53 protein-coding genes (2 of these 53 cut by a window edge) are annotated in these 57,671 nt (G+C 49.8%); 34 read left to right on the top strand and 19 right to left on the bottom strand.

Annotated features, from left to right (window positions below):
- From E8E00_RS04375 to E8E00_RS04390, 4 genes are all read left to right on the top strand, one after another.
- Positions 1–303, top strand: the final stretch of a protein-coding gene (locus E8E00_RS04375) for an EpsG family protein (protein ID WP_096629198.1). Its footprint begins 744 nt before the window's first position; 303 of the gene's 1,047 nt are visible here — the last part of the coding sequence; the start codon falls outside the window, past its left edge; the stop codon is at positions 301–303.
- Between the two features lie 226 nt (positions 304–529).
- Positions 530–1,636 carry a glycosyltransferase gene (locus E8E00_RS04380; protein WP_096629195.1) on the top strand — a complete coding sequence of 369 codons (1,107 nt, stop codon included), beginning with the start codon at positions 530–532 and terminating at the stop codon, positions 1,634–1,636.
- A 1-nt stretch (position 1,637) separates the two neighbouring features.
- On the top strand, positions 1,638–2,756 hold the full coding sequence (locus E8E00_RS04385) for a glycosyltransferase family 4 protein (RefSeq protein WP_096629192.1): 1,119 nt from the start codon (positions 1,638–1,640) through the stop codon (positions 2,754–2,756).
- A 41-nt stretch (positions 2,757–2,797) separates the two neighbouring features.
- Positions 2,798–3,805 carry an NAD-dependent epimerase gene (locus E8E00_RS04390; RefSeq protein WP_096629189.1) on the top strand — a complete coding sequence of 336 codons (1,008 nt, stop codon included), beginning with the start codon at positions 2,798–2,800 and terminating at the stop codon, positions 3,803–3,805.
- Positions 3,806–3,889: 84 nt separating this feature from the next.
- Here E8E00_RS04390 and wecA read toward each other — a convergent pair whose 3' ends face one another.
- Positions 3,890–4,912 (bottom strand): UDP-N-acetylglucosamine--undecaprenyl-phosphate N-acetylglucosaminephosphotransferase, encoded by a 1,023-nt coding sequence (gene wecA, locus E8E00_RS04395; RefSeq protein ID WP_240531901.1) that lies wholly within the window; start codon positions 4,910–4,912, stop codon positions 3,890–3,892.
- Between wecA and E8E00_RS17290 the strand changes: the two genes are divergently transcribed.
- Positions 4,809–5,153 (top strand): hypothetical protein, encoded by a 345-nt coding sequence (locus E8E00_RS17290; RefSeq protein WP_240531962.1) that lies wholly within the window; start codon positions 4,809–4,811, stop codon positions 5,151–5,153. The two genes, wecA and E8E00_RS17290, sit on opposite strands and share 104 nt — an antisense overlap.
- Before the next feature lie 45 nt (positions 5,154–5,198).
- Here E8E00_RS17290 and E8E00_RS04400 read toward each other — a convergent pair whose 3' ends face one another.
- The 4 genes from E8E00_RS04400 to E8E00_RS17130 form a co-directional block, all read right to left on the bottom strand.
- Entirely contained in the window at positions 5,199–7,367 is a 2,169-nt protein-coding gene (locus tag E8E00_RS04400; protein WP_096629186.1) for a YjbH domain-containing protein, read from the bottom strand.
- A complete protein-coding gene (locus E8E00_RS04405; protein WP_168174042.1) occupies positions 7,364–8,095 on the bottom strand; it encodes a capsule biosynthesis GfcC family protein in 732 nt (243 codons plus the stop codon). Before E8E00_RS04405 ends, E8E00_RS04400 begins: the two co-directional genes overlap by 4 nt.
- A 91-nt stretch (positions 8,096–8,186) precedes the next feature.
- The gene (locus E8E00_RS04410; RefSeq protein ID WP_096629180.1) at positions 8,187–8,867 is read right to left on the bottom strand and encodes a YjbF family lipoprotein; all 681 of its coding nucleotides are present in this window, start codon (positions 8,865–8,867) and stop codon (positions 8,187–8,189) included.
- Positions 8,868–8,937: 70 nt separating this feature from the next.
- Positions 8,938–9,279, bottom strand: coding sequence for a hypothetical protein (locus E8E00_RS17130; protein ID WP_168174041.1), 342 nt, complete (start codon positions 9,277–9,279; stop codon positions 8,938–8,940).
- A gap of 395 nt (positions 9,280–9,674) precedes the next feature.
- Between E8E00_RS17130 and E8E00_RS04420 the strand changes: the two genes are divergently transcribed.
- From E8E00_RS04420 to E8E00_RS04480, 13 genes are all read left to right on the top strand, one after another.
- A complete protein-coding gene (locus E8E00_RS04420; RefSeq protein ID WP_371414225.1) occupies positions 9,675–10,826 on the top strand; it encodes a polysaccharide export protein in 1,152 nt (383 codons plus the stop codon).
- Between the two features lie 11 nt (positions 10,827–10,837).
- Positions 10,838–11,272 carry a phosphotyrosine protein phosphatase gene (locus E8E00_RS04425; RefSeq protein ID WP_096629174.1) on the top strand — a complete coding sequence of 145 codons (435 nt, stop codon included), beginning with the start codon at positions 10,838–10,840 and terminating at the stop codon, positions 11,270–11,272.
- Positions 11,273–11,342: 70 nt separating this feature from the next.
- Positions 11,343–13,493, top strand: a complete 2,151-nt coding sequence (locus tag E8E00_RS04430) for a polysaccharide biosynthesis tyrosine autokinase (RefSeq protein ID WP_096629171.1) — start codon at positions 11,343–11,345, stop codon at positions 13,491–13,493.
- Positions 13,494–13,603: 110 nt separating this feature from the next.
- Positions 13,604–14,479, top strand: a complete 876-nt coding sequence (gene galU / locus E8E00_RS04435; RefSeq protein ID WP_077456021.1) for a UTP--glucose-1-phosphate uridylyltransferase GalU — start codon at positions 13,604–13,606, stop codon at positions 14,477–14,479.
- A 333-nt stretch (positions 14,480–14,812) separates the two neighbouring features.
- On the top strand, positions 14,813–15,217 hold the full coding sequence (locus tag E8E00_RS04440; RefSeq protein WP_096629168.1) for an META domain-containing protein: 405 nt from the start codon (positions 14,813–14,815) through the stop codon (positions 15,215–15,217).
- A gap of 47 nt (positions 15,218–15,264) precedes the next feature.
- Positions 15,265–15,468, top strand: coding sequence for a hypothetical protein (locus tag E8E00_RS04445; RefSeq protein ID WP_096629165.1), 204 nt, complete (start codon positions 15,265–15,267; stop codon positions 15,466–15,468).
- A gap of 367 nt (positions 15,469–15,835) precedes the next feature.
- Complete coding sequence (rbsD, locus tag E8E00_RS04450) at positions 15,836–16,255, top strand: D-ribose pyranase (protein ID WP_096629162.1); 420 nt, start codon at positions 15,836–15,838, stop codon at positions 16,253–16,255.
- Between the two features lie 23 nt (positions 16,256–16,278).
- Positions 16,279–17,784: a ribose ABC transporter ATP-binding protein RbsA gene (gene rbsA, locus E8E00_RS04455; RefSeq protein WP_096629159.1), complete on the top strand. Its 1,506-nt coding sequence runs from the start codon at positions 16,279–16,281 to the stop codon at positions 17,782–17,784.
- Positions 17,781–18,770 carry a ribose ABC transporter permease gene (gene rbsC, locus E8E00_RS04460; protein ID WP_077458573.1) on the top strand — a complete coding sequence of 330 codons (990 nt, stop codon included), beginning with the start codon at positions 17,781–17,783 and terminating at the stop codon, positions 18,768–18,770. The genes rbsA and rbsC overlap by 4 nt, the downstream gene beginning before the upstream one ends.
- A gap of 140 nt (positions 18,771–18,910) precedes the next feature.
- Entirely contained in the window at positions 18,911–19,804 is an 894-nt protein-coding gene (gene rbsB / locus E8E00_RS04465; protein ID WP_077653031.1) for a ribose ABC transporter substrate-binding protein RbsB, read from the top strand.
- Positions 19,805–19,886: 82 nt separating this feature from the next.
- Entirely contained in the window at positions 19,887–20,816 is a 930-nt protein-coding gene (rbsK, locus tag E8E00_RS04470) for a ribokinase (protein ID WP_096629157.1), read from the top strand.
- A gap of 34 nt (positions 20,817–20,850) precedes the next feature.
- On the top strand, positions 20,851–21,855 hold the full coding sequence (locus tag E8E00_RS04475; RefSeq protein ID WP_096629156.1) for a substrate-binding domain-containing protein: 1,005 nt from the start codon (positions 20,851–20,853) through the stop codon (positions 21,853–21,855).
- Positions 21,856–22,192: 337 nt separating this feature from the next.
- On the top strand, positions 22,193–22,861 hold the full coding sequence (locus E8E00_RS04480) for a TIGR01621 family pseudouridine synthase (RefSeq protein WP_096631454.1): 669 nt from the start codon (positions 22,193–22,195) through the stop codon (positions 22,859–22,861).
- Here E8E00_RS04480 and gspS2 read toward each other — a convergent pair.
- The 3 genes from gspS2 to E8E00_RS04495 form a co-directional block, all read right to left on the bottom strand.
- Positions 22,854–23,231, bottom strand: a complete 378-nt coding sequence (gene gspS2 / locus E8E00_RS04485; protein WP_096629153.1) for a type II secretion system pilot lipoprotein GspS-beta — start codon at positions 23,229–23,231, stop codon at positions 22,854–22,856. The two genes, E8E00_RS04480 and gspS2, sit on opposite strands and share 8 nt — an antisense overlap.
- Positions 23,231–23,542 carry a YciI family protein gene (locus E8E00_RS04490; protein ID WP_069589532.1) on the bottom strand — a complete coding sequence of 104 codons (312 nt, stop codon included), beginning with the start codon at positions 23,540–23,542 and terminating at the stop codon, positions 23,231–23,233. The genes gspS2 and E8E00_RS04490 overlap by 1 nt, the downstream gene beginning before the upstream one ends.
- A gap of 387 nt (positions 23,543–23,929) precedes the next feature.
- Positions 23,930–24,880: a transposase gene (locus E8E00_RS04495; protein ID WP_096629150.1), complete on the bottom strand. Its 951-nt coding sequence runs from the start codon at positions 24,878–24,880 to the stop codon at positions 23,930–23,932.
- A gap of 144 nt (positions 24,881–25,024) precedes the next feature.
- Here E8E00_RS04495 and E8E00_RS04500 point away from each other — a divergent pair, with 144 nt between their 5' ends.
- Positions 25,025–26,257, top strand: coding sequence for an ISL3 family transposase (locus E8E00_RS04500; protein ID WP_096629147.1), 1,233 nt, complete (start codon positions 25,025–25,027; stop codon positions 26,255–26,257).
- Positions 26,258–26,627: 370 nt separating this feature from the next.
- Here E8E00_RS04500 and E8E00_RS04505 read toward each other — a convergent pair whose 3' ends face one another.
- The 10 genes from E8E00_RS04505 to rne all read right to left on the bottom strand — a co-directional run bounded on the left by E8E00_RS04505 (position 26,628) and on the right by rne (position 44,590).
- Positions 26,628–27,395 carry a tRNA-(ms[2]io[6]A)-hydroxylase gene (locus E8E00_RS04505; protein ID WP_096629144.1) on the bottom strand — a complete coding sequence of 256 codons (768 nt, stop codon included), beginning with the start codon at positions 27,393–27,395 and terminating at the stop codon, positions 26,628–26,630.
- 109 nt (positions 27,396–27,504) lie between these two features.
- Positions 27,505–29,469, bottom strand: a complete 1,965-nt coding sequence (locus E8E00_RS04510) for a beta-N-acetylhexosaminidase (RefSeq protein ID WP_096629141.1) — start codon at positions 29,467–29,469, stop codon at positions 27,505–27,507.
- Complete coding sequence (locus tag E8E00_RS04515) at positions 29,469–31,475, bottom strand: glycoside hydrolase family 9 protein (RefSeq protein WP_240531900.1); 2,007 nt, start codon at positions 31,473–31,475, stop codon at positions 29,469–29,471. The genes E8E00_RS04510 and E8E00_RS04515 overlap by 1 nt, the downstream gene beginning before the upstream one ends.
- A 20-nt stretch (positions 31,476–31,495) precedes the next feature.
- On the bottom strand, positions 31,496–32,491 hold the full coding sequence (locus E8E00_RS04520) for an ABC transporter ATP-binding protein (RefSeq protein WP_096629138.1): 996 nt from the start codon (positions 32,489–32,491) through the stop codon (positions 31,496–31,498).
- Between the two features lie 27 nt (positions 32,492–32,518).
- Entirely contained in the window at positions 32,519–33,505 is a 987-nt protein-coding gene (locus tag E8E00_RS04525) for an ABC transporter ATP-binding protein (protein ID WP_096629135.1), read from the bottom strand.
- Entirely contained in the window at positions 33,502–34,530 is a 1,029-nt protein-coding gene (locus E8E00_RS04530) for an ABC transporter permease (RefSeq protein WP_046075427.1), read from the bottom strand. The genes E8E00_RS04525 and E8E00_RS04530 overlap by 4 nt, the downstream gene beginning before the upstream one ends.
- Position 34,531: 1 nt before the next feature.
- Positions 34,532–35,518 (bottom strand): ABC transporter permease, encoded by a 987-nt coding sequence (locus E8E00_RS04535; RefSeq protein WP_046075428.1) that lies wholly within the window; start codon positions 35,516–35,518, stop codon positions 34,532–34,534.
- A gap of 83 nt (positions 35,519–35,601) precedes the next feature.
- On the bottom strand, positions 35,602–37,290 hold the full coding sequence (locus E8E00_RS04540; RefSeq protein WP_077765735.1) for an ABC transporter substrate-binding protein: 1,689 nt from the start codon (positions 37,288–37,290) through the stop codon (positions 35,602–35,604).
- Positions 37,291–38,043: 753 nt separating this feature from the next.
- Entirely contained in the window at positions 38,044–41,445 is a 3,402-nt protein-coding gene (locus E8E00_RS04545) for a response regulator (RefSeq protein WP_096629132.1), read from the bottom strand.
- Positions 41,446–41,683: 238 nt separating this feature from the next.
- Positions 41,684–44,590, bottom strand: a complete 2,907-nt coding sequence (gene rne, locus E8E00_RS04550; protein WP_096631448.1) for a ribonuclease E — start codon at positions 44,588–44,590, stop codon at positions 41,684–41,686.
- Between the two features lie 575 nt (positions 44,591–45,165).
- On the opposite strand from rne, the gene rluC reads away from it, so the two are divergent.
- Together rluC and E8E00_RS04560 are read left to right on the top strand one after the other, a co-directional pair.
- The gene (gene rluC / locus E8E00_RS04555) at positions 45,166–46,119 is read left to right on the top strand and encodes a 23S rRNA pseudouridine(955/2504/2580) synthase RluC (protein ID WP_096631446.1); all 954 of its coding nucleotides are present in this window, start codon (positions 45,166–45,168) and stop codon (positions 46,117–46,119) included.
- A 60-nt stretch (positions 46,120–46,179) separates the two neighbouring features.
- On the top strand, positions 46,180–46,902 hold the full coding sequence (locus tag E8E00_RS04560; protein ID WP_240531899.1) for an HAD-IA family hydrolase: 723 nt from the start codon (positions 46,180–46,182) through the stop codon (positions 46,900–46,902).
- A gap of 145 nt (positions 46,903–47,047) precedes the next feature.
- On the opposite strand, the gene E8E00_RS04565 is transcribed toward E8E00_RS04560, so the two are convergent.
- On the bottom strand, positions 47,048–47,629 hold the full coding sequence (locus tag E8E00_RS04565) for a nucleoside triphosphate pyrophosphatase (protein ID WP_077456001.1): 582 nt from the start codon (positions 47,627–47,629) through the stop codon (positions 47,048–47,050).
- A 276-nt stretch (positions 47,630–47,905) separates the two neighbouring features.
- On the opposite strand from E8E00_RS04565, the gene yceD reads away from it, so the two are divergent.
- The 13 genes from yceD to E8E00_RS04630 all read left to right on the top strand — a co-directional run.
- The gene (yceD, locus tag E8E00_RS04570; RefSeq protein WP_069589094.1) at positions 47,906–48,436 is read left to right on the top strand and encodes a 23S rRNA accumulation protein YceD; all 531 of its coding nucleotides are present in this window, start codon (positions 47,906–47,908) and stop codon (positions 48,434–48,436) included.
- Positions 48,437–48,441: 5 nt separating this feature from the next.
- Positions 48,442–48,612 carry a 50S ribosomal protein L32 gene (rpmF, locus tag E8E00_RS04575; protein ID WP_069589095.1) on the top strand — a complete coding sequence of 57 codons (171 nt, stop codon included), beginning with the start codon at positions 48,442–48,444 and terminating at the stop codon, positions 48,610–48,612.
- Positions 48,613–48,621: 9 nt separating this feature from the next.
- On the top strand, positions 48,622–49,644 hold the full coding sequence (gene plsX, locus E8E00_RS04580) for a phosphate acyltransferase PlsX (RefSeq protein ID WP_096629129.1): 1,023 nt from the start codon (positions 48,622–48,624) through the stop codon (positions 49,642–49,644).
- 8 nt (positions 49,645–49,652) lie between these two features.
- Positions 49,653–50,612: a beta-ketoacyl-ACP synthase III gene (locus tag E8E00_RS04585; protein ID WP_069589098.1), complete on the top strand. Its 960-nt coding sequence runs from the start codon at positions 49,653–49,655 to the stop codon at positions 50,610–50,612.
- Between the two features lie 19 nt (positions 50,613–50,631).
- Positions 50,632–51,558 (top strand): ACP S-malonyltransferase, encoded by a 927-nt coding sequence (gene fabD, locus E8E00_RS04590; RefSeq protein ID WP_096629127.1) that lies wholly within the window; start codon positions 50,632–50,634, stop codon positions 51,556–51,558.
- A gap of 70 nt (positions 51,559–51,628) precedes the next feature.
- Positions 51,629–52,363 carry a 3-oxoacyl-ACP reductase FabG gene (gene fabG, locus E8E00_RS04595; protein WP_077455999.1) on the top strand — a complete coding sequence of 245 codons (735 nt, stop codon included), beginning with the start codon at positions 51,629–51,631 and terminating at the stop codon, positions 52,361–52,363.
- 157 nt (positions 52,364–52,520) lie between these two features.
- A complete protein-coding gene (acpP, locus tag E8E00_RS04600) occupies positions 52,521–52,757 on the top strand; it encodes an acyl carrier protein (protein ID WP_002541727.1) in 237 nt (78 codons plus the stop codon).
- A 92-nt stretch (positions 52,758–52,849) separates the two neighbouring features.
- Entirely contained in the window at positions 52,850–54,088 is a 1,239-nt protein-coding gene (gene fabF / locus E8E00_RS04605) for a beta-ketoacyl-ACP synthase II (protein ID WP_069589102.1), read from the top strand.
- Positions 54,089–54,182: 94 nt separating this feature from the next.
- Positions 54,183–55,010 (top strand): aminodeoxychorismate lyase, encoded by an 828-nt coding sequence (pabC, locus tag E8E00_RS04610; RefSeq protein ID WP_096629125.1) that lies wholly within the window; start codon positions 54,183–54,185, stop codon positions 55,008–55,010.
- Entirely contained in the window at positions 55,004–56,020 is a 1,017-nt protein-coding gene (gene mltG, locus E8E00_RS04615; protein ID WP_096629122.1) for an endolytic transglycosylase MltG, read from the top strand. The genes pabC and mltG overlap by 7 nt, the downstream gene beginning before the upstream one ends.
- Positions 56,017–56,655 carry a dTMP kinase gene (gene tmk, locus E8E00_RS04620; RefSeq protein ID WP_096629120.1) on the top strand — a complete coding sequence of 213 codons (639 nt, stop codon included), beginning with the start codon at positions 56,017–56,019 and terminating at the stop codon, positions 56,653–56,655. Before mltG ends, tmk begins: the two co-directional genes overlap by 4 nt.
- Positions 56,652–57,641, top strand: a complete 990-nt coding sequence (gene holB, locus E8E00_RS04625; RefSeq protein WP_240531898.1) for a DNA polymerase III subunit delta' — start codon at positions 56,652–56,654, stop codon at positions 57,639–57,641. Before tmk ends, holB begins: the two co-directional genes overlap by 4 nt.
- 1 nt (position 57,642) lies before the next feature.
- Positions 57,643–57,671: the 5' end (the start) of a TatD family hydrolase gene (locus tag E8E00_RS04630; protein WP_077639917.1), read on the top strand. Its footprint extends 751 nt past the window's final position; 29 of the gene's 780 nt are visible here — the first part of the coding sequence; the start codon lies at positions 57,643–57,645; its stop codon lies beyond the right edge, outside the window.

The following is a 57,671-nucleotide window of genomic DNA, read 5'->3' on the forward strand; positions in this document are numbered from 1 at the left end:
TTATTAGAAAGAAGACTTGTGTATCTAGTCCTAATTTCGTTTCCATTAATAATTTCATTTTCCTATATTTCTTCAACGATAGCTGATAGGTTTTCATATTACTTTATTCTGATGGGAACATTTTGTTGGATGCTGTTTTCAAAGAAAGGCGAGCCGAAAAGAAAAAGGGATCTTAAATATTTTGGTAATGCCATATTGTTATGTTCATCTTCATTAGCCTTTGTCGTTTGGACTCTTTATAGTGGCTATATTTCGAGTTACCAGTTTGATTCTTATTTTTCGTATTGGTTGGAATTTTTGTAGTGGCTTTGTTTTTCTTCTTTACAGAAAGTAAAAATCAAGCTTTAAAGTGGTACTGAAAATTTTAATTTTACTAGCCTTTTTATAGGGCTTATCTAACTAGTTTTGTTTCTTATAGTGGTTTTAACAAATTTCCTAGTCTAATTTTTCATGTGCCTTGCTTTTGTGCTTTTGTTATATTTTTAGTTATTTATCTTCTGCTGAGCAAGAAAGTTCTAGGGAATATCTAATGAACATAGTTTATATTATTACCGGTCTGGGGATGGGTGGTGCAGAGCAACAAGTTTGTAGCTTAGCTGATTATCAGGATTATTTGGGGAATAACGTTACACTCATATCACTTGGTAGTTGTGGAAAGATAAAACCAAAGAGAGAGTCCATTGTTGTTGAAGAGATTGGGATGAAAAAGAGTCCTATGGGCTTTTTAAAAGCACTACTTTACACCGCGAAAATACTTAAAGTAAGAGATGTTGATTTAATACACAGCCATATGTTTCACGCAAACATATTTTCAAGAGTTTTGAAGTTGATGTTTCTAAAGGTACCTCTTATTTGCACATCCCATACAACTAATGAAGGCAGTTGGTGGAGAATGCTAGTGTATAGGTTGACCGACTGTGTTTGTGATATGAACACCAGTGTGAGTATAGATGCTGCTAGCTGCGCGGTAAATCGAGGTGCGGTGCCTAAGCATAAAATTAAGGTTATGTATAACGGCATAGATACATGTAGGTTCTACCATGACAGCTCGTCTAGGATTTACTATCGTAACTTATTATCAGTAAGCCAAAATACTAAAGTTTTTCTTGCAGTCGGTCGAATGACTCATGCAAAAGACTACCCTAATATGCTCCAAGCTTTTAAATTAGTCGCTGATTATAGGCATGACATACACTTAGTAATCATAGGGGATGGAGATGAGTTGGAGGGTATCAAGTGCCTAACTAAGCAACTATCCCTCGATGATAAAGTGACTTTCTTAGGAGCGAGGACAGATATTACGGAATGGATGAATGCATCAGATTATTTCTTGTTATCATCAGCATGGGAAGGCTTCGGATTAGTAGTTGCAGAGGCAATGGCATGTGAGAAAGTGGTTATTGCTACGGACTGTGGAGGTGTTGGTGAGGTGGCTGGGAATAATAATTATCTATGCCGTCCTAATGATAGTAAAGCGCTTGCAAATAACATACTTAAAGCACTTAGTCTTTCGGAATCAAGTTATAAAAAGATCGGCATGCTAAATCGTGAAAAAGTATCAGATAAATATTCCATGAAAGTCATATCAGGTAAGTGGTCAAAATTATACAGCTGTCTTGCTGAGGGTAGAAAATAGTATGAGTAGTATTGTAATTACGTCCAACACCAGTTGGTACCTCTACAATTTTCGAAAAAACACCATTCAAGCACTGATTGATAAAGGACATCAAGTCTACGCAATTGCTCCAAAAGATGAGTACTCAGTAAAGCTCGAGGCACTAGGTGCACGGTATGTTCCGGTTGATATCGATCAGGGAGGGACGAATCCGATCAAGGATTTAAAGACTTTTATTGGGTTCTTATCGATTTATAGAAATGTACGCCCTGACGTTGTATTGAACTTTACGCCAAAAAATAATATTTATAGCACAGTAGCTGCAAAGATTTTCGGTGGGAAGTCGGTAAATAATATTGCTGGCCTTGGGGCTATCTTTATCAATCAAGGTGTGTCAGCAACGATTGCAAAATGGTTATATAAATTTAGCCAACGCTTTGCGAATACAATTTTTTTCCAAAACGAAGATGACAAAGCGTTGTTTCTAGATAATCACCTAGCAAATCCATCGATCACTGATCGGTTGCCGGGGTCAGGTGTGGATTTATCACGGTTTTCTGCTCGCCCCAGCGATGATGACGGCAAGGTGCGGTTTTTAGTCGTAGCAAGAATGTTGTATGACAAGGGGATTGGCCACTATGTTGAAGCGGCCCGAAAGCTAAAAGCAGAATACGGTGATAGTGTAGAGTGCCGTTTGCTTGGATTTGTAGGGGTTAATAACCCAACAGCGGTAAGTAAAGAAGAGATGCAACAATGGGTCGACGAAGGCGTCGTTACTTATTTAGGTGTCTCCGACAAAGTTGAGGATGAGATGGCAGAGGTTGATTGTGTGGTACTGCCTTCTTTTTACCGTGAGGGAGTTCCGAAATCCTTACTAGAAGCGGGCGCGATGGGTAAGCCGATTATCACAACGGATAATGTGGGATGCCGCGAAACCGTTGATCATTCGGTCAATGGATATCTTTGTGAACCGAAAAGCACAGAAAGCCTCTATGCTGCGATGAAAGAAATGATTGAAGTAGGCCACTCGAAACGATTGATAATGGGACAGGCAAGTCGCGAAAAAATGCAAAGCACATTCGATGAAAAGATCATTATAAACAAATATATGGACGCAGTAGAAAGCGCACTAAAAGCCTAATAGCGTCAGTTAATTGGTTAGACAAACATAAGGAATTGACAATGAAATATCTTGTCACTGGTGCGGCTGGGTTTATCGGTAGCGCTACAGCAGAAAAGCTTTTGGTCGCTGGTCATCATGTTATTGGTGTAGATAGCCTGAATGACTACTACGATGTATCGTTAAAACATGCGCGTCTAGCCCGCATCGAACACCCGAATTTTACTTTTGAACAACTTGATATTGCCGACCGCGAGAAAATGGCAGCGTTGTTCGAGACGCATCAATTTGATCGGGTGATTCACTTGGCTGCGCAAGCAGGGGTGCGTTATTCGATTGAAAATCCACATGCGTATGCGGATGCCAACTTAGTGGGGCACTTGAACGTGTTAGAAGGCTGTCGTCAAACGAAGGTAAAACATCTCATTTATGCCTCTTCGAGCTCAGTCTATGGTCTAAATGCAAAGGTACCGTTTCAAACTTCAGACTCGGTAGACCACCCCGTCTCTTTGTATGCGGCAACGAAAAAGTCGAATGAGCTTATGTCCCATAGCTACTCGCACTTGTACGATATCCCGACGACAGGGCTTCGCTTCTTTACGGTATACGGCGCATGGGGTCGACCTGACATGGCGCCGTTTATTTTTACCGATAAGATTTTAAAAGGTGAAACCATTGATATTAATAACAATGGGGATATGTGGCGCGACTTCACTCACGTAGATGATATTGTTGAAGGCGTGGTGCGTATTGCGGATGTTATTCCATCACGCAACAATGATTGGACCGTTGAAGCAGGCACGCCAGCTTCTAGCTCTGCGCCTTATGCCGTCTATAATATCGGACATGGCTCGCCGGTGAATTTAATGGAATTTGTTCAATGTATTGAGCGTACTATTGGCATTGAGGCGAAAAAGAACTTCCGTGAAATGCAGCCTGGTGATGTTTATCAAACTTACGCGGATACACAAGACTTATTTAAAGCGACAGGGTATAAACCGCAAGTCTCACTCGATCAGGGTGTGACTGAATTGGTAGAGTGGTACAAAGCGTTCTATCAATCTAATTGATTAAGCTGTTAAACCTTCCAATAAAAAAGCCCGAAAATGCGGGCTTTTTTATTGTCCGATCGTTATGTTGAGCTTCAGTACGGATTAACCGTTAAGCGCATGTTCTGGCTTATCTTGTTTGCGAAATGCGCGGATAAATGTGGTGATGCGCCACACGTAGCTTAGCAGAGTCGCATAGAGAATAAAGCAGAGAATAAAGCTTGCAAACATGATGCTTTCACTGATTTCAGCTAACTCGCCATAAATGCCGAAACCGGCGAAAAGTGCAGCAAAGCCACAAATAACTAGCAAAGTTTGTTTCGAGCTTAAGCCTAAGCGTTGGAAAATATGGTGTAGATGCTCGCGATCTGGCTTAAAGGGCGAGTGGCCGCGACGTATACGACGGATCATAATCGCTGTCATATCCATGAGCGGAATCGCGATCAGCCATAAGCAGGTGACAGGACGAATCGAGGCCTGTTGACCGGTTTGGCTTGAGAGTAGCAAAAACCAGACGATGGTAAAGCCAATCACCATGCTACCTGCATCACCCATAAACACTTTACGTTTGCGGCCAAGTAGGCCCAGGTTAAATAGAATATAGGGTGTCATCGCGACAATAATGGCGATAGATAGATAAGCCAGATCGTAATGGTTGACGGTGGTCATCATAAAGGCGATACCCGCAAATGTGACAATAGAAAGACCACCCAGCAAACCGTCAATACCGTCTACCATATTAAAGGCATTAATAGCACCAATTACGGCAAATACGGTGATAATATAGCCAGCAATTCCTAAGTTTATATTGCCTGTGCCTAATATATTGCCAATCGTGCTTAATTCAATATTGCCGACCTCTACCATGGCAATAGAAAGTAAGGCTTGCACAAAAAAGCGAATCTTATAACTAATATCAAATTTGTCGTCTAGGGCGCCAATAATAACAAGAACAAGTATACTGAGACTGTATAAATCTGTGTGTGGAATTAGGTCGGCATTATCCCAAAGGAAATATAATAATGTGATGCAGATAGAAATGCCACCTACCAGTGGAACAGCACCTGAATGTAGCTTACGTACATTGGGCTTATCGACGAGTCCCACAATCCTGGCGAACCTACGCATTAAAAAAAGCACACACGTCGACAACACGAAGAGTGCTATCAAGTCCGTTGCAGAAAAATACACAGTGTCTCTCCTTTATAGTTTGTGGCGCGATATTACACCAGTCTGTGATATTAATAAAGCTGGGCAGCGTGTATGGTATTTTTTTGAACAACTTTTGACAAAAAAATCATCAATTGATGGCAGCACCTTCGCTGATATAAATGAGAGCGATGTATTTGTCTCAAAAATAAAACACTAATGATGTTGTTAATAATAAAAAGCCCGCATAAAGCGGGCGGTTTTATTATTGAATAGGGCGAGTGCTCCAAGGCGAACGGGCATCTGTTATATCATAAAGCGAATATTTTCTGCCCAGTTTTTGTCCGCCATCGCGTTGTAGCGGCAGCCAAGAAATGGTTGCACGGCTGGTGTTGGGTTTAACAGACAATAAGTCGAACGGAATCGAGATGTAAAAGCCTTTGGTAAAGCTACCTTCGCCAAACTCTTCGGCAGAAAGATCAGTTTTGGTCGCAAATACGCCAGCAATGATCCCGCTATCAAACTGTTTGGAGGCATCAATCGTGACACCAATATCATCGGTGAGGTAGCGCCCCGTACTTATTTTCGCCATAGTGCCTTCAAACAGGCCAAGTGGCTCTCGCCAATATAAGGTCGCATGGCCGGTCGTAGTGCCGGTTTGAACGCGGTAATAGCGTTGGTCTTCGTCACTATACTGGCGCTCTTGGCTGAACAAGCCAAATACGGAGCTTGGATCACGCTGTTTTACATAGTTAATGTCTACCCCTAGCGCAAAGTCACTGTTGTAAGGACGATAAAGCACTTCGCCACCCACACCGGCAAACATATCTTCAAGGTAGCCGCCGTACGCTTGGGTATACCAATTGGCGCCAAACTTATCAAAGTAGGTGAGCTGTAAATTGGTGATGCGGTAGCGCTCATCAATGTACTGGCGGGTGAGTGTGCGGACTCGTTTTAAGTCTGTACCATCGGGCGGCACGGTGTAATTGAACTTGTCATAGTTATCGAACAGGTTGGCGTACACCTCGCCAGAGGCGACGATGTGATCGTTCATAAACCATTCCGCGGTTCCGAGTACCCCGATAGCATACAGATAAAAGTCTTCCGCCCCACCAATCGATTGGCGCAGTTTAGGCGCAAGGCCGGCGCGGAAATTATCATCGGCATCGCCCATCAGCGCACCTTGTGGTGAGCGTGCAGCGATCGTTCCAGTCGCATCCTTGATGTCGGCGCCGACGTAATCGTAGTTCGCGATTTGCGCGTAACGGTCGGCATCAATGATGGTTTCTGTCATGGGTTGGCGGTTTTTGGTTTCAATCAGCTTATAGCGCGTGGCATCAAGGCCGGTATTCGCCAGTAAGCGTGCCGCACGATCATGGGCTTCACTGCGATCTCGGTACTTATTTTGCTCGCCAGCGACGGTAATTTGTTCACCATCGTAATAAACGCGATTGTCTGTGTAACCGGCATTTTTCGCGAGCTGCTCACTTAACTGCTGCCATTCGGCCTCGCTTAACTCACCGGTTGTCGCGTTTGGGGTGTAAGCGGCTATCGGGTCGTCAAGCCAAAAAGGATCCGCTTCGCTGAAGTTATTCACCAGCGTTAGTCCCGCGGTGAAGGTATTCCCACGTTCATAGCTAAGGCGCATATCAGCCCACGGCGCAAGTTGATAGACCAAGCCTACATTCCATGGCGAGTCGGCTGGCAGCGATACGCCTTCTCTAGAGGTTGGAAAATCTGAACGATAGTCATTGCCATCGTATTCAAGCTTGAGTGACAAGGGGGCAAAAGGAGTTTGATATTCTACGCCGCCAAACAGAGCTATACAGCCTGTAAACATACGATCAAGGTCGACGTTGCCACCGTTACCTTTGTATCCGGTATTGCGATCGCAATCGTTGCCAAGGGTTTTATCGCCGCGTAGGTTGGCACGGTTGCCTAAATATCCCCAACCCACTCCCAGGGTAAAGTCAAAGGGGCCGGCGTGTTTGGAGCCCACGATGTATTCGCCGTCAAATAAGCCGGTACCGCCTAAGTCGCGCACCCCAACTGCTAGTTCAGGCAGCCAGTAGCTTTCATTCAGCAAAGTGAGCTTGGCATCGATACTTTTATCGGTATAGCTGTTGTCGCCGCTAAAGTCGGGGTTGGAGCTATACAGCACATCGTGCACTTGGGTATAGCGAATGGTCGTTTCTAGCCAAGGAAACAGTTGCAGTGACGCATGATAGTGTAAGTAATCTTCGTTGTAGGTGGTGCCTAGGCTAAACCCTCCCTCGGGCACGGTACGAGCTGAGGGTATTTGTATTAAGCCAACACCGCCAAAGTCTGTTTGTGAATACGAAAGACTTGGATACGAAAAACTGTCTGCATGCGCGGAATATGCACAGATCAATGCGGCTGCTAGAGCAGAATGGGTAAATACAGCGGTTTTCATTCTGGAAGCCTGTTACTGAGATAGTCGAGAACAAGTTGATTGGCATCAACCGTGTCAGGATAGGACGCCAGTCCTTTTACTGGCAGGGGCAGGTAGACCACCGCACCCGGCGCAATATCTTGGTGTGATGCATTCCAATATGCGATAGCGTGTTTTTCAATCGCGCCATCAGGCTGTACCACCCAAGCGTAAGATTTGCCCAGTGTATTGGCATTGGCGTGATCGAGATAATCAGCCGCACCTTGTCGCACTTTCCAAGGGTATTGACCGGGAGCCGCGACGTTACCCAATACCCATACATGATCAGGACGCTGAGGAAAGACGAGTCGCCACTGACCATCTAAACGTGGATTTTTACTGATGTCGACGCGCGTGAGATCAGGGTCGAGTGAGACTTTGGCACGACGCTCCACGGTAAATGTTTTCAGTGTGCGGACCAGTTGTCGCCAGCGTTGCTGTGGCTGGCCGGTTTGGATGATCACTTGGTTCTCAGCGGCAGCCATCGCTGTTAGTGCAAGGCGGCTAGGTAGGGTAATGTCGTACAAGCCGGCGCCGTGCCAGTAAACATCGGCGATGTTGGTTTGAGTGCGTTTGAGCGCTGCCATCACCGCATCGCTGAGTCGTGGCGGCGTGTCGTAGTCGATGGTCTGATCGCCAACGGTGATTTGATGTTGCAGCGGGGCGGGCTGTGCGATTGCCTGTGGTGACAATATCAACCCGATGGCCATACTGCTCAAGAGCACGAGATTAAAAAAACACCGTATGATGGGGTGAGACGAGGTTTTAAAAAAGTCTAATGTCATTGACTGATTCGTCATTTTATTGCGCCCCCTGATACGCTTTTAGGAAGCTGATGCTTATCGCGTCCATATTGGGAGCGGGGTACTGAATGGTTTTGAGCACTTTTCCTGAGGTTGGCGCAAGCCAATACTGATTGGTGTAAGTGTGATTCAGTGCGGAGATAGTGACGGTTTCTTCAAAGAAAACAGCGTCACGCATGATGCCATTAATGGCCACTTGGTCCGCGCCTTTGTTTTCAAAGGTGCTCGATGCGTTGTAGCCGAAATGATAACCGGGGACAAAGTCGATGCGAAATTGCCAGTTAGCAGGCGTCGTCGGGTTAAGCAGACCGAGCGCGAGTGGATCGGGCGTGTCACTATCGAGCTTGGCTAAATTGGTCCCAGGAAGTTTTAATGTTTTAACAATACGACCAGAGACAGTTTCAATCACCTCGCTGTCGGCAGACATCCATTTTAACGCGGTTTGGTTGTGCGAGAAGGGCTCAGCGTAGGCTAAGACCAAAAAACCGCGTGGGCCATCTCCTAAGCGTGCATAAATGCTGGCATAGGGCAAGGCTTGGATCTCTTCTTGGCTGTATTGAGCGTCTGGGAAGCCTTTGTATAGCAGGCTATAAGTGTCGGCTAAGTTGCTGGCTTGCTGTGTACAGCCGCTAAGCGTGAAAAAAAGTAACGTGGAGAAAAAAAGCTTGAAGTGTGTCATGTGGGTAGATACGTCGAGGTTTAAGCAAAAAACAGCCGCCCGAAAGCGGCTGTTGGGTTGAGCATCACGATCAGTTCGTTGTCGCAGGACCAGTGATAACACTGCCACTAGTACCGCTGTCGCCAGCGGCGGCAACTACTGAGCCAACGGCTGCAGCTGCTGCCGTACCGGCTGCTACTGCACCGATGCCTAAACCACCAAATGCAGCTGAACCTGCACCTGCAGCACCTGCCGCGCCTGCTCCTGCAGTGCCAGCAGTACCGGCTGTGCCTGCGCTTGCTGAAGTGGCAGCACCGCTTGCGCTAGCACTTGCACTGCTGCTACCTGCTGCGGTTGAGCTTGACGCTTCACCGGCAGCCATGGCGCTTGCAGCAAACAGCATGGCAATAATGCCCGTTGCTACTTTTTTCATAATTCTCTCCATGGAAGATTTGCTTAAACAACGTCTACTAATGCAGACAGAGCATTAACCTAACGATTTAACTTTAGCTTGTAAATGCAAAGTCTACGTCTTTTGCGCATTCTGCCATAAATATCGATAAGTTACAGCAGTATTATGTCTTGCGGTCGGGCTTTGATATGAAATCTGGTGGGGTTTATTTCATTCACTAATGTCTGTATTATCCGCACTCTGACATGACTGGGCATAGACTCAGTACCACTTTTTGTCAAAAAAATTGGCTATTTATTGTTCGATTTGACTCTGCAAATGCGTGTTAAAAGCATTTTTGTCCAGAAGGCAACAATAACAAGCCTTTGAATTAAAAGTATTTCAGCGGAATAAACAACAAAAATTAGGATGACGTTGTGCTAAAACCTATTTGTTTTGTCGCTATGAGCTCACTGGCTCTGGCAGGATGTACAATGCCGGGTTCTCATTTTGATCCGAGCGATAAAAATATCGTGGGCCAGCCCGCTGAGGATTTATCTACTCAGGTAAATATCTATCCACTGACTCCGTCTTATATCAAGCAGCTTAATAGCCAGCGTGCTCGCGCGCTAGCGCAGGTGAATCCTGAACTGGATTCACAAATTCAAAACTATGAATATCGCATTGGTCCCGGTGATGTCCTGAATGTCACTATTTGGGACCACCCTGAGCTGACCATTCCAGCCGGCTCTTACCGTAGCTCGGCTGAAGCGGGTAACTGGGTACATGCTGATGGTACCATTTTCTATCCATACATCGGTCAAGTTGCCGTCGCAGGTAAAACGGTACAAGAAGTGCGCGATGATATTGCTAAGCGTCTGGCGACTTATATTGAAAAACCGCAAGTTGATGTCAACGTGGCGGCGTTTCGCTCGCAAAAATCTTATATCACGGGTGAAGTGAAAAAGCCGGGCTATCAGGCGATCACGAATATTCCAACTACCATTTTGGATGCAGTCAACCGAGCTGGTGGGATCACCGAGTTTGCAGATTGGCGCAATGTCACCTTGACCAAACGCGGCGAAGAAGAAAGTGTGTCTTTGTATGCATTAATGCAAAAAGGCGACTTAACCCAAAACCGCTTACTCAAAGACGGTGATATCTTGCACATCCCTCGTAATGATGGCCAGAAAGTCTTTGTGCTTGGAGAAGTGAACGATCCGAAAATGCTGAAGATTGATCGTACCGGCATGAGCTTGACTGAAGCCTTAACCTCTGTGGGTGGCATTGATGAGCTAGAAGCCGATGCAACTGGTATTTTTGTGATTCGTAGTACAGCTCGTCAGACGCCAAACAGCCCACGTTACGACAAATCTGAGCCCGTTGCGGATGTGTTCCAGTTGAATGTTAAAGATGCGACTGCCTTGGCGGTCGGCACTGAATTTGATTTACAACCGTATGATGTGGTCTATGTAACCGCCGCCCCGATTGCGCGTTGGAACCGTGTCATCCGTTCACTGCTGCCAACTATCTCTGGCTTTAATGAGCTGACCGAAGGTGCGCTTCGTGTCGATACTTGGCCACGATAAGCGAGTCCGTCATGTTTAATAAGATTCTTGTCGTGTGTGTTGGTAACATCTGCCGCTCTCCAACTGGAGAGCGGCTATTACGCCAAGGCTTACCGACTAAAACCATTGATTCTGCGGGTGTCGGTGCTTTAGTTGGCAAACCGGCCAACGAACAGGCATCACGTATTGCTGCCAAGCATGGAGTAGATTTAGGCGGCCACGAAGCTCGACAGCTGACCGCATCGATGTGCCATGAATATGATTTGATCCTGGTGATGGAATCGAAGCACAAAGAAGACGTGTGTCGCATCGCTCCTGAAGCCCGAGGGAAGACCATGCTATTTGGTCACTACCTGACGCAAACGAAAGATATTCCAGACCCTTATCGTCAAAGCGATGAGGCGTTTGATTATGCGTACGATTTGATCGCCCAAGCGGCACAAAAATGGTGTGATGTACTGCGTTAACCGGGCCCTCTGCGTTGCTGCAGTGGTCATAACGGGAAAGTGAGTGCCTTAGAGGACCCAAGAGCATAAAATGAACCAAAATATAAAAAATACAGCGTCATCAGACGATGAGATTGATCTAAGTAAACTGCTTGGCCATTTGATTGATGGCAAATGGATAATTGTTGCCTGTACCTTGTTGTTTGCTGTGGTGGGAGTGGCGTTCGCGATCTTAGCGACTCCAATCTACAAAGCCGATGCATTGATTCAAGTCGAGCAAAAAGAAGGTGGCATGTCTTCGCTACTCGGTGAAGGGGCGAGTGGTTTGTTTGCCACCGACAGCTCGGCGAGTACTGAAATTGAGCTGATCCGCTCACGCATGGTGTTAGGCCAAACGGTCGATAAGTTTAATCTTACCACTGTGGCGTCTCCGGACTATTTTCCTCTGGTAGGCAAGGGGCTAGCACGCCTCACTGGCGACCAAAATCAGATTGCGATCAGTCGGTTCGAGATCCCTCAAGATTATCAGCAGCAACCCTTTCATCTAACCGTTGATGCCCCGGGGCAATACTCGCTGTATAACAGTGATGATGAACTTGTTCTGAAAGGGCAAGTGGGCAAAGCGGCAATCAATAACGATTTTCATCTATTTGTTACTGAGCTTACGGCTGACCAAGGTGACTCGTTCACGGTGTCTAAAATGAGCCGTCTGCGCGCCATTAAAGCGATCCAAGACGAGTTGTCCGTTAGTGAGCGTGGTAAGCAAACCGGTATTCTGACGCTTTCCTATCAAGGGGAAGATAAAGCCCTGATTGAAAAAGTGCTCAGCGACATTGCGCAAAACTATTTTATGCAAAACGTGAAGCGTGATGCGGCGGAAGCGGAAAAAAGCTTAGAGTTTTTGAAAGGGCATTTGCCTGGGGTGAAAGCCGAGCTGACGACAGCAGAAAACAAGCTCAACAAATTCCGCCAAGAAAACGACTCGGTTGATTTGTCGCTAGAAGCAAAAGCCTCACTTGACACTATGCTGTCGGTGGAAAAACAGCTCAACGAGCTTACGTTCAAAGAAAGCGAGTTGGCGCAAAAGTTCACCAAGGAACACCCGGCCTACTTAGCCTTGCTAGATAAGCGTCAAACCTTGCTGGGCGAGAAAAAGCGTGTTGAAGCCCAAACACAAAAGCTTCCCAAAACGCAGCGTGAAATTTTACGTCTGACTCGTGATGTTGAGGTGAATCAAGCCATTTACGTGCAGCTTTTAAACAAGGTGCAAGAGCTCAACATCATGAAGGCGAGTACCGTTGGTAACGTGCGTATTATTGACGATGCGCAAACCTTTGAGCTGCCGGTTAAACCGAAAAAGCCGCTTATTGCTGTGATTGCAACCTTGCTTGGCGGTATGATCGGTGTTGGTGTGGTGCTATTAAAAGCGGCGTTCCATCGTGGTGTTGAAAACCCAGACGATATTGAAGCCATTGGCTTGCCCGTCTATGCCAGTGTGCCACTTTCCGAAACCCAGCAAGAGATAGAAAAGAAACGCCAGAAAAAGGCGCTGCATACCGCCGGTGAAAGCTTGCTTGCTTCCGCGAATCCGGCGGACTTGTCTATTGAGGCATTGCGTGGTCTGCGAACCAGCTTGCATTTTGCGATGATGGAAGCCTCAAACAATATCTTGATGTTCTCGGGGCCAAGTCCCGGCATCGGTAAGTCGTTTGTTTCTGCCAATATGGCGGGTGTGTTGGCGAAAAGCGGACAGCGCGTGCTGGTGATTGATGCGGATATGCGCAAAGGCTTCTTGCATCAGCAGTTTAGTAAAAAGGCAGACAACGGACTTTCCGACTATCTAGCTGGCAAGCTCGATATTGACGGCGTCGTGCAAAAGCAGATCCTAGAAAACTTGGATGTGATGACGCGTGGTCAGGTGCCGCCGAACCCGTCAGAACTACTGATGCATCCGCGTTTTAAAGAGCTACTCGATTGGGCGAGCGCGCACTACGATATTGTCATTATCGATACACCGCCGGTATTGGCGGTGACAGATGCCGCGATTGTTGGTGCTCACGCGGGAACAACCTTGCTGGTGGGACGCTTTAGTGTGAACCCGATTAAAGAAATTGAAGTCACTAAACAGCGTTTTGAGCAAGCCGGCGTAAACGTAAAAGGCTTCGTACTCAATGGGGTCGTGCGTAAAGCCGCAAGCACCTACGGTGGGAACTACGGCTACTACAACTACAGCTATCAGTAAGTTACCCCTCTCTATGCAGCAGGCAATGTGTTGATGCATTGCCTGTTTTTTTATAACGGAACACTGAACGATTCCGAACAATAACAAATGTTAGACAGCTAGGAGCGAACATGATCAAGCACTGCTTATTCCCTGCAGCAGGCTATGGCACGCGTTTTTTACCGGCCACCAAATCTATGCCTAAAGAAATGATGCCGATTGTGAATAAGCCTTTGATTGAATACGGCGTTGATGAAGCCATTCAAGCAGGCGTAAAACATATGGGCATTGTGACTGGTCGCGGTAAGCATGCCTTGATGGATCATTTCGATAAAAACTACGAACTCGAGCATCAAATCAGTGGCACCAAAAAAGAAGCCTTGCTGACAGACGTGCGTGCGCTGATCCAATCTGCTTCATACACCTATATTCGCCAAAACGAAATGAAAGGATTAGGCCACGCGATTCTCACGGGCAAACAGTTGGTGGGGGACAATCCGTTCGCCGTCGTGCTTGCTGACGACCTTTGCTTGAATCTTGGTGGTGACACTGTGCTTAAGCAAATGGTGGAGCTATACAACCACTATCGTTGCTCGATTGTGGCGGTGCAACGTGTGCCCGAAACTGAGACGCATAAGTACGGGGTAATTAGCGGCAGCAAGTTAGAATCAGGTTTGTTCCGGGTGGACAACATGGTCGAAAAACCCGCGCCAGAAGAGGCTCCGAGTAATATGGCAATCATAGGTCGCTATATTCTGACGCCGGATATTTTTGAGATTTTGGAAAACACGCAGCCAGGCAAAGGTGGCGAAATCCAAATCACTGACGCCTTACTCGAACAAGCGAAACGCGGCTGTGTGCTTGCGTATGAATTTGAGGGCGAGCGATTCGATTGTGGTTCGGTTGAAGGCTACATTGAAGCCACAAATTACGCGTATCAGCATGTATATCTCGGTAAGCCAACCGAAAGCGCTGAGCAACGTCAAGAGACACCTGTCCCCGCGTAACGCAAGACCTTTTCAATTGACCGATTATGGCGCCTTAATGGCGCCTTTTTCATGCTCATTTTATGAGGACAGACACTCTTTCGTCGCTTTTTCGTTTACCGTTTATTGGGACAGACACTTTTATGACCGCTTATGGGCGCTTATGGGGACAGGCACTTTTATAAAAATCGCATATCACTCGAAACGGCGCATATGGGGACAGACACATTTTATAAAAGTCGCATATCACTCGAAACTGTGGTTTTATCTTGGCTATCTTTCCGGTTAGTGGTCTTATACTAGCGGGCAATTTTAACGACGCCTTGGCGTGATAGAGTGTAATGATAAGGGGGAATGATGACTAAGCTTTTACTACCAGCATTGGTAGCGATAATGATTACCGGTTGCGTGAGTCAACCCACCGCAGACGTTGTTGATACATTGATAAGCAAGACATGGGTAGTAGAGGATCTAAACAACCAAGGTATCATCGACAACTCACGTATTACGCTAGATTTTAACAATGAAGGGCGAGTAGCCGGTATAGCCAGTTGTAATCGGTATTTTGCAGGCTATTCGATTGATAATCGCGCGATCAAGGTTGGGCAAGCTGCTTCTACGATGATGGCATGCTCCGATGCGTTGATGACGCAAGAAAATCACTTCCTAGATACACTGCAAAGTGTTCACTCTTTTGATATTGATGGCACAGGTGCACTGATACTGAGCGGAGACAACATTCGCATCTTGGCACGCTAGTTTAAGACGGTTCACCGGCTTCTGATGGTGGGCGAATGAGGTAAATAATGACTGATAGGCCTACTAAAAACATCGTCCCCGAGCGTGACCAGCGGCGGTTTGCGGTATCGGCTAACCGGAGCAAAGCGAGTCATCGTATTCGCTACGTGGAGTCGGGTGGCGCCTCGGTGGATAATGATGAGTGCACATTTTGCCAAGCGGTGCCGAGTGAACCACGGGAAGCAGACAAAGAAGCCGAACACGATAATTAACTAAATTAAATTAATAAATTAACGGGACAGGCACTTTTTCTGCTTTTCATTAACTCTCATCCATCGTTTATCGGGCGCAAGATATTCTCGGGACAGGCACCTCACTTTTTCCGCAACGCGCAAAACTGTACTGCCAACACAGACTGTGTGATTTATCTCTCTCTTTGCTAATGACTCCAATATCAATAGTCGATCTTTCTCACATCTGTGATGTTTACAGATGGTGAAACTTTTCTTTCATCTGCATTATTCGCCCATATCGAAACGTTTCGATAGTGTTTTTCCTGAGGGAAAACGCTGATCATAAGAAAACGTGCCAGCGCACAGTGAGCGCTGATTACGTCCATCGTGAGTGAGAAGGTGATGAATGAATAAGCATGGTTTGCTCCATCCAGAGCTTGCACGGCTCGTAACCCAAATTGGACACACCGATGAATTGACGGTGTGTGATGCGGGGCTGCCGATCCCCAACTCGGTGTCGCGTATTGATTTGGCGCTGACCCAAGGGGTGCCGAGCTTTATGCAGACGGTCGAGGCGGTGTTAACTCACGCCTGCATTGAGTCGGTGGTGATTGCGGAAGAGCTTGCAGCAGTTAGCCCAGCGCTGCACCAAGCCTTGCTTGCGCGACTAGAGCAAGAGAGTGCTGCGCGTCAGCAGCCGATCACTGTGACCACGATCAGTCACGAGGCGTTTAAAGCACGCACGGTGCAGAGCAAAGCGGTGGTGCGCACCGGAGAGTGCACGCCTTATGCCAATGTGATTTTTCAAGCCGGTGTCACCTTTTAGGTGAGCCTAAGCGAGTAACCACGATGACGCAACCTATCTTACAACTCCGCCAAGTCGTAAAAACCTTTCCCGGGGTGCGCGCCCTCGATGAGGCGAGCTTAAATGTCTATCCCGGTGAGGTAATGGCGCTACTCGGCGAGAACGGCGCGGGTAAGTCTACCTTGATGAAGGTCCTCACCGGGATTTATCACGCCGACAGTGGTGATGTGAACTATCAAGGCGAGCCGGTTTCGTTTAAAGGTCCGCGTGATTCACAGCACGCGGGGATCAGTATTATTCACCAAGAGCTCAATTTGATCCCAGAGCTGACCATTGCCGAAAACATCTTTTTGGGCCGCGAGTTTACTAACCGGTTTGGCAAGATTGACTGGACCAAGATGGTGGAAGAGGCCGATAAGCTGTTGGCACGTTTAAATGTGAAAGCCCGCAGCACTGTGCCACTTGGCAGCTTGAGCTTGGGCGAGCAGCAAATGGTGGAAATTGCCAAAGCGCTGTCGTTTGAGTCGCAGGTGATCATTATGGACGAACCGACCGATGCCTTGACCGACACGGAAACCGCCTCGCTGTTTGCGGTGATCAACGAGCTGCGAGCGCAAGGCTGCGGAATAGTTTATATCTCTCACCGTTTAAAAGAAATTTTTGAGATTTGCGATCGGATCACCGTGTTACGTGACGGCAAGTTTATTGGTGAGTGTCCCGTGAGTGATACCGATGAAGACGGCCTGATTGAAATGATGGTGGGCCGCAAACTCGCCGAACAATATCCACGAAGTGACGTTACCCCTGATGGAATAAGCCTTGAGGTGGAAAATGTCAGCGGCCACGGGGTGGAAGCGGTGAGTTTTCAGCTACACCGCAGCGAAATTCTGGGTGTATCGGGTCTGATGGGCGCCGGGCGCACGGAGTTAATGAAAATTATCTATGGCGCCATGCCGCGTGAAGCTGGCGTGATTCGGCTTGATGGCAAGGTGATTAACCCCGTAAGTCCGCAAGATGCGCTGGCCAACGGCATTGCTTACATCTCTGAAGACCGCAAAGGCGAGGGCTTGGTGCTGGGTTTATCGGTGAAAGACAACATGTCGCTCAGTGCACTCGATAAGCTCACCCATTGGGGGAAAATACAGCCGCGTGATGAAGTGATGGCGGTGGATGATTTTATTCGTCTTTTTAACATCAAAACCCCCACCCGGGATCAAATCATTGGCAACTTATCGGGCGGGAATCAGCAGAAAGTGGCGATCGCCAAGGGGCTGATGACTAAACCGAAAGTGCTGATCTTGGATGAGCCGACTCGGGGGGTCGATGTCGGTGCCAAAAAAGAGATTTATCAGCTAATTAACCAATTTAAAGCAGAGGGCATGAGCATCATCTTGGTGTCGTCAGAAATGCCCGAAGTACTCGGCATGAGCGACCGCATCTTAGTGATGCACGAAGGCCGCGTATGCGGTGAGTTTGATGCCAAAGACGCTAACCAAGAAACCCTGCTTGCCTGTGCGGTAGGCAAAGATGCCAATGAGGATGCAGCATGAGCGAGAATGCAATGAATAAGTCCCAGCCGTCAGAAGATGGACGTAAGCCCCTGTTCAGCAAAGCGTGGTTGATTGAGCAAAAATCGCTCATTGCCCTGTTGGTGCTGATCGTGGTGATGTCATTTTTAAACAGTAACTTTTTCATGGTCGACAACCTGCTTAACATCCTGCGTCAAACCTCGGTGAACGCCATTATCGCCGTGGGGATGACATTGGTGATTTTAACCGCGGGTATCGATTTGAGTGTTGGCTCGGTGTTGGCGCTGTGCGGCGCGTTTGCTGCGAGTTTGATTGCGGTCGAAGTACCGGTGCTGGTGGCTGTGCCAACGGCTTTGTTTGCAGGCGCGGCAATTGGTGCCATGACAGGCGTCGTGGTGGCCAAAGGCAAGGTACAGGCGTTTATTGCCACCTTGGTAGCCATGACCCTCTATCGCGGTGTCACCATGGTGTATACCGATGGTCGCCCCATCTCAACGGGCTTTACTGATACCGCCGATGCGTTTGCCTGGTTTGGTACCGGCTACCTGTTGGGCATTCCTGTCCCCGTGTGGTTGATGGCTATCGTGTTTATCGGCGCTTGGTATCTGCTCAATCACACCCGTTTTGGCCGTTATATTTACGCACTCGGTGGCAATGAATCTGCGGCGCGGTTGTCGGGCATTAATGTCGATCGAATCAAGGTGGGTGTGTATAGCCTGTGTGGCATGCTCGCGGCGCTAGCAGGGATCATCGTCACCTCGCGCCTGTCCTCCGGACAACCGACTGCCGGTACTGGCTATGAGCTTGATGCGATTGCCGCGGTGGTGCTGGGCGGCACCAGCTTGATGGGCGGTAAAGGCAAGATCATGGGCACATTGATTGGGGCGCTGATTATCGGCTTTTTGAACAACGCCCTTAACCTGCTGGACGTGTCGTCTTACTACCAAATGATTGCCAAAGCGGTGGTGATTCTGCTCGCCGTGCTGGTGGATAACAAAAACAAATAGCTGTTTGAGACAGCGCTTATTGGTAGAGCTTATTGGGACAGGCACCTTTATTTCTCTTTAAGTTGGCGGGACAGACACTTTTATTTCTGTTGAATTAGCAAGTAAAAACAACACCCTACAAATACAAAAGGACTGAACGCATGAAAAAACTGACTACCTTGATTACCACTGCTCTACTGTCGTCAACGCTGAGCATTAGTGCGCAAGCGGAAGATAGAATGGCAATCGTGGTCTCAACTTTAAACAACCCATTTTTTGTCACCATGAAAGAGGGTGCGGAGCAGAAAGCGCAAGATCTTGGTTATGAGCTCTTGGTGCTTGATTCGCAAAACGACGCCAGTAAAGAGTTGTCGAATGTGGAGGATTTAACCATCCGTGGCGTTAAAGCCATTTTGATTAATCCGACTGACTCTGACGCGGTCTCGAACGCTATTCGTATTGCAAATCGCGCGGACATCCCGGTTATCACCCTAGACCGTGGCGCGAGTCGTGGGGAAGTGGTGAGCCATATTGCTTCTGATAACGCTCAAGGGAGTAAAATGGCGGCGGAATACATCATCGGCAAAGTCGGTGAGCGTGCCAAAGTGATCCAACTTGAGGGTATTGCCGGCACGTCAGCCGCACGCGAGCGTGGTGAAGGCTTTATGGACGCCATCGAGGGTACCGACGTTGAGCTACTCGCCAGTCAGCCGGCGGATTTTGACCGCACCAAAGGTCTGAACGTGATGGAAAACCTGCTTGCCGCACACCCAGATGTGGAAGCGGTATTCGCCCAAAACGATGAAATGGCATTTGGCGCGTTGCGCGCGGTGCAGGCATCAGGCAAAGATGTCACTATTGTTGGTTTTGATGGCACCAAAGATGGTATTGCGGCCGTTGAGCGTGGTCAACTGGCAGCCACTATTGCCCAGCAACCGGGTATGATTGGCGAATTGGGTGTTGAAACTGCCGATAAGGTGCTAAAAGGCGAGTCGGTAGACAGCTACATCCCTGTGCCGCTTAAAGTGATCAGCCAAGAAACGATCGCTGAATAAGCCGTCAGGGAAACGTATAGTGAGCACCATCGGGTTCGCACTGGGTGGTGCTTTTTTGATTTAAAAACGGTAAGGAATAGTAATGAGCCGATTGGTTGTTCTTGGCAGCGTCAATGCTGATCATGTTTTACGTGTCCCTCACTTTCCGCGTCCGGGCGAGACATTACACGGCCACGATTATGCCGTAATTGCCGGCGGGAAAGGGGCCAATCAAGCGGTCGCGGCGGTGCGTTGCGGCGCCGATGTCGCGTTTATCGCCAGCGTGGGTGATGACGCATATGGACAAAATATTCGTCAATCTTACGCGCAAGAAGGGATGGATGTCAGTGCGGTGAAGGTGCAGGCGAATACACCGACTGGGATTGCGATGATCCAAGTGACTGAGCAGGGCGAGAACAGTATTGCGCTCTCGGCAGAAGCCAATGCGACTTTGACAGCAGAGGCCATTACCGCCGATCTTGCCAAGATAGCCGAGGCTGACTATTTGCTGATGCAGTTAGAAACGCCGATGTGTGGCATTGAAAAGGCGGCGTTTCATGCCAAAGCGGCAAAGACTCACGTGGTGCTTAATCCCGCCCCAGCCGCACCGCTGAGCGACGCGCTTCTTGCCGCGGTCGATATTATTACCCCGAATGAAACGGAAGCCCAAAGCCTGACCGGTATCGCGGTAACTGATACTGCCAGTGCGCAAGCGGCTTCGGACGTGCTCCATGAAAAAGGGGTAGGGATTGTACTGATCACTCTCGGTAAACAAGGCGTGTGGCTGAGTGAAAAAGGCGAACAAGCGGGCCAGCTTATTCCTGGGTTCCGTGTCGATGCCGTCGATACCACTGCCGCTGGCGATACCTTTAATGGGGCATTGGTGACAGGACTGATAGAGGGACAGACACTTTATCAGGCGATTCGCTTTGCGCATGCCGCGGCGGCATTATCCGTGACTCAGCGTGGCGCGCAAACCTCGATTCCTTCTCGTGCAAATGTTGAGGCGTTTTTGGCCCACCAAGATGCTTAATCCTTATTTCACCTTAGCCAGCGGAGCGCGATAAATGGCGACCATGAAAGATATTGCCAAACGGGCGGGCGTGTCGACATCGACGGTCAGTCATGTCATTAACAACACCCGTTATGTGAGTGAGGCGATTGCTGAGAAGGTAAACCAAGCCGCGAAAGAGCTTAACTATTACGCCCCGTCGGCACTGGCACGCAGCCTTAAAGTGAATCGTACTAAAACCTTTGGCATGCTGGTGACCACTTCCACCAATCCGTTTTTTGGCGAGGTAGTAAAAGGCGTCGAGCGCAGCTGTTACCACAATGGCTACAGTTTGATTTTATGCAACACGGAAGGCGACGCTGAGCGTATGCGTGCTTCAGTTGATACGCTGTTGCAAAAGCGGGTCGATGGCTTGATTTTGATGTGCTCGACCTTGGAAGGTGAGCGGATTGAAGGCTTTGATCGTTATCCGGATATTCCCGTGGTGGTAATGGATTGGGGACCGATTGATTTTGCCTGCGATAAAATCCAAGACAATTCCTATCAAGGCGGCTATTTAGCGACCCAGCACTTGATTGACTGTGGCCACCGCCAGATTGGTTGTATCAGTGGTCCTTTGCTTAAACAACAAGCACAGCGCCGTTTTCAAGGCTTTAAAGATGCGCTGCGAGATGCTGGACTTACTGAGAACGCCGACTGGCTGGTAGAAGCGGACTTTGAGTGTGAAGGCGGCTATCAAGGCATGCAAGCGATTGCCGCGAGCGGCTCCTTGCCGAGCGCGATTTTTGCAGGCAATGATATGATGGCAATGGGCGCGATCAATGCTGCTAATGCACTCGGCATTCGGGTACCCGAGGATCTTTCTATCATGGGATACGATGACATCCACCTCGCAAAATTTGTCTCGCCCTCCCTGACCACCATCCACCAGCCCAAGTACCGTCTCGGTCAAGCGGCCGTCGAAACGCTACTCCACAAACTGGATGACCCTCAAAGTGACAGCCAAACTGTGCAGCTCGAGCCAACGTTAGTGGTGCGCGAGAGTGTGAAGCGGGTATAGCTATTGGGCGAGCTATAACTAAGCTATCGGGAGCTATCGGGGACAGGCACTTTAAGCTAACGGAACTAACGGGACTGGAACTAACGGGACAGACACTTTTGAACACTCGGGGGACGGAAACTATTGAGGACAGACACTTTTGAAGGGCTATCGGGCACAGTCGGACCTATCGGGGACCGACCTATCGGGGACAGGCACTTTAAGCTAACGGAACAGACACCTTTATAATTGCTCTGGAACATTCGGGGGACAGTCACTTATATGATCGCCCTAGCGGCGCAGGAGTGAAGCCGTTATGATGCCTGTCCTCAATAGCCAACCGGTAAATCGCCTCGTTATGTTTTCAATTGTCGACCAAAACCAACACTTTGTGGTGATCAACAAGCACCACGGCGTTAGCGTGCAAAAAGAAGCCGATCACGCGGCACTGCTGCCGGCGGTCGCGGCGCATATTGGGGTTGAGAAAGTCTACCTTGTGCATCGGTTAGACAAGATGACATCGGGCTTGCTGCTGCTGGCAACCTCTTCGCATGCGGCGTCTGTCCTCTCAGGGTTGTTTGCTTCGCGCGAGATAGAAAAGTTCTATTTGGCATTAAGTGCGAAAAAGCCGCGTAAGAAGCAGGGGCTGATCGTTGGGGATATGACGAAGGGACGGCGAGGTAGCTGGAAATTGTTAACCAGCAAAGACAACCCGGCGAGAACGCGTTTTAACTCTATTGCTGGTGGTGAGGGGCGGCGACTTTTTCTCTGTCGTCCTTACACAGGAAAAACCCATCAAATTCGCGTGGCGATGAAAAGCATTGGCTCACCGCTCATCGGTGATGATTACTATGGCGGCGAGACTGCCGATCGTGGCTACTTACACGCTTATGGACTGCAATTTACGTGTCGTTTTTCCGACGATCAGCCTGAAACACGCTATCGCTATGTGCTGCCCCCGAGCCAAGGCGAGTTGTGGCCAGCCTTACCAGTAGAGTGGGAGCAGCCTTGGCACTTAATTAGCTAGCACACCCGGGGGCATCGATAGCGTTTTTGAGGATTTGTCGGCCACGGGTATCGCGAACTAAAATGGTATAGCTGATACCACTATCTAACATACTGCGGATATCGTTATCCTCGCAATATCGACGTTTTAAACCGGAAAAGAGCTGCCCCGGTGCTTTTTTGGCATTCTTCTCCAGAAGCGTCAGCTCAATGATGGCATCTTGCGCACGAGCGCGAACCAGTGAGTAGCCTTCAATATCCATCGGCAGTAACTGTGCAATCATGTCGGCACGTTGGATTGCGGCTTCTGCGGCTTTATCATGCTGGGTGCTACTACAGGCACTGAGCATTAGCCCCAGGCAGGCCATCATCAGTATTTTTACATATCGCATTAGGCAGGATCCTGAGGAAGCACTTTTTTGAAAGGTTTAACGGTCACGTCTGCATAGACGCCAGCGGCTACATAAGGGTCTTTGTCAGCCCAGGCTTGGGCGGCTGATAATGACTCAAACCAAGCAATAACGGTTGACCCCGTAAACCCAGCTTCGCCCGGCTCGTCGCTATCAACGGCAGGGTTCGGTCCTGCAATCATCAAGCGGTTTTCTTTTTCCAGTTGGCGTAAGCGCTCAAGGTGTGCGTCACGCGCTTGCTTGCGTAGCGGTAGGCTGTTCTCGACGTCTTGCGAATAGATGAGATACCACATCGTCATTGTCCTTGATAGATATTAATAACCACTAGGATACAGAGTCCAGATTTCTGAGTACAGTGTATTAGTGAGTGTATTGGGGGGACAGGCACTTAAGCATCTAAAGTGTCTGTCCCCCCCAACACCCCCAACAAGCTAGAATCAAACCTGAATATCCCTTTACCTTCCTGTTACTGGAGGGCTTATTCTTCTGGGAAAACGGTCAGGAGATAGTATGGGATGCTGCAATCAATCCCCGGAAGGTGGCGCAAAAGGGCTAAAGCCGCTCTTAAAAGCGGTGGGTGTGTTGTTTGTATTGATAATGGTGCTGGCTTATTGGATTGGATGAGGCATTAGCGAGTTTATTTCGTGTTTACGCTATTGAGATGCACTCGACGACAAGCCTTACTCACTTAGGATCATGACGCCGGTCATGCGCTTTAGGCCAAGTGTTGGCAAGGCCGCTTGGATACTCGATAGTGAACCCACGACGTTTCCGTCTCCCAAATGAGAGCATGTACTTAACCAGGTTTCACGCGAGATGTTCAGTTGTGCGAGTAGATGTGGCCTCGGGAGTGAATTGGCTCTCTGACCCTGATCGCACGTCCATTCTACCAGAGCTAAATAATCCATAAGGCGAAAAGGGATACCGTCGGGCATCGACTGTCTCGGGTTCCCGGCGAAGGGGAATAAGCCGGCTGGCGTCGCTTTATTTTGCTTGAGTGATTCAACGCGCTTTTTAATCGATGTGTAATTGGCTTGTTTAGGCTGTTTGGTGATACCTGCTCGCACTGGGTTCAAATCGACATAGGCCATCGCCGCAGCGAGTGCTTTTTCATCTAATAAGGCTTGGCTTTTAAAGCGTCCCTCCCAAAAATGCCCTGAACATTGATCCTCTCGGTTCGCTTGCGTCGAAATATATTGATTAAGCAGCTTCATAAACCAGCTGACAGACATCAAACGTTCGCGCCAGCTCTCAATGATGCGAAAACACGCTTTTCGCTCTGAGTGAGAGAGCGATTGACCCTGATGAAAACGCTGGATAAGCGCAGGCGCTTGATGAAAGGCTAGCCAGCGTTCAATAACCTCGATGTTGGTTAAAGACTGAGCCGCGTTCGCGTTGATATGTAAAACAACGTGATAGTGATTACTCATAATGGCATAAGCACAAATATCGATACAGAACACTTTGGCTAATGCGAGTAAACGCGTTTCTATCCATGCGCGACGGTGCTCATAGCTTTTTTGCGACTGAGTATCATAGCCGCACAAATACGAGCGGCGTACACAACGTGATACGCAATGATAATAGGGTGTGGCGGCCAAATTTATTTGCGATGCGCGAGCTTTGGTCATCGTCTCTCTCCCTTGGCTCTGGATAGAGGTAAATCGTACTGTATAAATAAGGCTCTTCATCGGATGTGGTGGAAAGTGTTTCTTTTCAAGTTTTCCGATTAATTGGACAATAAGGAAACACTCTGCACTTGAGCCCTGAATCAGATGAAAGATACAGCACTCTATCAAGCGATCCTTGGACTGATTCCGCCATGGACTGTCGACTCTGTCCAGGTGGATAAAAAGAGCCAACGTATTACCGTGACCATCATGTACGAAAGTCCTTCAGGCGTTGCTTGTCCAACATGTTCGAAAGCGGTAAGAAAGCATGACTCTCGAAAGCGGATATGGCGTCATTTAGATACATGCCAGTACGAAACATATCTTGAGGCCCAAGTCCCACGTGCTGATTGTCCAAAGCACGGGGTTCAAACCGTTTCTGTTCCTTGGGCATCTCCTGGTAGTCGCTATACCGAACTCTTCGAGACAAAGATTATTGAAACACTTCAGTTCACTTCTCTTCACTCTGTATCTAAAGCCTTTCGACTGAGTTGGGGAGCCATTGATCGGATAATGAAAAAGGCTGTTTCACGAGGGCTCGCCCGTAGAAATTTAAATAAGGTAGAAGATCTGTTGGTAGACGAAACTGCCTTTTGCCGAGGGCATGATTATGTCACTGTGATGTCGAGCCGAACGGGCCAAGTTCTCGCTGTTGCCGACGGTAAAAGTGAACAAAGCTTAGCAAACTGCTATCGAGTGCTGCCTAACCTCGCTAGACAGCAGGTCCGCTCAGTCTCGATGGATATGAGCCAAGCTTTTATGAATGCAACCGAGTCCTTCTTTGGCTCACGATCTAAACGCTTGATTGCAGTTGATCATTTTCACGTAGCAAAAGTGCTCACCAAAGCTGTTGACGATGTTCGCAAGCAAGAGGTTAACCGTCTACCGCCATACCTTAAACGAGAGTGCTACAGAACGCGTTATGGCTGGCTCAAAAGAAATAGAAACCTCAAAGGTCGCCTGAGGGAGCGTATAAACAGATTGGCCAAGCTCATGATAGATACAAGCCTTAGCTGGTTGCTCAAAGAGCAAGCAAGACTGATCTGGTACGGAGGTTCGATCAGAAGCGCAAGGAATCAATGGCTAGAGTGGCTTGCTTTAGTTAAAGCAAGTGGAATTAAACCATTGATGACAGCAGCGGCGACAGTGAAAAAGCACTTACCAGCAATCCTTAATGCAATGCGGCTTAAGGCATCGAATGGCTTGGCGGAGGCTATAAATGCCAAGATCCAATACATGAAGCTTAGAGCTAAAGGCTTTAGAAACAAACAAAGGTTCAAGACAGCAATACTGTTCTATTTTGGGGGGCTTGATATGACTTTCCACCATGAACGATGAAGAGCCATAAATAAACAGTCTTCATTGTTTATGAATTGGATTTTCGTAACAGTGCAAGAAATGGTGTAACTACGAGAGTTGTTACTTGCTAAAGATGTCTGTCTTAGGCGTGATTGTCTCGAATACTAAGTAGGGCGTCGCGACACAACAAGGACAGTCACTACAGGGTGACTGTCCTGTTAGCGTCGATGGTCATAAAGTGCCTGTCCCAATAAGAACTAAGTGTCTGTCCTTGAGAACTCCGAGTCCATCCCTAGCAAGAACTAGAAGAAGTAAAGTGCCTGTCCTTAGAAAAGAAGCCGATTAGGGATATGCGTAACGGTGTCTGTCCTCGCAGAAAATAAAAAGTGCCTGTCCCTATAAGAAGAAGCTAAGCAGGGGCGCCGCTATGAAAGCGGAATTGGCTGTCGGGCGCTTGGATCAACTCGGCTTCGCGCTCGCCGATGGCTTGAATGCGGTCGCGAATGTCTTCGCCGGCGATGGTTTCTGCAAGCGTGAGGTAATCTTGATAATGGCGTGCTTCCGAGCGCAGTAGCGAGATGTAGAACTTTTGCAGTTCATCATCGAGGTGCGGGGCGACTTTGGCAAAGCGCTCGCAGGAGCGTGCTTCAATGTAGGCACCAATAATCAGTTTGTCGACCAAGGTTGCCGGCTCGTGAGTGCGTGCCGCGCGCATTAATCCTTTGGCGTAGCGACCTGCTTCTAACGGTTGATAAGGAATGCCGCGTGCGTCCATGATTTCAATCACTTGCTCAAAGTGATGAAACTCTTCTTTGATTAACCGGACCATTTTATCAATCAAGGCTTGGCCGTGGGCAAACCCCGCTTTAGGGGTTAAAGGCGCGCTGAGACCGTTTTTGCGCGCGTGGAAGATCCCATCGCGAACGCCGCGATAGACAAAATCCTCATAAGGTTTGGCCCATGCTAGCAGTTGCTCGCCACTCGCTGCGTCAACCGCATATTTACGGATCAACCACATCGCGGTTTGGCTGGCTTTTAATTCGCAGTTTGCGTGATCGCGTAAAAGAATCGATTGATTGTCAGGCTGAATGGCCGCGTCAATCCAACTGTCGGGGGTTTGACAGTGCAGAAAACCATGAATAGGGGTGAGTAGGGTATTAATTTCTTGGCGTAGCATGCCGGAAACACTCTCAGACTGACAACAATGGCTGGGCATTATAAACAGATGGGATGCGAGCGCAAAGAGCTGGCAGCGCAGGAGGCGCTGCCAGGTGGGCGAATTCGGCCTACTTGTTCGATGCCCAAGGGGAACGGTATTGAATACCGAACTTGTCTAAACGCGGTAATTGCGCTTTGAGTCTGGCCAGATAATCGAGCCAGTCACGGCGCTCACTGTGGCTCCAAGCCGCTTCTGCAATGGCGGTGAGTCTTGGGAATACCATGTAATCGAGTCTGTCCTGATTGGTGATCAGTTCACTCCAGAGTGCACATTGCACGCCTAGCATATGCTCACGGGCGGGGTCATCACTGGCAAGACTTGCCAGCGGCTCATATTGGTAGGCTTTCTCTAATGGCGTGACGCCCGCCCAGTCGAGGCCGGGCTCGGTGGCAGCATAATCTTGCACCATATCGAGATAGGTCGCCTGACCCGGGGTTAAAATCACATCAAAGCCATGCTGCGCACAATGCAATGCGGCGTCTTCGCTTTGCCATGAATAGATCACGGTGTTTTTGCTGACTTTATCGCCGTGCTGCACTTCTTCCCAGCCAACCATACGTTTGCCCAAGGCGCGTAGCTTTTGCTCCGCATAGGTCAATATCTGCCCCTGTAGCGAAGCGGTCGTTTCTCCGTTCATGCGTCTGTCCCGATAAATTGGGCTATCCGTCCATACCCCGTCAGGGACTTCATCGGCACCAATATGGACCCATGAGGCGGGGAAAAGCTCAGCGACTTCACTTAATACCGTATCTAAAAATCGATACGTGCCCTCGAGGGCTGGCGATAATACGTTATCGGTGTAGTGTTGTACGCTGCGGTAAGTAGAGCGGTCGTTGGCATCGTGTAGCCAATCAGGCAGCGCTTTAATGGCTGCGCGACAGTGGCCGGGAATATCAATTTCTGGAATGACGGTAATACCGCGGGCTGCGGCGTATTCAATCACGTCACGTACGTCTTCTTGGCGATAATAACCTTCGTGACGTTCTGCAATATGACTGAATTGCGGGGCAAGGCGGGTATTGGGGCCGCGTTGACTCCCATAGCGCGTCAATTCAGGCAGGGCTTTAATCTCCAGTCGCCAGCCTTCATCGTCGGTTAAGTGCCAGTGAAAGGTATTGAACTTAAAATAGGCTAACTGGTTAATCAGTCGCTTTACCGTGTCCACCGAATGAAAATGGCGCGCGCAATCGAGCATCATCCCTCGGTAAGCAAAGCGTGGTGCATCGCTGATTTTTATTGCCGGTATTCGAAGTTGTGTTTCATGCTCTTGGCAAAGTTGTAACAGCGATGCGCAGCCGTGAATAAACCCGCGCTCAGCACAGGCTTGGATAACCACGCCTTGGTCGGTAACGGTGAGCTGGTAGGCCTCATCACGGTGGGCGATACCTCGAAGTGCGGAGTCGGGTAACGGCCGTAAGATAATAGCATGATCGCCAGTGACTGCATCTTGGTGGCGTGGGTCGAGTGCAATATCGGCTTGCGGATACATGCGAACCCATTCGTTGCTTAGCCACTGTGCGGCGGGAAGGGCCTGTGGATCCACCGCGATTAACGGTGTTGTAGGTGAAAGCGTAAAGTACCCTGGCTGGTGGCGCACTGATTTGGGCACCGGAATAATGGCGTGCTCGGCGGGATGAACATCTGGAATCGTTGATCGTGTGGTATGAGTGTGTGCCAAGTTAATGGGAGTGAGCATCACCGAATATTGCTCGCCATTGGCATAGAGCAGTGCATCTTTAAAGCCCGCACAAAGGAGCCGCAATGGCGGCGTCTGGGCATCAAACTCGATGTACAAGCTCTGATTGGCATCGAGAGTTTGATGCGCCGGTGTAATGACGCAATAGCTGCCAATTTGCTCAATACTGCCTTGTGACAGAGTATTGGGGTTGATGAAGCGATCAAACAGTACCGCAATGGACAGCGCTTCCAACGAACGGTCGGTGAGGTTATGCAAGGTTAACCCCATTCGGCTGCGCGGCGGGGTATCATTGGGATACTCGTTGATCACACTAAGATCGAGGCGGTAAGTCATCACGCGTTCTCCTTGTTAGAGTGGCCGTTGCCAATCAGTGTTTGCGCACTGATGGCGAGCATAAACCAGCTTGCATGTGGCAACCACTGCTCGCCCCATCGCCAGTTTTGCGCCATATCATCGCAATATGGTGCGGGGTTGAATGCAATCTGTGTTTCATCCTCCATTCCTGAAGTAATGCCATTGCAGATCCCCCCTTTGGCATTAAAAAAGCCCAAGTACGGTAGGTAATCTGGGTTGTTGTGGCCATGTCCATCGAGCATACAGATGTCAAATGGGTTTAAACCGAGGATCCAATTAAGCGCCCGTTGGCTAAAGGTCTGGAGGGCAGTATTCAGCGTATCGTCATGAATATGGCGTGTGGCATGACACGCAAAAGTCGCCAGTGATCCCAAGCGTGCATTCTCGCCTTGCCACCAATAGCCGGTTTCATTGTGGTGAGGAATAAAATGACGCACCTGTTTGACGCCATCGACGGGTTTGACGTACTGACGCGGATACGCGAATGGATTATCGGCGGTTTGTGTTAGGTTGAGCTCAAACTGGCAGGCGCGTTCCAGGGCTGTTTGTGCGATAGCCTGATGGCTGGGGTCGGTTTCCACATCGAGGTAGCGAACTAATGCCAACCCGGGTAGACCCGCATCGGCGGCATGGTAAAACGGGCGGCTCCCATCAGCATTTGCTGACCAATAATACTGGCAAGTTTCATCACTGCGTTGCCGTGCGACCAGCTTTTGCATCCAGCCTCGAGCCTCTCTCAAGAAGGGACAGTCACCGTTCGCACTAATGTGTCTGTCCCCAGAACCTAAAGGTGCCTGTCCCATTAAATAAGCGTGACTGTCCCCGGAAGATTGCTCCTCGGTAGATTGTCGAGTGGCGTGATGTAACTCGCATGCAGCGAGAAGGGCGCAGGTTTCGTCAATAATGTTTGGCTCACCGTTATTAAGGTAATGGTGGTTATGTTCAACCAAATGCCAGTAGCCGCGAATGGCGGCGTCTAAATAGCGTGTTTGTTGGTCTGGCTCCGCGTAAAGCGGGGCTCGGCTTGCGGCGGCAAGGGCAGCAATCGCCATGCCGCCGCCTTGACGAAAACCGGCTTGGTAAGCCTCACGCATCACGCCATCTTGCGTCTCATAAGCGCAAAGGGTGCGGCGCTCCGGATCTTTCGACCATTGATCAAACACCGTCATGTAAAAGAAGCCACTGGGGTGTTGCATACGGAGAAGAAAATCGGCGCCGTGTTTCGCTTCATCGGCTAATCGCGTACGCATAAACGCGGGCAGCGTGTCCGAGCTAAACTGGCTGGCAAGATCGGCCAGCCCCCAAGCCAACAGCGGGATTTGTTGCGGATTGAAGTAATTGGCATAGGAAAGGTGGCTCAGGTATTTGCTCACATCGCCAGAGGCATCGTACCAACCGCCGGACACATCCATGCGTTCATCAGAGCCAAATACTTTGGCGCGCTGATCCGCGTGTTCGTAAATACCGCTACACCGCTGCGATTTAAAGTAATGGAGCAGGTCGGAAAACGTGGTGTGAAACAGACAATTATCCCTGATCTCAAACGGATGGGAATATACCGGTGTGTCTGTTAACAGCATGAGTTGATAGCGTCCGCGATGTGCAAAGGCAGAAAAATCGAGGGTATAAGCCGTGCCTATCTGCCAGTTGTTTAACTGTGTGCCTTGCTGTAATTCAAACTGCGCCACCACGTTATCGAGTGATGCTGTGTCTGTCCCACCAACAAAAGTGTCTGTCCTGAGAGTAAGAGTGCCTGTCCCGGTAAGATTCTTGCTTTTTTCTGCATCTTTTGCGGCATCGTTAAAGTGTCTGTCCCCAGAGGGGGAGGCAGTTTTATCGGCAGTGTTAAATGTGCCTGTCCCCCTAAGAGGAGGCAGGGAAATCAGTACCACGGACGTGCCGGTGAGGCGGTCGCTGTCACTGACGATAACCGCGTATTTGTCACCGTGTAACGAGTAGCCAATGTGATTGGTCAGCACTTGCATGATGGTATCCTTATTGGTCGCTATTGCTCGTACAAATAGCAGCGCACATAGTGGTTGTCGGCGAGTTTGGTCACGCCGGGTAACTGCTCAGTGCATTTGGCTGTCGCATGTGGGCAGCGGCCAGCAAAAGGGCAGCCGACCGAATCCGGTGTCCATAGGGGGATCTCACCCTTGTGGCCCTTTAGTTTTTCATGAATAGACTTGCTCGGGTCGGGCACGGCCGAGACCAACAGCTGGGTGTAAGGATGCTGAGGGCGATGAATAATCTCTTCGGTGTCTCCCCATTCGACCATATGGCCGACGTACATCACCGCCAAGTCTTCGGCAATGTAGCGCGCGGTGGCGATATCATGGGTGATGTAGAGCAGCGACATTTGCTTCTCCACTTTCATCTCTTCCATGAGGTTAAGCACACCGGCACGAATCGACACATCCAGCATCGAGGTCGGCTCGTCGGCGAGTACCACTTCCGCGCCTACGGCGATGTTTCGCGCTAGGTTTATCCTCTGACGTTGACCGCCCGACAATTGGTGGGGAAATTTCTCCGCCGTTTCTTTGGCCGGAGTGAGGCCCACTTGCTCGAGCAGCTCGAACACTCGCTCTTTCAGTTGTGCTTTGTCGCGCTTGGCGACTTTTTTGTGAATCAACAACGGGCGCGCAATATGATGAAACACATTATGCGTGGGGTTGAGCGAGCCAAAAGGGTCTTGCCAGACCATTTGCAGGCCTTCGCGATAGCGCATCAGCTCATCACGTTTTTTAATGGTGGTAATATCGCGGCCCCGATATTCAATGCAGCCGTCGGTCGGTGCGTACATTTTTGCGATCATTTTCGCGGTGGTTGATTTGCCCGAGCCCGACTCACCCACCACGGCAAGTCCACGGCCTTTGTACATTTTGAACGAGACATCATTGATCGCTCGCATCATGGGTTGTTTAAGGGCATGACTGTTAATGGGAAAATCTTTCACCACGTTTTTCCCTTCAACCAGCAGTTCTCCAAAACCTGTACTCATCACTGACTTCCTCACATTGGCGCGTTATTAGAGTTTTTGTTGGGCGATGGGCTCGCCGTATAGATGGCAGTTGGAATACCGGCCCGGTTCGATTTGGCGCAACGCCGTTTGCGTGGTTCGACACCGCTCATGCACCTGAGCACAGCGCGCTTGAAAGCGGCAACCGGTCGGGATTTCGAGCAAGTTGAGCGGGTTGCCCGGGATCCCAGTGAGCTGGCGCTTAGGTCCGGTGAGTGAGGGGAATGAGCTGCCCAGTCCTTCGGTATAAGGGTGGTAGGGGTTGTTGAGCACCTGTTTGGACGGCGCGACCTCAATCAGCTCACCGGAATACATGATCCCAATCCGATCGGAAAACTCGACCATGAGCGATAAATCATGGGTGATAAACAGAATCGAAAAGCCAAACTCTTCTTTTAACGCGTAGATTTTTTGCAAGATCTCGCGCTGCACCACCACATCTAATGCTGTGGTGGGCTCATCCATGATGATCATTTTCGGGTTGAGGGCCAGTGCAATGGCAATTACCAAGCGTTGACGCATCCCGCCCGAAAACTGATGCGGATAATCGGTCAGACGGCTGGGATGAATATCGACAATTTCTAGCAAGCCTTGAGCCCGCTTCACCGCTTGTTTGCGGGTCAAGTTGGTGTGGCGCATCAGCACATCGCAAAACTGTTCTTCGAGCGTCAGCACTGGATTGAGGGCATTCATGGCGCTTTGAAACACCATCGACATCTCGCGCCAGCGAAAGTCGCGCATCCGAGCATCGCTGTAATCGAGGATATTCTCGCCGTTAAAGATGACTTCGCCGCCGGTGATAAAGGCAGGTGGCTTATGCAGACGCATCAGCGAAAAGGCAACGGTGGATTTACCGCATCCCGATTCGCCAGCCAAGCCGAATACTTCACCGGGGGCAATGTCAAAATTGACGTGATCGCAGGCTCGGACATCACCAGCATCAGTAATGTAGTCGACGCACAGGTCACGGATTGAGATAAGTGGGGTGCGACTCATGATTTATCTCCACTGATCAGCATGTGTTCGGCAACGGGATTCTCGTCGCGGGCTTTCTTTTCTTGTTGGCTGAGTTTTTTCCAGCGCTTCATCCCTTTTTGCGCACGTAATTGCGGGTTGGCAATTTCATCCACCGCGAAGTTGAGTAACGCAAGCCCCGTCACCAGTAAGGTCAGCGCAATACAAGGCGCGAGCAGCTCCCACCAAGCGCCAATCAGCATGGATGAGGAGGTTTGTACGTTGTAGAGCATGATCCCCCAGCTGATGGTGTTGGGATCGCCAAGGCCTAAGAAAGAGATAATCGACTCCATGGCAATGGCATACATCACCGAGCCAATAAAGCTAGCGCCAACAATGGGCACGAGATTAGGCAAGATCTCGACAAAGGTGATACGAAAGCGCGATTCCCCCAGCACTTCGGCGGCTTTCACGAACTCTTTTTCGCGCAGGGCAAGGGTTTGTGAGCGAACCACTCGTGCCCCCCAAGCCCAGGAGGTACAGCCAATAATGATGGCGATCGTCAGCGGTCCGGCTTCGCCGATAAACGCGGCGAGCACGAACAGGAGTGGGTATTGCGGGATCACCAACATAATATTCATTGCGGCGGTGAGCACATCGTCAACCCAACCGCCTAAATAGCCGGCGGTAATGCCGATTAAGGTGGCGAGGACACACACGGTGATGCCAGCCCCAAAACCCACCGCCAACGAAACTCGGGCGCCATGTACCAACTGTGACCAGACATCGCGGCCCATACGGGTAGTGCCAAGGACATGGTCGGCCTTTTTCGACATCAGTAGGGTGCGACGATCATCCGCTAAGTGTGTGGCGACCCAGCCGTCTGGGTTGGCTTGCGCCGCTTTGACGATAAAGCTGGGGTATTCATGCGGGTTACCCGTGCGTTTGTCTGGCGCATGCTGGGTCAACAACGGCGCGAAGACCGCCATCAATATAAATAGGCCAACAATGATGGAACCGGCGCGGGCAATCTTATTGCGCACGATAAGCGTGAGGAGATCTTTCATATTATTTGCCTCCTTTGCGCAGGCGTGGGTCAAGGACCACGTACAGCATGTCAGCAATTAAGTTAAACGAGAGCATAAACAAGGTCATAATCAGTAGCTGGCCTTGTAGGACTTGATAGTCGCGCGCGTTGATCGCATTCAAAAGCACCGAGCCAAGACCGGGGTAGTTAAAAATGATTTCCACAATCAGTTGGCCCCCGATGGCAATACCCAGCGACATCGATAGCGCGGTGACACTGGGTAAGAGCGCGTTCCGCGCTGCATAGTTAAACACCACGCGGTTTTCGCTTAACCCTTTGCCGCGAGCCATGGTGATGTAGTCTTCCGCAAGCAGGTTAATCATGTTGTTACGCATGTTGACCAAAAAACCGCCTACTTGAATGATGGAGGCACAAAAAAGTGGGAGTACAGCGTGATAGGCCACATCCTTAATAAAGGTCCAGCTGGTCCAGTCTGGGGTCACGCCTGGCGTGTAGGCGTATCCGGTTGGAAACCATTTCAGCCCAATGGCGAAAATAAACAGCGCCAGCATCGCGATAACCACTTGAGGCACCGCTTGAATAATCAGCATGCCTGGGGTGATCACAGCATCGTATTTCCCACCGCGTTTCCAAGCGGCAAAAATGCCCAAAATCGAGCCCAACGAGAACGACAGCAGCACCGCACTGCCGGCGAGAAACAGCGACCAGCCAAAGGCCTTGCCTAGCAGCTCGTTTACCGACAGCGGATAAAATTGGATGGAGGTGCCTAAATCCCAGCTCAGCACGTTTTTCATGTAGGTGAAATACTGCATATAGAGGGGGCCATCGACAAAGCCCAGCAGTTGTTTCATTGCCTCAATGCGCTCTGGAGTGACTTGCACTGAGGCGTTGGCAAACATCATGGTGACAGGATCACCGGGCATGGCACGAGGAATAATAAAATTGAGTGTTGCTGCCACTAAAAGGGCAATCATGTAAAAAGTTAGCCGTCGGAAAAAATAACCCATAACCCACACCTTACACAGCGAAGTGGTGATGTTCGTGGCGTGAACACCGTGGAAAAGCGGGCGCGCAAGGCGCCCGATAGTGGTTACTGGACGGGCTTAAGGTCCAGCACGTGAAGAAGACGCTCAGGAATGCCGGCCCAGATAGAGGGGCGACCCTTCGGATTGTCTTCGTTCCACCAACCGGTGAAGCGGGTTGTGTTATATTGATACATTTGTGCACCAGAAAGCACCGGAATGGTGACCTGATCCTTGGCGATAATCGCTTGGATTTGGTGGGCAATTTCCAGTTGCTCGGCTTTATCCGCGGTTTTGTAGAAGCTGTCTAACAGCTTGTCGAGCTCAGCATTTTGGTAATAATGCATCGCGAACCGCGGCATGCCATCCCCTTTCTGTAGGTTGGAGTTATACGCACTATTCCAATAGGTGTAAGGGTCCGCACCGTGGAAGTAGTTGGTGTAGGCGACGTCGTAGTCGGCTTCAAGCATCGCTTGGTTATACACCGAGAAATCAGGCGTACGTGCCTTGGCTTTGATGCCGGCCTCGGCAAGTTGCTCAACCGCAAGCTGAACGGTGTTGTTGAAGTCGGTCCAGCCATTAGGAGATTGGATTTCGAGCTCAAACGATTTGCCTGATGGGGTTTCCACAAAGCCATCACCGTCTTGATCTTTAAAGCCGGCTTTCGCAAGCAGTGCTTTGGCGCCGTCTAGATCGTACGTATTGTATTGGCGATATTTCTCATGCACCGCTTCGTCGGACCAAGACTCAAACGCATAACCTAAGCCAGACGCGAAGTCGTTCACTGTACCACCGCCATAAAACGCGATATCAATGATGGTTTGACGGTCTAGCGCCATCGAAAATGCACGACGGAAGTCGACATTGGTCAGTGCTTCACGCTTGGCCGGATCAGGGTCATTAAAATTGACCATAAAGGCTTGGGTGCCGGCGGCAGGATACCAATAGTGATGGTTTGGATTGGCCGCGGCATAGGTGCGATCAATGTCAGGAATAAACGAGGAGGTCCAGTCCATTTCGCCACTGATCACTTTACTTAAGAACTGGTCGTTATTGGCGATTTGCGGCACGCGCAGACAGTCGACATCAAGGTTGTCGTTATCCCAATAATAGGGGTTACGACATTGAATATAGAGCTGAGAGGTGAAGGTATCGATAGTGGTGAAGGGGCCAGAGCCTACTGGGTTTTCATTGGTGTAAGATGCTGGGTCTTCGATGTTTTTCCAAACGTGTTCGGGCACCACTGGCACTTTAACGATCTCGTACGGTACGTTGGAATTGGCCTCGGTGAGTTCAAAGCGGACGGTATAGTCGTCGACTTTTTTCACATCATCAATCCATTTATTAATCCCAGATTGGTCGAGCTCAGGATGGTTTTTAACCAAATCAAATGAATACACCACATCGTCGGCAGTGTAGGCTTCGCCGTCTGACCATTTCACCCCTTTGCGTAGGGTAAAGGTGACACTTTTCAGGTCATCCGCCATTTCATAGCCGCTCGCGATACGAAAGACAGGCTGGTTGCCTTTCATTTCGTTAAACACCACCAAGGGCTCATACACGAAATCAGTCGTGGTGTGCAGGTAGGTGGCGCCAAGGAAAGGGTTGAAGTTACGGACAAAGGTATTGAATTCTTTCGGGTGGATAGTGAGCTCACTGCGCTCGGCGGCACTGACGCCAGCACTTGCGCTCAGCGCACCAATAATTGCAGAGGCAAGTAGGGTCTTGCTGGCAAATCTAATGTTACTCGAAAACATAGCCATTCCTTACTGTTGCTTTCAGTTCACGTGATGGATAGTGAGCTCGTTGCTTACAACCTTCGCGAGCTCAAGCTTGCCGATGCACCGGCATCTAGTTGTCTGTTGTCTGGTCATCGTATACATCAGCAATCGATAACACAGCGGCCGGTGAACCTCTTCAAATAAGCATGCCGATAGAACGCCTCGCAACGTCATTAATCGTTAAAATCGTAAAAAACCACTTTCATGACGTTAAAACCGTTAAAATCGATCGGGATAAATTGAAGATGTATTCTGACTCGCTTTCTCTTCTGAGATAAAAACCAGAAACGGAACTAGATTATACCAATAAATATCAATGACTTATTTGTTACTTTCTCAAGGACGACACATGTCACATGTTTCTTTGAGCTTATTTTTAATCAAGAATTTAATCTTGCCGTTTTGTTGTGATACCTCCCACAATCTTGGTTTTTAGCTCCAACTATCGCTCAGGCTTGGACTGATATCGGCATTAAAGCCCCCGTTTATTTGCGTGAATTATTATCACGTAGGTTGGTGGATCCTTGTTGGGACAGGCACTTTAGATTTAAGGGGACAGGCACTTTAAATGTATAGAGTCTGAATATTTAAAGTGTCTGTCCCCATTGGGAAGATAAGTGTGTCTGTCCTGATTAATTGTCCTGATTAATTGCTTATTGGGTAAGGAAAGAGAAAAGTGCCTGTCCTCAATAGGAGAGGCACGTTGGGGAGAAGGTGGTACAGGGTGTGTTAGTCTTCTAGCAGCAGCTGACGCAGCTGTCGGTAGTAGGTTTCTAACTGAGTACGATCGGTATTGTGTTTGTCACAGTGGTCAAGAATATAGCGAATAGAGCTGAGTACTGTGCGCCACCTTGGTGTTTTGGGTAAGGTTTCCAGCAGTAAGTACTTATCCAATGTGCGGGTTTGTAGGCTACTGCGGTCGAGGTAGACCCGCCACAGCCCGCTTTGTTCGGCAAAATCGAACTTACTTTTGCCCGTCGTTTTTTCCCAGTATTCGAGTCCAGCCACCATCGCATCGACAATGAGTTGTCGGCGCGCTTGCGCTTTATCCTCTTGCTGGCTCTGGGCTTGGCTCACTAAGGCTTCAAACTCACCGCCCATGGCTTTTAATTTATCCAGTTGGCGCGCATCACCGCGGAATGCATAGCCAGACAAAGCCTCAATCGCACTTTCTAAACTTTGGATCCGCGCTAGCGAGACGGGCGTATCAGTGTTCATCACATATAAGGTGGTTATCTCAGAAGCCGCCGGGAAACGCAAAATCATGCCTTCTAGATCACGATGCTGGTCGCCGATATAAACAGTCAACTTACCTTGATAGCGCTCGAGCTGTTGGCTCTCATCCGGCTCATGGATCAGGGCATGACTATGCATACGCTTGAGATTGGCATCTTGCTGTTGAAATAACGCAGCGGCAGATGCATTGGCAAACCGGATTTGACCATCGCTGCCTGCCCCGATGATCGCTTCAGGGGCGAGGGATAATTGTGAAATCAGCCATGACTGGGTTTCGAGCAGACTCGCCTGTCGCTCTGCACTTTGCGCTAATGCGGCTTCCAATCGCTGATTTTCTTGCTGACGTCGCTCGGCATCACAGGCGGCAAGATGCGTGGCAATACGAGCGGCAAGTTCTTGCTTATTGAACGGTTTACTCAAATAGTCATTAGCACCCACGTTAAAACCATGAATGCGATCATCAGGTTGATTAAGGGCAGTGAGCATGATGATGGGAAGCGCCCCATGATGATACTGCTGGCGTAATCGCTCACAGACTTCAAAGCCACTTATCCCGGGCATGAGTATATCGAGCAATACCAGCGCAGGACGTTCTTTTTCGACCTGTTGTAGCGCCGTTTCGCCATCGCTAGCGGTAATAACCTGATAACCCTCCATTTGCAAAAAGCTGGTTAATACTTGTTGATTGGTGGGTTCGTCATCAACCACCAAGATCAGTAAGCCATCATCGCAAGTGGCGGTGGTTGCGTTCGTCTTATTTTCGACGTCCTGTGGGGTAAAGGGTTGCCAGAGGGGAGAAGGCTGTTCGTCATTGGGTAAATGAACAACCGGTTCGTCAGGCGCTTCGATCGCGGGTAGGGTAAAACTAAATGTGGTACCGATTTGTGGCTGACTGCTTACATAAAGCTGACCGCCCATAAGCTCAATCAGCTGACGTGTGATCGACAAGCCCAGCCCGGCACCATGCTGATAGTGGTAGTGATCGCTGACCGCTTGAGTGAGTGGCTCAAAGATCACGTTCAGTTGCTCGGGCGGGATCCCTTGCCCGGTATCGACTAACTGAATACGAACCCTGTCATCAATTTTTTCCGCACTCAACACTATCTTACCGGCATCAGTAAACTTCACTGCATTACCAATCAGGTTATACATCACTTGCTCAAGGCGCTGGGTATCGGCACAGACCCACAAAGAGGACGAGGGGAGCTGATTGATGATACGGATTGGCTTATCTTTTTTGAGATGTTCAGCCAAAGAAAGGACAAGACGCGCTAGGCTGGTGATATCGACCGCTTCGTTTTCGAGCGAGAGCTGACCATAACGCATTTTATGATAATCGAGCAGATCATCGACTAATTTCGCCAACCGTTGGCCGCTGTTAACAATGATCGAAAGTTGATACTGATGATCACGACTAATTGGACCATTCGCACCAGCGATCAAGGCGTCGGCAATCCCAATCATGCCATGCAAAGGCGTGCGCAACTCATGCGAAGTGGTAGCTAGAAACTCGTCTTTGAGCTTGTTAGCCAACTGCAACTCTTGGTTTTGCTCTTGAATCGTCGCCAAGCTTTGCTCAAGTGTTTGATTTTGCTGGTGGATAAGCTGAAGCTTCTCACGGATAGCGCGCCGCATACGAGAAAAGCTGACCGCCAAACGCCCGATTTCATCATGCCGACGCGTGTGATGAATTTTAGTATCTAGATCGCCCGCACTCACTTTCTCTGCGGCCCATGTCAGCTGCAACAAAGGGCGAGTAATAAAGTTCGACATACTGTTCGATGCAGCCACCACGGCAAAGCCGGCCAACAGCATCGCAACAATAAACAGCTGTTCGAGTTGGCGAACTCTCGCAAACGCAATGTCGATTGGCACTTCAGCGACAAGCGCCCAATGCAAGCCATGGGTTGAGATAGGCGCAAAGGCCGCCAGCATGGTGTCGCCGGACGCATTGTCATAGCGTTCAACCCCTGTGTGATTATCCAGTGCCTTTTCAATCACTGCCAGACTGTTGGCAATCGTCTCTGGGGTCGATGAATGGCCGCGCACTTGCAGATCGTCTCCGACTAACAAGGTTTGAATGTCGGATGAAGAGGAAGGGGTCATTAACGCGGTCAGCGCGTGATTGGGAAGCCGAAACAAGGCATAACTGTGCAGGTAGCCTTGCTGAATAATGGGAGCGCCGAGCCATGCATAGGCGTTGCCATCCGGATCTTGGGCAAAGTCTGACATGACGACATTAGGGTGAGGATCGCGTTTACCTTTCACCTGCCTATCTTGGCGCTTTAGCGCGGCAAAGGTGTGACCCAGCTCGCTATCTTGGTAAGGGCCCGTCAATAAATTGGTCCCATAGTTCGAATGCTTTTTGACTGAATAGGTGACATTACCTTGTTTATCGACGAGTAGAAGATCGTCAAAGTCTGCGCGTGCCAATAGTGCTAAATAGGCGCGATGATAACGTTTGTGCAGTAAGCGGTAGCGTTCTACACCGGGATAATTCGGCGAGCCTTTGCTGACGGGCGTTTTTATCGCGTGACCTGAACCGGGATGGTAGCGAGTTTGTGCATACTGCCGGGCGGAATCAATATCAGGGCCTAGGCTGCGGAAGGCATTCACTAAGCCATAAAAGTGACCGCCACTGGCATAGGCGAGCTCTGATGCGACGAACCCTAACACTTCAGACTCTTTAGCATCAAAGTAATCACGCACTTGTTGTTGTTTGCTATCGCGTACAGAAAGTAAGTGTGCGGTGCTTTGCTCTTGCAAATCCTTGCTGTGAGCATTAAGGAAAAAAAGTGCCACGAGAATCAGAGGCAATAAGCTCAGCAGGAGAAAAGCCAACATCAAGGTGTGATGAAGACGCTTAAACGGGGGAGCGATAAACAGCTTTCTCATGATTAACAGCCTTGTCCTTAAAGCAGCTATTTAATGATTCTGTCTGCAACGCTAAACAGGCAGAAGGAATGCTACACAGTGACGTTACTTCCTTTTTTTGCTTTGACAAGCAAGTTGGTCGAGAAGCGTGTGGATCGGCGCATTTTTATCAATTTTCCCGATAGTTAGTGGTTTTGTTGAAAAAAAAAGCCCCAGCGCTGCTGGGGCTTTCTCATCACGTTTAAGCGTCAGTATCGATTCAATACTGAGGCTTAGTTGCCGGTGCTTGAGCCGCAGCTCGCGCTTCAGCACTGCCAGCCGCTTTCGCGTTGGCATTGGGCACTTTAAAGGCGGCGATGCGCACTGGCGCATGATCAACCACTTGGTTTGGTGCAGGCGCTTTCATCATTGGTGATGTTGCGCGACGATAACGAATGGTTGATTGAGGCGCTGTGATAACAGCTTCACGCTCAATCACTTTCTCCGTCACCAAGGCCACATTTGGATCGTGCTCCGGTGTAGTCGCTGGTGCCGGTGATGCGGCTACCGATGGCGTGGCTTCAACCACAGGGGGGGTTGGCACTGGCTCAACGGCTGGCTTTTTCTCTGGCGTTGGCGCTGCGGCGACACTCGGAGTGCGCATCACAATCACTTTACCCATCGCCATTTCAGGACGTGCAACACCGCTTGCAATCACAGATGCGGCTTGGCGTTTGTCTTGGCGACGACGGTCCTGTTTGACTTTGATAGGTTGCTCGGTCGACCAGACTTTACCCATCGCCATTTCTGGCGAGGCCATGCCGGTGGTGAGTGGCATCGGGCTTTTCACCATTGGACGGCGACGACGACGCTGGCCGCTTGCGCGCAGGTGACGAGGAGAACGACGATTACGGCGCTTCTCTTCACGTGCAGGCTTGTCTTGCTGACTTTGGCCGTTGTCTGTTTGTTGCTGTTTAGCTTGCTGCGCCACATCGGCACCGACTTGTTGGAGATCTTTCCCTTTTGCCGGTTCTTGTGGTTGTGCAGACGCGGTCATTGCATTGGGCTGGTCTTTGTTGACACGCACGCTGCGGTTTAGCTTACGGCGTTGGCGACGTTGTTTCACCTTCTCCGTTTTTTCTGCCTTGTTATCCGCGTTATTGTCCGCTTTCTCAGGCTGTTTCTTCGCCGTTTCTACCTTGTCAGCTTGGGCTGACTTTGGCTTCTCGTTACGGTTTTTCTTGACTTTACGGTTATTGTCGCGACGCTCATCTTGCGATTTGTTACTACGGCGCGGCTTATTGTTACGGTTGCGATCTTGCGCGTTGTCATCTTGCTCGTCTTTTTGCGGCGCGGCCTGATTTTGACGAGGTTTATTGCGTCCACTTTGATCGCGTTTGCTACGTTGTTGACGCGTCGATGAACCCGATTGGCGGTTGCTCGATTGCGTGCTCGCTTGACTTGGCGTTGCCTCAGACGTGTTGTCACTTGCAAACAGGCCAGACAAGAATTTACCTAACTTGGCCAACAGGCTTGGCTGTTTAGGTGCTGTCTCTGTGGCGGGCTTCGCGGCTGGCGCTGGTGAGCTTGGCGCGGCAAATCCTTGTAACACAGGTTCTTCACGCTTTTTCGCCGGACGCGCTTGTTGTGGTTCTTCGCGCGTTTCCGCTTCTTTTAGCGACTCAAGCTGGCTTGGCAGATGGTACGACAAGCTTGCCATTTCTTCGCCGCCGCGGATGCGCACCACATCGAAGTGTGGGGTTTGCAGATCCGCGTTTGGTACCACAACCACTTTAACATTGTGGTACTTCTCAATATGTTGTACCGACCGACGCTTCTCGTTAAGCAGGTAAGAGGCGACAGGCACAGGGACAATACCTAGAACTTGCGCCGTGTTTTCCTTCATGGCTTCTTCTTCCATGAGACGCAGAATCGACAAAGAAAGCGATTCGTTGTCACGGATAACACCCGTTCCTTTACAGCGTGGACAAATATGGTGGCTGGCTTCGGCGAGAGACGGGCTCAAGCGTTGGCGTGACATTTCCAGCAGACCAAAGCGTGAGATACGGCCAATTTGCACACGTGCACGATCCATGCGAACCGAATCACGTAGCTTATTTTCCACTTCACGTTGGTGGCGCACAGGCGTCATATCGATAAAATCGATAACCACCAAACCGCCCAAATCACGTAAGCGAAGCTGGCGAGCGATCTCTTCCGCGGCTTCTAAGTTGGTTTGTAGCGCTGTTTCTTCAATATCACTGCCTTTGGTGGCCCGTGCCGAGTTGATGTCGATAGACGTCAAGGCTTCGGTCGGGTCAATAACAATAGATCCGCCTGACGGGAGACGCACTTCGCGTTGGAAGGCCGACTCAATCTGGCTTTCAATTTGGTAGTGGCTGAACAGCGGCACTTCGCCTTCATACAGTTTGATGCGGCTGACAAAGTCTGGGCGTATTAACTGGATGTGTTCTTGAGCGCGTTTGAAGACTTTTTCGCTGTCGATCAAGATCTCACCAATATCGCGACGTAAGTAGTCACGAATCGCACGTGCAATCACGTTACTTTCTTGATGGATCAGGAAAGGGGCAGGGTTGGATGATGCCGCTTCTTTGACTGCTTGCCAGTGGTTGAGTAGTACTTTCAAGTCCCACTCTAATTCTTCGGCCGATTTACCGACACCAGCGGTGCGTACAATCAGGCCCATACCTTGCGGTAATTCAAGACCTGACATGGCCTCTTTGAGCTGGTTACGTTCTTCGCCTTCGATACGACGCGAAATGCCACCGGCACGCGGGTTATTTGGCATCAAGACCAAATAGCTACCTGCTAAAGAGACAAAGGTCGTCAGTGCCGCGCCTTTGTTACCGCGTTCTTCTTTGTCCACTTGGACAATCACTTCCTGGCCTTCTTTCACCACATCTTTGATGTTAGGACGGCCTTGATAGGTATAACCGGAAGGGAAGTATTCGCGGGCGATTTCTTTTAGCGGGAGGAAACCGTGTCGTTCAGCGCCGTAATCAACAAATGCCGCTTCCAGGCTAGGTTCAATACGGGTGATACGTCCTTTGTAGATGTTAGCTTTTTTCGATTCATGGCCAGGGCTTTCGATATCAAGATCGTACAGCCGTTGACCGTCAACCAATGCGACGCGCAACTCTTCCTTTTGAGTTGCGTTAATCAACATTCTTTTCATCAGATTGTTCTCATTTATTTATCGTTGTTATTAGCGGTTGATGACGAGAGCAGTCGCCAATGTTGCCTGACCCCAAGTCTGATATGGTGCAACCTCTCGGCTGGAGAAAATCAGGGGTGCGCTCGGGCAAATTTTTATCGGCCAGCTGCGACGGTTATTGTGGCTCACCGGATTATGCAGTTGGCGTCCGCCGTGTTTAAACTCATGGCGGATATCTCTGACACTGGCAAACAGCCATCGTGTCAACACACTAACGGGTGCTTTTGGCTTACGTCTTACGCCGAGTGCTGCGTAAAGCACGAAAAGCATTCGAAATTATGGATATTTTAACAGGCAAGCCCGTTATGTCGCCGAAAAGTGATTCCCTTTTCTGACTAACGCCGCAACTATAGCAGCCAGACCAGAGTCCAGCAATCGGCTTTCGCTGCTTGTGTCGGGTTGGTAGAAAAAGCGGACGAATGTGCGCGTTTTTTGCACGATTATCTTTGCTGCCATGTATTCAGTGGTGTTGAGGGCAGGGTTTAGATAGGTGCATGTCCCGTCGCTTAGAGGTACAATCACTCGCTATGACAGAACAAAAATCAAAAGTGCGATTTATCGAAATTGACGATGACATCGCCGGCCAACGTATCGACAATTTTCTGCGAAATCAGCTGAAAAATGTCCCAAAAAGTATGATTTATCGCGTTCTTCGTAAAGGAGAGGTGCGAGTTAACAAAAAACGAATAAAACCAGAATATAAGCTTCAAGCGGGCGATCTGATCCGCGTGCCGCCTATTCGGCTTCCTGAGCGCGATGAGCAAGTGGCGCCAAGTACAAAGCTAGACAAAGTGGCAGAGTTAGAAAACTGCATTCTTTATGAAGATGACCATCTTTTGGTGTTGAACAAGCCATCGGGTACAGCGGTGCACGGCGGAAGTGGCCTACAATTCGGTGCGATCGAAGCCATGCGTGCGTTGCGCCCTAACGCGCGTTTTTTAGAGTTGGTGCATCGTATTGACCGTGATACCTCTGGGATCTTGTTGATTGCGAAAAAACGCTCGGCATTGCGGCATCTTCAAGCACAATTTCGTGAAAAGACAGTGCGAAAAGATTACTACGCGCTCGTCATGGGGGAGTGGCCTGCGAAACAGCGTAAAGTTACGGCACCTCTATTAAAAAATGAAGTAAATAGCATTGTGCGTGTGAACCCCAATGGCAAGCCGTCGGAAACTCGCTTTAAAGTGATTGAGCGTTTTGCTGAGGCGACGCTGGTGCAGGCTAGCCCAGTGACGGGACGAACGCACCAGATTCGCGTACATGCACAGTACATGGGTCATCCACTCGCGTGGGATGACCGCTACGGTGATCCGCGCTTTGATGCGTATACCAAACAAGTCGGACTTAATCGACTCTTCCTGCATGCGGCGAAAATTCGCTTTGTGCATCCGGGCCGTGAAGAGACCATGGATCTCGACGCGCCGATGGAAGCAAAGTTACAACGTGCGCTTGAGGGGTTGCGGAAGAAAACCGATAAATAAGTGCAACCGGACGGTCCCTATCTGGCACTTTCCTTTAAGTAGTGGAATAACGAGGCAAGCATGAGTGAAAGCGGACAAGTGATAGCGCAAGACGTGACGGCGATGAGTGAGGGTGATCAATCACTCTCGGTGCATCCGTTACTTAGACCCTATTCGCTGCTTATCTTTGATTGGGATGGCACCGTGATGGACTCTATCGGACGGATTGTCTCGAGCTTAGAGGCCGCTGCTGCGCTCACCGGTCATCTACCCACGCTTGCGCCGGAACAACTCAAACAAATGATTGGATTGAGTTTAGAGAAGGGCTATTCGTTGTTGTATCCAGACGCGGATCCTAAATGGTATCCGCACTGGATTGCGCATTACCGTCAACAGTTTGTGCATGATAATCCAACCCCTTGCCAGCTTTATCCTGGGGTGAAGGCCACACTCAGAGCATTAAGGTTAAACGGATTCAAGCTCGCCGTGGCCACTGGAAAATCGCGTGCTGGGCTTGACCGTGCGTTAGCCGAAACAGGAACGGCTGACCTGTTTGATGTGACACGCTGTGCCGATGAAACAGCCTCTAAGCCTGATCCGATGATGATCGAAGAAATATTGACACAAACAGGTGTCGGCGCAGCGCAGGCGTTGATGGTGGGTGATACACATCATGATATGCAACTGGCAGCGAATGCGATGGTCGACCGTCTTGGTGTGACATGGGGAGTGCACGACCAAAACACCTTACAGGCTTACGCGCCGATTGCTGTGGTTGACTCACTAAATCGCCTCATTCTATGAGGCCTCAGTAAAACGGCGATCTTCCAGGCACCGTACTCCAGCGCACAGTCTATGAAGGGCACTGGACCAAGCGTCAGGCTTGGTCGGGGCATGGGATGGCGCCTTAGCCACTCATCTGGCGCGGCACCACTTTTAATCGGCAGTATTAAATAACCGAGACGCCTTCTTTCTCGAGCATTTCGCGCAGGCGGATCAGCGGCAGTCCAATTAAGGTGTTGGGGTCGCGGCCGTGCATGGCATTAAATAACGCAATGCCCAATCCTTCGCATTTGAAACTACCGGCGCAATCTAACGGCAATTCTTTATCGATATAACGTGTGATCTCGGCTTCGCTGAGATCACGAAAGTCGACATGAAAGGGCTCGACATCGGATTGATGGTGGCCGGTTTTACTGTTAATGACTGCAATGCCGGTATAAAAAGTGACTTGCTTGCCACTGGCTCGCAGCAATTGCTCAATGGCCTTTTCACGTGTGCCGGGTTTTCCGAGCACCTCTTCATCAATCACACAGACTTGATCAGAGCCAATGATCAACGCGTCACCATACAAAGGCATACCGGCCATGGCTTTCTCTAATGCGAGACGTTCGACCAAGTCAGTCGGGCGCTCATTTTCTTGCCGGCTCTCATCAATGGCGGGTGAAAATGCGGTAAAGGGTAGGGCGAGTTTCTTAAATACCGCTTGTCGATAAGGGGAACTGGATGCCAACACGATTTTAGGTTGCATGACATGTCCTTTCATGTATGTGAGTCTTTATGCGCACAAAAAGCTTGGTTTATCTTCATGTTTCAGTCTAACCTGAAAGTCGTCAACGTGCGATGTGCATGATGCAGTATGGCCGGATCTCGGCTAGAACCAAGGCGTTGATGGTAAGATGGTGAGAGGAAAGCCTTCTCACTCTCGTGATTCGTTGTGTCTTTTGCCATGAAGACAACAAAGGGCCTGAGCACAGGCAACATTTTCTTTGACTCCAGCGCATTTGGAGGCTAATATTCGCGCCCTATGCAGAAGGTAAAGCTACCGCTGACGGTTGATCCATTCCGCAGTGCACAAAAGCGGCTTGACTACGATGGCATCGTAGATAAATCGCGTTTGGCGCGCCTCGGTGAGGCAGCCCAAAGCATTGATAGTGATGCTGAGGTCACGCTTTCTTTCGACATTGATGCCCAAGGGTTAAAAACCGTGTCTGGTCATGCGGCCGTCACAGTAAGTCTTGAGTGTCAGCGTTGTTGGGAATCGTTCTCCTATCGCTATGAAACTGAATTCGTTTATAGCCCGGTTTTCAATGAAGACCAGGTTGGCAACTTACCGGATGCTTATGAGCCGGCATTAGTCGACGAAAACGGTGAGATTGATCTGATTCAGCTCGTCGAAGACGAGTTGATTGTGGCCTTGCCACAGGTCGCCATGCACGAAGACACTGACTGTAAGGTGAGTGCTGACAACATGGTGTATGGGGAAATCCCACTTGCTGATGAGCGTCCAAATCCGTTTGCCGTACTAAAAAACTTAAAGCAAAGTAACGAGGAGTAGGGTCAATGGCCGTACAAAAGAACCGTAAAACCCGTTCTAAGCGTGGTATGCGTCGTTCACACGATGCACTGGGTACTCAAGCAGTATCAGTAGACAAATCTAGTGGTGAAACTCACCTGCGTCACAACGTGACTGCTGATGGTTTCTACCGTGGCCGCAAGGTTATCAACAAGTAAGGTTGAACCTTGACTGGGCTAACCATTGCACTTGATGCGATGGGCGGGGATTTCGGTCCCCAAGTGACAGTGCCTGCCTCCGTGCAGGCATTGTCTCGTTTTGCGGACCTAAATGTGATTTTAGTGGGCGACCAAGCACAAATTGTCGCACAGCTCACTCGATGCGACGCACAAAATCACTCCCGGCTTTCCATCGTTCATGCCCCAGACGTGATCCCTAACGACATGCGCCCGTCAACGGCGTTACGCCGTAGTACTGGCACATCCATGCGTATCGCGCTAGATAAAGTGGCGCATGGAGAGGCAGACGCTTGCGTCAGTGCCGGAAACACCGGCGCACTGATGGCACTTTCCAAACACCTTCTAAAATTGCTTCCCGGCGTCGACCGCCCCGCGCTGGTGACCGCGTTACCCGGTGCAAACCAACAACGTAAATGGTTGTTAGATCTCGGCGCGAATGTGTCTTGCGATGCAGATACGCTGTTTCAGTTTGCGGTCATGGGCGCGGTGTTGGCCCAGGCAGAGCTCGGGCGTATGCCACGTATTGGCTTATTAAATATCGGTGAAGAAGAGATCAAGGGAAACGACTTGGTAAAGCGATGTGCCGATATGTTGCAATCTTGCCAAGCAGTGAACTACACCGGCTATATAGAAGGGGATCAAATATACACGGGCCAAACTGATGTCATTGTTTGTGATGGCTTTGTCGGTAATGTCGCGCTTAAAACCAGTGAAGGCGTCGCCAGCTTGGTGATTGACCAAGTAAAAACACATCTCAATCAGCATCCCATCAAGCGCTGGATCGCGAAATGGCTATTTTCTGATCTTTTTAATCAACTAAAACAGCTGAAACCCGACCAGTACAACGGCGCAAGTTTGCTAGGATTGCGCGGCATCGTTGTCAAAAGCCACGGACGCGCTGATATCGCCGCTTACGAAAATGCTATTTGTGAAGCGGTGCACGAGGTCGAACGGCAGATACCAACCAAGATAAGTGACCGTTTAGAGGCAGTTCTTCTCGAGAGGCATTAGTAGTCTTCATGTATAGTAAGATTTTGGGCACAGGCAGCTACTTGCCTGAACAGGTTCGCACCAATGCTGACCTTGAACAGATGGTAGAAACCAGTGATGAGTGGATTGTCACTCGCACCGGTATTAAAGAACGTCGTATTGCTGCGCCAACAGATACGGTTGCCTCAATGGCTTATCAAGCTGCAGTGCAAGCAATTGACATGGCTGCCATCGATAAACATGACATCGACCTGATTATTGTGGCGACCACCAGTGGTGAACGCGCTTTCCCAGCGGCGGCCTGTGATGTGCAAGCCATGCTAGGCATTCAAGGCTGCCCGGCGTTTGATATTGCCGCAGCCTGCTCTGGCTTTGTGTATGCGCTGAGTGTCGCTGACCAATACGTTAAAAATGGGCTGGCTAAAAATGCCTTAGTGGTAGGGTCTGATCGCCTCTCACACACCTGTGATCCTGATGATCGTTCAACCATCATCTTATTTGGTGATGGTGCTGGTGCCGTGGTGCTTTCTGCCGATGAAAATGATGGCATCTTGTCCACTCACCTCAAAGCCGACGGTAAATTTGGTGAGTTATTGAAACTTAAATACCCTGAGCGTGGTCAGTCCTTACCAGCCGATGAGGCTTGGCTGTATATGGCCGGCAATGAGGTATTTAAAGTCGCGGTAACCCAGTTGGCGAATATCGTGACCGAAACACTTGCCGCCAACCAACTCGAAAAATCAGACATTGATTGGTTGGTGCCGCATCAGGCTAATTACCGGATTATTAAAGCGACGGCGAAGAAGCTGTCAATGTCGATGGATCAAGTGGTGTTGACGTTAGACCGCCACGGTAATACGTCGGCAGCATCGGTACCGACCGCACTCGATGAAGCCGTACGGGATGGGCGTATTCAACGCGGACAAACCGTGTTACTCGAAGCCTTTGGCGGTGGTTTTGCGTGGGGTTCCGCGCTGGTCAGGTTTTAAAATTAATAGGAAAACAGCTATGTCTGCTACTGCGATTATTTTTCCCGGTCAAGGTTCACAAGCCGTAGGTATGCTGAGTGAATTGGCCGACCAATATGGCGTTGTGCAACAAACGTTTGCCGAGGCGTCAGAAGTCTTAGGGTACGATTTGTGGGCGCTTGTGCAACAAGGGCCAGAAGCGGATTTAAATGAAACGCATCGCACGCAGCCTGCGTTGCTGACCGCATCTGTGGCTATCTGGCGAGTATGGCAATCACAAGGTGGTGCAACACCGTCATTGCTTGCAGGCCATAGCTTGGGCGAGTACTCAGCCTTGGTTTGTGCAGGTGTATTGGACTTTAAAGAAGCCGTTAAGCTTGTCGAGCTGCGCGGTCAGTTGATGCAAGAAGCCGTTCCTGCAGGCGTAGGGGCGATGTCAGCGATTATTGGCTTGGATAACGATGCGATTGCGGCAGCCTGTGAGCAAGCGGCGCAGGACCAAGTTGTTTCACCCGTTAACTTCAACTCGCCTGGCCAAGTTGTGATTGCAGGTAATAAAGAAGCGGTTGAGCGTGCCAATGTACTGTGTAAAGAAGCAGGCGCTAAGCGTGCACTGCCATTGCCGGTGTCTGTTCCATCGCATTGTGCGTTGATGAAACCGGCTGCGGAGAAATTAGCGCAAGCACTTGAGCAGGTGAACTTTAATACCCCTGACATCCCTGTGATCAATAATGCGGATGTAGAAACACCGACTGATCCAGCGGCGATCAAAGACGCTTTGGTACGTCAGTTATACGGCCCTGTTCGCTGGACAGAAACTGTGGAGCGTATGGCTGCAGAAGGCGTTGAGCAGCTACTAGAGTTTGGTCCGGGCAAGGTGCTGACTGGGTTAACAAAACGCATCAATAAATCGCTAAGCAGTGCGGCGGTTAATGATAGCGCGAGCTTAGCGTCTGCCAACGCCTAAGCGTTGAGCTGGCAATAACATTCTGTGACTGCCGACCGAGGTCGGCAGAATCAACTAAAAGGGTAACCGAATGAAACTAGACGGAAAAGTAGCGCTAGTGACTGGCGCGAGTCGAGGCATCGGCCGTGCAACGGCAGAGTTACTTGCTGAGCGTGGTGCCACTGTGATTGGTACGGCAACCAGCGAAAACGGTGCAGCAGCGATTAGCGACTACCTCGGTGAAAAGGGTAAAGGGTTGGCGTTGAATGTCACCTCACCGGAGTCGGTCGCTGAGGTGCTCGACACAATTAAAAAAGAATTCGGCGATGTTGACATTCTGGTTAACAACGCAGGCATCACGCGTGATAACCTATTGATGCGTATGAAAGACGACGAGTGGCAGGACATTATGGACACCAACTTGACGTCGATTTTCCGTTTATCTAAAGCGGTATTACGTGCGATGATGAAAAAACGCTGTGGCCGTATTATTAATATTGGCTCAGTGGTTGGTGTAATGGGTAATGCGGGTCAAGCAAACTACGCTGCAGCGAAAGCGGGTGTGATAGGCTTTACCAAATCCATGGCACGAGAAGTGGCTGCACGTGGGATCACCGTTAACACAGTTGCACCTGGTTTTATCGAAACCGATATGACCAAAGCACTGAACGATGATCAGCGTTCAGCAACATTGGCACAAGTGCCAGCTGGTCGTTTGGGCGACCCTCGAGAAATTGCTGCAACTGTTGCATTCTTAGCCTCTGACGATGCTGCCTATATCACAGGCGAAACATTGCACGTCAACGGCGGTATGTACATGATTTGATCTCTAACGTTGCAATCTCGAATGACACACGTCAAACTCCGATTGATTTGTCCCCAAATCGTGGTTTGACCAGCGGTGGGGGTCTTGCAACTTCCACATTAATGAATAAACTACAGCACATATCGCATCTGCGAATCTTGTAAGGACTAGTATTAATATGAGCAACATCGAAGAACGCGTAAAGAAAATCATCGTTGAGCAACTGGGTGTAGACGAAGCAGAAGTGAAAAACGAAGCTTCTTTCGTAGACGACCTAGGCGCGGACTCTCTGGATACCGTAGAGCTAGTAATGGCTCTAGAAGAGGAATTCGATACAGAGATTCCAGATGAAGAAGCCGAAAAGATTACCACTGTTCAAGCGGCTATCGACTACGTAGTTAGCGCTTCTGAGTAATCCCTGATTCCCACCAGGCGGTCTCCTTGACCGCCTGTGTTCTTTTTAAGCTATTCTAATTTCCAAACTTATATTCTCCGGAGAACATCATCGTGTCTAAGCGTCGTGTTGTTGTGACTGGCATGGGTATGCTATCACCCGTGGGTAACTCAGTTGAGTCGTCATGGAAGGCCCTGCTGGCTGGCCAAAGCGGTATTTCGGCTATCGAGCACTTCGATACCACCAACTTTGCCACTAAGTTTGCCGGCATGGTAAAAGACTTCAACTGTGAAGATTACATGTCGAAGAAAGATGCACGCAAAATGGACTTGTTCATCCAATACGGCATTGCTGCCAGTGTTCAAGCCATTCAAGACTCCGGACTAGCTGTAGATGACAACAATGCACACCGTATTGGTGTGGCAATTGGTTCTGGCATCGGTGGTCTTGGTCTGATTGAACAAAACCATCGTGCATTGGTGGAAAAAGGCCCACGTAAAATCAGTCCTTTCTTTGTTCCTTCTACCATTGTGAACATGATCGCCGGTCATGTTTCTATCAACTATGGCATGCGTGGCCCGAATATCTCGATTTCAACGGCCTGTACCACAGGTCTTCACAATATTGGTCATGCTGCTCGTATGATTGCGTACGGTGATGCCGACGCAATGGTTGCCGGTGGCGCAGAAAAAGCCTCCACAGAGCTCGGTATTGGCGGTTTTGCGGCAGCGAAAGCACTGTCAACCCGTAATGACGATCCGCAAGCGGCGTCGCGTCCTTGGGATAAAGATCGCGATGGTTTCGTGCTCGGTGACGGCGCCGGTATTATGGTGCTGGAAGAGTACGAACACGCCAAAGCGCGTGGCGCGAAAATTTACTGTGAGCTGGTTGGTTTCGGCATGAGTGGTGATGCTTACCACATGACCTCACCGAGCGAAGACGGCTCTGGCGCTGCATTAGCGATGGAAGCGGCGATTCGTGATGCGGGTATTACGCCAGACCAAATCGGTTACGTGAATGCTCATGGTACATCGACGCCTGCGGGTGACGTGGCTGAAAGTAAAGCCGTTCGCCGCGCGATGGGTGACGCAGCAGACCGTGTTCTGGTGTCTTCGACTAAGTCGATGACAGGACACCTTCTTGGTGCGGCCGGATCCGTTGAGTCGATTATCACTGCGATGTCATTGATTGATCAGGCGGTACCGCCAACGATTAACCTCGAAAATGTCGACGAAGGTTGCGATCTGGATTATGTTCCGCATGAAGCCCGTGACGTAAAAATGGATTACGCATTGTGTAACTCATTCGGCTTTGGTGGCACCAATGGTTCTCTGATCTTCAAGAAAATCTAATTGCACGCGTGTTGAGCGCAAAGTGATTAAAGATTTTGATATAGTAACGGTCCGATTTATCGGGCCGTTTTTATTTGTGGAGTGACGAGGCATCATGCAGTGGGTCAATGGACAACCGAGCGCAACAGTACCGATCACCGATCGGGGACTGCAATTTGGTGATGGTTGTTTTACCACGGGCCAGAGTGCTCAGGGTGTGCTGCAGCAGGCTGATGCCCACTTCGAACGATTGATGTCGACCTGCCAAAAGCTCGCGATTGATGGTGTCGATTGGTTACGGCTGCAGCAAACGGTCGCTCACGCTTGTGCGCAGTCAAACCAAGAGCAGGTGATCAAAATTGTGATCACGCGTGGGCAAGGTGGACGCGGCTACAGCCCCGCAGGGTGCCAGCAGCCAACCGATATCGTGACTCTTCATGCTTTTCCTCAGCATTACTACCAATGGCAGCAGCACGGGATTTCGTTGGCGACCACCGAAAGACAGCTGGGTGCCTCCCCGTTGGCAGGCCTGAAACATCTGAATCGGTTGGAGCAAGTGTTACTCAAGCGCGAACTTGACCAACGCAATAAGCTATCTTCAGCCACTGTCGATGATCTGGTGGTATGCGATCTGTTTGGCAACCTTGTCGAGACCACAGCATCGAATCTATTTTGGCGTCAAGGCGCCGATGTGTATACGCCCGCGCTGCACTATGCCGGCGTGGATGGGCTGATGCGTCAGCGCGTTATGGCGATGCTTGAGGAAATTCCTGGCTATCGCTGTCACTTGGTGCAACAAGGACCGGATGTGCTTGATCAAGCGGAGGAAGTCTTTATCACCAATACCCTAATGAAAGTGGTCCCTGTGAATCATATTGACCATCTATCGTATTCTGATCACACGCTGGCAAGCGCACTACAGCAGAGGTTAAACGCGTGCTAAAAAAGCGAATATTCGGGCTGATCAGCCTATTTATGTGTCTGCTTGTCGCGCTGGCAGGCTGGACGCTTTGGCAGACAAAAGCCTATGTGGCGTCACCGTTAAATCTTGAGTCACCACAACTGGTGACGATTGCGAAAGGGGCGCATTATCATAAAGTTATCAATCAGTTTGAAGATAAAGGTTGGCTGACGGCGACAGTATGGGCCAAGGTAGCACCTCGGGTGTATCCTGAGTTGACGCGGATTCAAGCGGGTACCTTTCAAATTCAGCCGGGGCAAAGCTTAGCTGAGGCGTTCGCAACTTTACGTGAGGGGCAGCAATATCAAGATGCCATCACCTTTATTGAGGGAAGCACCTTCGCACAGTGGCGCTTACAAATGGCATCGGCACCGCATCTCGAGCAGACATTGACGGCGCTTGATGAAGCTGACATCGCCAAGCGGTTAGGGGCGGAGTACACCAAGCTTGAAGGCTTGTTACTTCCCGAAACCTATGCCTATGATGTGGGGGATACGGATTTGTCCTTGTTGCGTCGCGCATACCAAGCGATGCAAGCGTCGCTCGATAAGGCATGGCAAAATCGGGCCGATGACCTGCCGATTGACTCGCCGTATGAGCTGTTAATTTTGGCCTCCATTATCGAGAAGGAAACCGCGATCGATGCCGAGCGCACCAAGGTGGCTTCCGTCTTTGTCAATCGGCTGCGTCGGGGAATGCGTTTACAAACCGACCCGACGGTGATTTATGGCATGGGTGACAACTATGATGGCAATATTCGTAAGCGAGATTTACGCACCCCGACGCCTTACAATACCTATGTGATAAAAGGGCTACCGCCAACGCCGATCGCCATGCCGGGTATGGCATCACTGATGGCGGCGGCACAGCCTGCCACCACTCAATACTATTATTTTGTCGCGACAGGGAAAGGCGGCCATCAATTTTCTACCACGCTGGCCGAGCATAATCGAGCGGTGCGTGATTACCTAAAAGTGTTAAAGAGCCAATGAAGAACCATTTTATTGTTGTAGAAGGCCTCGAAGGGGCGGGTAAAAGCACGGCTATTGCAAAGGTGAAGCAGGTGCTACACCAACATGGCATCGATGACGTGATCACCACCCGTGAACCCGGTGGCACACCGCTGGCCGAGCAAATGCGTACCTTGGTTAAGCAAGGTCACCCGGATGAGCCTCTCACCGACAAAGCCGAGCTATTACTTTTGTATGCGGCGCGCGTACAGCTGGTAGAAAACGTTATAAAACCGGCTTTAGCGAACGGCCAGTGGGTGATTGGCGATCGCCATGATATGTCCTCGCAAGCCTATCAAGGTGGTGGCCGTGGCATGGATGCTGCGCTGATGCAAAGCCTTAAAGCCACGGTATTGGGGGATTTTGCGCCCTCGCTGACCTTGTATATGGATATTGAGCCTAGTCAGGGGCTCGCTCGTGCTCTCGGTCGTGGCGAACTGGATCGGATTGAAACCATGCAGCTCGACTTTTTTGAACGGACACGAGCACGTTATTTGGCACTTGCTAAGGCGGATCCGAGCGTGGTGACTGTCGATGCGGGACAGCCACTCGACACGGTTTCTCGCAGCATTGAACAGGCCTTAACCCAATGGCTAACGACACATAACACGCCATGAGTGACACAGTAACGCCATCTATCCCAGCACCGGAGGTGTTGCCTTGGTTTGCACCGATGTGGTCTCACTGGCAACACTTACTGACGCAACAACGTTTGCCGCATGCGCTATTGCTCGCGGCGCCAATCGGTAGTGGCCGTGGCGAGTTGGTAAGCGTGCTGGCAAAAACACGCTTATGCCAAACACAGACAGAGCAGCCTTGTGGGCACTGCCATAGCTGTCAGCTTTATGCAGCCGGCAATCACCCGGATGTACATTGGCTAAAGCCAGAAAAACCCGGCAAACAAATCAGCATTGATGCGGTGCGTCAAAGCCAGCGTAAAGCGACTGAAACGTCTCAACTGGGTGGCGCACGATTCATTATTATCGAATCGGCAGAAATGCTCGGTGAAGCTGCCGCCAATGCATTACTCAAAACGCTTGAGGAGCCACCCTCAGCCTGTCATTTTGTCTTGCTCAGTGATTCGCTAGACACCTTACTGGCGACAATCATCAGCCGTTGTAGCGTGTGGAAAGCGCCCCAACCGGAGATGCAGGTGGCCAAGCAATGGGTCGAGCAAGCATTACAGCGAGATGTGCCTTATCATGCGGTTGCGCTATACCGTGGCGCACCATTGGCGGCAAAAGAATTTGTGGCCTCAGGGGGATTGGATCATCACCATGCGGTTGTGACTCAGCTAGCGGACTACTTGGTCACACGCTCGGCCCTATTTGACACGCTCGACCAGTTGGTTTCACACTATCCCGCTTCATTGGACTGGGCCAGCTACTTTTTGCTTGATGTGATGAAGTGGCGTCAAGGTGCGACCAACGCGCTCATTCATCATCATCAACCCGTGGTAGTAAAAGTGGCTGAGGCGCTAGAAACCCATCAATTACACAGTCAGCTGCGCGCGCTACATCATATGCAACGGCAGCTGACCAAGCATTCAGGGCTAAACACGGAACTTGTGATTAGCCAGTGGTTATTAACGATTGGAGAATAACGTGTTAATAGACTCTCATTGCCATCTCGA

The sequence above is a fragment of the Salinivibrio sp. YCSC6 genome, assembly GCF_004916735.1.
Lineage (GTDB): Bacteria > Pseudomonadota > Gammaproteobacteria > Enterobacterales > Vibrionaceae > Salinivibrio > Salinivibrio proteolyticus.

Excerpts from the sequence above, each read along its gene's own strand:
- E8E00_RS04380 (WP_096629195.1), top strand. The coding sequence starts at position 530 with ATGAACATAGTTTATATTATTACCGGTCTGGGGATGGGTGGTGCAGAG.
- E8E00_RS04385 (WP_096629192.1), top strand. The coding sequence starts at position 1,638 with ATGAGTAGTATTGTAATTACGTCCAACACCAGTTGGTACCTCTACAAT.
- E8E00_RS04390 (WP_096629189.1), top strand. The coding sequence starts at position 2,798 with ATGAAATATCTTGTCACTGGTGCGGCTGGGTTTATCGGTAGCGCTACA.
- wecA (WP_240531901.1), bottom strand. The coding sequence starts at position 4,912 with ATGCGTAGGTTCGCCAGGATTGTGGGACTCGTCGATAAGCCCAATGTA.
- E8E00_RS04400 (WP_096629186.1), bottom strand. The coding sequence starts at position 7,367 with ATGAAAACCGCTGTATTTACCCATTCTGCTCTAGCAGCCGCATTGATC.
- E8E00_RS04405 (WP_168174042.1), bottom strand. The coding sequence starts at position 8,095 with ATGGCCATCGGGTTGATATTGTCACCACAGGCAATCGCACAGCCCGCC.
- E8E00_RS04410 (WP_096629180.1), bottom strand. The coding sequence starts at position 8,867 with ATGACACACTTCAAGCTTTTTTTCTCCACGTTACTTTTTTTCACGCTT.
- E8E00_RS17130 (WP_168174041.1), bottom strand. The coding sequence starts at position 9,279 with ATGAAAAAAGTAGCAACGGGCATTATTGCCATGCTGTTTGCTGCAAGC.
- E8E00_RS04425 (WP_096629174.1), top strand. The coding sequence starts at position 10,838 with ATGTTTAATAAGATTCTTGTCGTGTGTGTTGGTAACATCTGCCGCTCT.
- E8E00_RS04430 (WP_096629171.1), top strand. The coding sequence starts at position 11,343 with ATGAACCAAAATATAAAAAATACAGCGTCATCAGACGATGAGATTGAT.
- galU (WP_077456021.1), top strand. The coding sequence starts at position 13,604 with ATGATCAAGCACTGCTTATTCCCTGCAGCAGGCTATGGCACGCGTTTT.
- E8E00_RS04440 (WP_096629168.1), top strand. The coding sequence starts at position 14,813 with ATGATGACTAAGCTTTTACTACCAGCATTGGTAGCGATAATGATTACC.
- E8E00_RS04445 (WP_096629165.1), top strand. The coding sequence starts at position 15,265 with ATGACTGATAGGCCTACTAAAAACATCGTCCCCGAGCGTGACCAGCGG.
- rbsD (WP_096629162.1), top strand. The coding sequence starts at position 15,836 with ATGAATAAGCATGGTTTGCTCCATCCAGAGCTTGCACGGCTCGTAACC.
- rbsA (WP_096629159.1), top strand. The coding sequence starts at position 16,279 with ATGACGCAACCTATCTTACAACTCCGCCAAGTCGTAAAAACCTTTCCC.
- rbsC (WP_077458573.1), top strand. The coding sequence starts at position 17,781 with ATGAGCGAGAATGCAATGAATAAGTCCCAGCCGTCAGAAGATGGACGT.
- rbsB (WP_077653031.1), top strand. The coding sequence starts at position 18,911 with ATGAAAAAACTGACTACCTTGATTACCACTGCTCTACTGTCGTCAACG.
- rbsK (WP_096629157.1), top strand. The coding sequence starts at position 19,887 with ATGAGCCGATTGGTTGTTCTTGGCAGCGTCAATGCTGATCATGTTTTA.
- E8E00_RS04475 (WP_096629156.1), top strand. The coding sequence starts at position 20,851 with ATGGCGACCATGAAAGATATTGCCAAACGGGCGGGCGTGTCGACATCG.
- E8E00_RS04480 (WP_096631454.1), top strand. The coding sequence starts at position 22,193 with ATGTTTTCAATTGTCGACCAAAACCAACACTTTGTGGTGATCAACAAG.
- gspS2 (WP_096629153.1), bottom strand. The coding sequence starts at position 23,231 with ATGCGATATGTAAAAATACTGATGATGGCCTGCCTGGGGCTAATGCTC.
- E8E00_RS04490 (WP_069589532.1), bottom strand. The coding sequence starts at position 23,542 with ATGTGGTATCTCATCTATTCGCAAGACGTCGAGAACAGCCTACCGCTA.
- E8E00_RS04495 (WP_096629150.1), bottom strand. The coding sequence starts at position 24,880 with ATGACCAAAGCTCGCGCATCGCAAATAAATTTGGCCGCCACACCCTAT.
- E8E00_RS04500 (WP_096629147.1), top strand. The coding sequence starts at position 25,025 with ATGAAAGATACAGCACTCTATCAAGCGATCCTTGGACTGATTCCGCCA.
- E8E00_RS04505 (WP_096629144.1), bottom strand. The coding sequence starts at position 27,395 with ATGCTACGCCAAGAAATTAATACCCTACTCACCCCTATTCATGGTTTT.
- E8E00_RS04510 (WP_096629141.1), bottom strand. The coding sequence starts at position 29,469 with ATGACTTACCGCCTCGATCTTAGTGTGATCAACGAGTATCCCAATGAT.
- E8E00_RS04515 (WP_240531900.1), bottom strand. The coding sequence starts at position 31,475 with ATGCAAGTGCTGACCAATCACATTGGCTACTCGTTACACGGTGACAAA.
- E8E00_RS04520 (WP_096629138.1), bottom strand. The coding sequence starts at position 32,491 with ATGAGTACAGGTTTTGGAGAACTGCTGGTTGAAGGGAAAAACGTGGTG.
- E8E00_RS04525 (WP_096629135.1), bottom strand. The coding sequence starts at position 33,505 with ATGAGTCGCACCCCACTTATCTCAATCCGTGACCTGTGCGTCGACTAC.
- E8E00_RS04530 (WP_046075427.1), bottom strand. The coding sequence starts at position 34,530 with ATGAAAGATCTCCTCACGCTTATCGTGCGCAATAAGATTGCCCGCGCC.
- E8E00_RS04535 (WP_046075428.1), bottom strand. The coding sequence starts at position 35,518 with ATGGGTTATTTTTTCCGACGGCTAACTTTTTACATGATTGCCCTTTTA.
- E8E00_RS04540 (WP_077765735.1), bottom strand. The coding sequence starts at position 37,290 with ATGTTTTCGAGTAACATTAGATTTGCCAGCAAGACCCTACTTGCCTCT.
- E8E00_RS04545 (WP_096629132.1), bottom strand. The coding sequence starts at position 41,445 with ATGAGAAAGCTGTTTATCGCTCCCCCGTTTAAGCGTCTTCATCACACC.
- rne (WP_096631448.1), bottom strand. The coding sequence starts at position 44,590 with ATGTTGATTAACGCAACTCAAAAGGAAGAGTTGCGCGTCGCATTGGTT.
- rluC (WP_096631446.1), top strand. The coding sequence starts at position 45,166 with ATGACAGAACAAAAATCAAAAGTGCGATTTATCGAAATTGACGATGAC.
- E8E00_RS04560 (WP_240531899.1), top strand. The coding sequence starts at position 46,180 with ATGAGTGAAAGCGGACAAGTGATAGCGCAAGACGTGACGGCGATGAGT.
- E8E00_RS04565 (WP_077456001.1), bottom strand. The coding sequence starts at position 47,629 with ATGCAACCTAAAATCGTGTTGGCATCCAGTTCCCCTTATCGACAAGCG.
- yceD (WP_069589094.1), top strand. The coding sequence starts at position 47,906 with ATGCAGAAGGTAAAGCTACCGCTGACGGTTGATCCATTCCGCAGTGCA.
- rpmF (WP_069589095.1), top strand. The coding sequence starts at position 48,442 with ATGGCCGTACAAAAGAACCGTAAAACCCGTTCTAAGCGTGGTATGCGT.
- E8E00_RS04585 (WP_069589098.1), top strand. The coding sequence starts at position 49,653 with ATGTATAGTAAGATTTTGGGCACAGGCAGCTACTTGCCTGAACAGGTT.
- fabD (WP_096629127.1), top strand. The coding sequence starts at position 50,632 with ATGTCTGCTACTGCGATTATTTTTCCCGGTCAAGGTTCACAAGCCGTA.
- fabG (WP_077455999.1), top strand. The coding sequence starts at position 51,629 with ATGAAACTAGACGGAAAAGTAGCGCTAGTGACTGGCGCGAGTCGAGGC.
- acpP (WP_002541727.1), top strand. The coding sequence starts at position 52,521 with ATGAGCAACATCGAAGAACGCGTAAAGAAAATCATCGTTGAGCAACTG.
- pabC (WP_096629125.1), top strand. The coding sequence starts at position 54,183 with ATGCAGTGGGTCAATGGACAACCGAGCGCAACAGTACCGATCACCGAT.
- tmk (WP_096629120.1), top strand. The coding sequence starts at position 56,017 with ATGAAGAACCATTTTATTGTTGTAGAAGGCCTCGAAGGGGCGGGTAAA.
- holB (WP_240531898.1), top strand. The coding sequence starts at position 56,652 with ATGAGTGACACAGTAACGCCATCTATCCCAGCACCGGAGGTGTTGCCT.